Raw genomic sequence first — 56,167 nt, forward strand, 5'->3', positions numbered from 1 at the left:
AGTTGGTCGCGCAGCCACGCGGCGCGCGCGTCGGGCTGGCTGGCTGGCGGTTCGGCTTGGGTTCGGGCCATGCTGGCGGCAGAGTCGTTCTGAAAAATCGGATGCCCGATTATCTCAGTTTGACGCCGCGGCGGGGCGTGCAATGCAAGCCCGATGCGCGTGTTGCAGCGCACACGAAGCGGTGTGCGCTGCCATGACGGACAGCGACGCCGAAGCCCGCCGTCCGTGCCATCGCGTTACTGGCTGAAGAGGCGGCGCGTGACCGACGAACCGGCCGGGATACCCGCTTCTTCGAGCTTCGCATACAGCTTCATCAGCTGCTGCTCGATCGCGAGCAGCGTCGATTCCGGCAGCGGCCGGCGCGAATCGTCGACGACGCGCGCGCCGATGCGTTCGGACAGCGACTTCGCGTAATCGCACATCAGCCGGAACGGCAGGATGTCCTCTTCGGCGACCGGTACGTCGAGCACCAGCGTGATCATGTTGCCGCCCTTGTACGTGAGGTCGTCACGCAGGAAGTTCGTATCGCCGAATTGCAGCATGAACACCGGGTTCTGCTTCGCGTCGAGCTTCACGAAACGCGTGCCGTCGCGCGACAGCAGCAGCCCGTCCTGCGATGCGACCGCCTGCACGTAGTTCGCCGACCACGGCGCGCCGTCCGACATCACGTTGATCGACAGCTGCGCGTCGCACTGCGCGGCGAACGCGTCGAGCTCGCGCGCCATCGCGACGGTTTCCATCATGTCCGGGAATTCCGGTGCGCCGTCGATCGCGTCGGCGAACTGCTGGACACCCGTCACGAATTCGGAGAATTCGAGTTCGTTCAGCGCGCCGCTGCGGTTCGCGAGCTGGGCTGCCGCGCGCAGTTCTTCGTAGCGCACGCCGTTCTGCAACAGCTCCCACTGGCCGCCTTCCGGCTTGCCTTCGATGTGCACGGGCTTGCTGCCCGCGCGGCGCAGCCGCTGCGCGGCCGGCAGGATCTTGTCGCCCGGCAGCAGCCCGGCGAGGCGGATCGGCACGATGCAGTCGATCCGGCGGTCGACGATCGCCGGCGGCGCCGACGAGATCGTCGTCGCGGCAGGCAGCACGGGTTCGGTCGGCTCGGCCGCGCCGGCCGGCGCTTCGTGCGCGGCGGCAGGCACGGCGTCTTCACCCGCAGCCGGCTCGGTCACTTCGGACTGCGTGTCCGCGCCCGTTGCCTCGGCCTGCAGATCGGCCGGCATGTCGGCCGGTGCCGCACCACCGAACGTCGGCTCGACGCGCGCGACTTCAGCCGTCGCAGCGGCGGCGGCCGCGACCGGTGCCGCGGGCTCGCGGCGCACCGGCTGACGCACCGGTTCGATGAACGGCAACTCGTCATCGCGCTCGGGGCGATTCATCGCCTCGGCCGCTTCCTCCGGCATCGGGCGCGGCATCCTGCGCCGCACTTTCGCACCCTGCCACGCGTTGTAGACCACGACGCCGCCCACCACGACAGCGCCCGCGCCGATCAAACCGAGTGTCAACTCGTCCATGCACGCTCCATCAGCAATTCTTTTTCGTCGGGACCGCGAACGGGCGTCTCATGCGCCGCGCGAACGCGGTCCGGTTTCGTCAAACGTCAATTCTGGGCAAAACCCGCGGCGGTTTCCATGTCCACCGCAACGATCCGCGACACACCCTGCTCCTGCATCGTCACGCCGATCAGTTGCTGCGCCATTTCCATCGCGATCTTGTTGTGCGAGATGAACAGGAACTGCGTCTTGTCGGACATCGCGCGCACGAGATTCGCGAAACGCTCGGTGTTCGCGTCGTCGAGCGGCGCGTCGACCTCGTCGAGCAGACAGAACGGCGCCGGGTTCAGCTGGAACATCGCGAACACCAGCGCGGTCGCGGTCAGCGCCTTCTCGCCGCCCGACAGCAGGTGAATCGTCGCGTTCTTCTTGCCCGGCGGCTGCGCCATCACCTGCACGCCGGCATCGAGAATCTCGTCGCCCGTCATGATCAGCTTCGCCTGGCCGCCGCCGAACAGGCGCGGGAACAGGTCGCTGAAGTGGCGGTTGACCTCGTCGAAGGTGCCCTGCAGCAACGTGCGGGTTTCCTGGTCGATCTTGTGGATCGCGTCCTCGAGGGTCGTGATCGCGTCGATCAGGTCGGCCGACTGCGCGTCGAGGAACACCTTGCGCTCGCTCGCGGCCTTCAGCTCGTCGAGCGCGGCCATGTTCACCGGGCCGAGCGCGTTGATCGCATTGTTCAGGCGCGTGACCTCGCCCTGCAGGTACGACGGCTTCAGGTCCGGCGTCAGCTTCGTGGACAGCGCGGCCTCGTCGACCTCGGCCGTCGCGAGCTGCTCGGCGAACTGCTCGACGGACAGGCGCGCGGCCTGCTCCTTCAGCTGCAATTCGGTGATGCGGTCGCGCAGCGGCTGCAGCGAGCGCTCGGCCACGAGGCGCTGCTCGTCCGATGCGCGCAGCTTCGCGGTCAGGTCGTCGAGCTCGATCCGCGCGGCCTGCAGCGCTTCTTCCTTCACCGCGCGAATTTCGAGCGCGTCCTGCAGGCCGGTGTGCGCGGTCTGCTCGTTGATTGTCTCGAGTTCGGCGCGCGCGTCTTCCAGCGACCCGGCAACGCGCTCGCTCTGCTCGTGCGCGACCTGGATGCTGCGCTTGAGCTCGTCGATCCGCGTCACCGCGTTGCGCGCCGCGAAGCGGGCATCGTTCGCGCCGCGCTCGAGGTCGCGCGCTTCCTGGCGCGCCTGCGTCAGCGATTCGTCGAGCGATTCGAACGCGAGCTGGTTGTCTTCGAAGCGCGCCTGCAGCTCCGCGAGTTCGCCGTCGAAACGCTCGAAATTCGCTTCCGACTCCGCGCGCAGCGCGCGCTGCTCTTCGATCTGCGCGCCGATTTCCTCGAGTTCCTCGCGGATCTGCGTGCTGCGCTGCGTGTAACGTTCGTGCGCCTGCGCGAGCTTCAGCACGTCCATCTGCAGCGCGTGCACGCGCTGCGTCGCACGTTCGGCCTGCGCGCGCACGTCGCCGAGCGCCTGCGTGGCCTGCGTGTGCGCGGCTTCCGCACGCACGGCGGCCGTACGCGCCTCGTCGGCGAGCAGCGCCTGGGCGCGCACCTGGCGCGTCAGGTTTTCGATTTCCTGCTGGCGGGCCAGCATCCCGGCCTGTTCCGAATCGGCGGCGTACAGCTGCACGCCGACGCGCGTGACGATATGGCCCGCCTTGACGACGAACGCGCCGCCTGCCGGCAGCTGCGTGCGCGTGGCAAGCGCCTGTGCGACGTCGTCGGCGACATACACGTTGCCGAGCCAGTCGTTCAGCACCGCGCGGATGCCTGCGTCGTCGATGCGCACGAGCGACAGCACCGGACGCAGCCCGGCCACCGCGGCGGGCGGCTCGCCGGCCGCGGGCGGCGCGTAGAACGCGAGCTTCGCGGGCGGCGCATCGGTCGCGAACGCCTTCACCCAGTCGAGATTCGACACTTCGAGCGCGGCGAGGCGCTCACGCAGCACGGCCTCGAGGGCCGCTTCCCAGCCGGCCTCGACGTGCAGTTTCTTCCACAGACGCGGCAGCGCGCCGAGCTCGTGCCTGTCGAGCCACGGCTGCACCTTGCCTTCGGTCTGCACGTTTTCCTGCAGCTGCTTCAGCGCGGCGAGACGCGCCTCGAGCTGGTGGATCTGCGCGGCTTCGGCCTGCACGCGCTCCTGCGCGGCACGGCGTTCGCCGTCGAGCCGCGGCACCGTTTCCTGTGCATCGGCGAGGCGCGCCTGCGCTTCGGCGAGGATCTCTTCCTGCTCGGCCAGCTGCATGCGCAGCTCCTCGAGCTGCGCCTCGTCCGGCGCGTCGAGCCCGCCCGCTTCGCCCTTCAGGCGCTCATGGCGCTGCTGAAGCTGCTGCAGCTGCTGGTCGGCGTTGCGCTGGTGCGCGGCTTCGAGCTTCAGCGACTGTTCGGTCTGCGCGATCCGCGCGCGCTCGTCGTTGAGCTGCGCCTGCGCATCGCGCCACTTCGCTTCGAGCGCCGGCAGCGCGTCGTGCTTCGACGCCGCGTTGTCTTCGGCGAGCGCGGCCTTCTCGTCGGCCATCGCGCGCGCCTCTTCGGCTTCCTCGAGCTCGTCCTGCGACTTCTCGGCCTGCGCGCGCCATTGCTCGCGCTGCGCGTTCAGCGCGGCGATCTGCGCCTGCACGCGATTGCGCGATTCGACGATGAACTTGATCTCGGCCTCGAGGCGGCTCACTTCGGCATTCGCCTCGTACAACGAACCCTGCGCGCCCTGCATCGCGTCGCTTGCCGAGTAGTGCGCAACGCGCAGCGTCTCGAGCTGCGCCTCGACTTCGCGCAGCTTGGCCGTCTGCGCCTCGAGGTCGATCTGCGCCTGTTCGATCGCGCGCTGCTGCTTCTGCTGCTCGCCGGCGGCCTCGTTCTTGCGCAGCAGCCACAGCAGGCGCTGCTTCTCTTCGCCGTCGGCGACGAGTTCCTTGTACTTGGTCGCGACGACGGCCTGTGCCTCGAGCTTCTCGAGGTTCGCACCGAGTTCGCGGACGATGTCTTCGACGCGCGTCAGGTTCTCGCGCGTGTCGTGCAGGCGGTTCTCGGTTTCGCGGCGGCGTTCCTTGTACTTCGACACGCCGGCGGCTTCCTCGAGGAACACGCGCAGTTCTTCCGGCTTCGCCTCGATGATCCGCGCGATCATGCCCTGCCCGATGATCGCGTAGGCACGCGGCCCGAGGCCCGTGCCGAGGAAGATGTCCTGGATGTCGCGGCGGCGTGCCGGCAGGTTGTTGATGTAGTAGCTTGACGTGCCGTCGCGCGTCAGCACGCGCTTCACGGCGATCTCGCCGTACTGGCCCCACTGCCCGGCCGCTCGGCCGTCGGAGTTGTCGAAGATCAGCTCGACGCTGGCCCGGCTGCCGGGCTTGCGTGCGGTCGAGCCGTTGAAGATCACGTCCTGCATCGACTCGCCGCGCAGCTCGGAGGCTCGCGACTCGCCGAGCACCCAGCGCACGGCATCGATGATGTTGGACTTGCCGCACCCGTTCGGGCCTACCACGCCGACAAGCTGGCCCGGAACCTGGAAATGCGTGGGATCGACGAAGGATTTGAAGCCAGCGAGTTTGATCGAGCTCAGACGCACGGCGGTATCGGATGTGAAGAAGGTGTGAAACGGACGGGACCGCATTGCACGGGGCCGGACGGCCCATGCGCGCGACGCGCCCCGGAATTCAAAAACGGGGCCGCGCGCATACAGCGTTGGGCCCCGCAAACGGCTTCCATCATACCATCGCGCGTGCGCCGTCCCGACCGTCGCCGGGTTTGTCCGGTGCGGGCGCGGCCCGATGGACCCGGCTCGACAGCAGCGTCGCCAGCACGATGCACACGCCGCCCGCCCATTCGCGCGCGGTCGGCAGCTCGCTCGCGAACACCCACGCCGACAGCGCGGTGATCACAATCTCGAACAGCATGATGATCGACGCGCGGTTCGCCGGCACCCGCGCCAGGCCGTATTGCACGAGCAGGTTGTTCGACGCCATCGTCACGCCGATCGCGGCGGTGATCAGCGCGGCGATCCCCAGCTGGCCGCTCGCCGGCGCGGCCGGCAGCCCCTCGAACAGCGACGCGATCGCCCCGAACACGGCCGCGCCGCCGAACAGCGTTGCGGTACGCATTTCCGCGCGCATGTCGGGCAGCTCGCGGCTCGCCTTGATCACGAGCACGTTGCTCATCGCGAAGCTCAGCCCGGCCGCGAGGCCTGCCCATTCGGCCGGATTGGCCGGCAGCGGCAAGCCGAGCTTCGGCGACCACAGCATCAGCATCGCGCCCCCGATCGACAGCGCCGCGAGCCCCGCGCCGGCCCAGGTCAGCCGCTCGCGCAGCAGGAAGTGCGCGTAGATCGCGGTCCAGGCCGGGGTCAGGTAGAACAGCAGCATCACGCGCAGCACCTCGCCGTGGATCGTGCCCCACACGAAGCCGAGGTTCGTCACGCCGGCCGTCAACGCAATGCCCGGCAGCACCCAGTGCCAGCGCAGCGTCGCGATCGTGCGATGCCGCGCGATGACCACGAACAGGAACGCGACGAGACTCGTCAGCGCGCTCGCCAGCGTGCCCGTCACGCCGAGCGACGCGAGGATCCGCAACGGATACCAGATCAGGCCCCATACCGAAGCGCCGATCAGGATGGCCAGCGTCGGCAGGCTGCCGCGTACCGCGTTATTCATTTGGTTCGATACCCTTTATTCGACCGGCCCGGCCGCCGTTCCGGCAGGCCGTGACCGCATTCCGTCACGCTATAATCATCCGTTGCGACCCGCGCGCCTCCGGCGCCCGTTCGCAGCCGCGCGGCGCGCCCGCCGCTTCTTTCGCTCCAACCGGCCGCGATGGCCGCTTCGCCCGTGAACCCTCGACTCGACTCGCTCCAGCCCTATCCCTTCGAAAAGCTGCGCGCCCTGTTCAAGGACGTGACGCCTTCCGGCGACCTCAAACCGATCAGCTTCGGCATCGGCGAGCCCAAGCACGCAACGCCGGCGCTGATCCGCGACGCCGTGGTCGCCGCGCTCGACGGCCTTGCGTCGTACCCGGCCACGGCCGGCTCGGACGCGCTGCGCACGTCGATCGCGCACTGGCTCGAGCGCCGCTACGGGCTGCCGGCGATCGATCCGGCCACGCAGGTGCTGCCCGTGTCGGGGTCGCGCGAAGCGCTGTTCTCGCTCGCGCAGACCGTGATCGACGCGCGCCCGGCCGCGCAGGGCCAGAAGGCGATCGTACTCTGTCCGAATCCTTTCTATCAAATTTACGAAGGCGCGGCGCTGCTGGCCGGTGCCGAACCCTATTTCGCGAACAGCGACCCGGCCCGCAACTTCGCGTGCGACTACGCGGCCGTGCCCGACGAAGTCTGGGCGCGCACGCAGCTGCTGTACGTGTGCTCGCCGGGCAACCCGACGGGCGCCGTGCTGACGCTCGACGACTGGCGCGAGCTGTTCGCGCTGTCCGACCGCCACGGCTTCGTGATCGCGTCCGACGAGTGCTATTCGGAAATCTATTTCGACGAAGCGGCGCCGCCGCTCGGCGGCCTCGAGGCCGCGCACCGCCTCGGCCGCGGCTTCGAGCGCCTCGTGATGCTGTCGAGCCTGTCGAAGCGCTCGAACGTGCCGGGCATGCGCTCGGGCTTCGTCGCCGGCGACGCGGCGCTGCTCAAGCAGTTCCTGCTGTACCGCACGTACCACGGCGCGGCGCTGTCGCCGGTCTGGCAGCACGCGAGCATCGCCGCGTGGAACGACGAGGCGCACGTGCAGGAGAACCGCGCGCTGTACCTGCAGAAGTTCAATACGGTCACGCCGATGCTCGCCGACGTGATCGACGTGAAACTGCCCGACGCCGCGTTCTACCTGTGGGCCAACGTGTCGCGCACCGGCCTGTCGGACACCGAGTTCGCCCGCCGCCTGTACGCCGACTATAATGTGACGGTTCTGCCCGGCTCGTACCTGGCGCGCGATGCGCACGGCACGAATCCGGGCCGCGATTTCATCCGGATCGCGCTCGTCGCGGGCACCCCCGAATGCGTCGAGGGCGCGCAACGCATCGTCGATTTCTGCCGGTCCCTCGCGCGGTAATCGTCCATCCCGATCAATTCCATCCTTTTCCTGCGAAAACGAACATGTCGCAACAACTTCAGCAAATCATCGATACCGCCTGGGAAAACCGCGCCGAGCTGTCGCCGAAGGCCGCGCCGGCCGACGTCCGCGAAGCCGTCGCTCACGCGATCGAGCAACTCGACAAAGGTGCGCTGCGCGTCGCCGAGAAAATCGACGGCAACTGGACCGTGCACCAGTGGCTGAAGAAGGCCGTGCTGCTGTCGTTCCGCCTGGAGGACAACGCACCGATGCCGGCCGGCGGCTACTCGCAGTTCTACGACAAGGTGCCGTCGAAGTTCGCGAACTACACGGCGGAAGATTTCGCCGCGGGCGGCTTCCGCGTCGTGCCGCCTGCCATCGCACGCCGCGGCTCGTTCATCGCGAAGAACGTCGTGCTGATGCCGTCGTACACCAACATCGGCGCGTACGTCGACGAAGGCACGATGGTCGACACGTGGGCGACGGTCGGTTCGTGCGCGCAGATCGGCAAGAACGTGCACCTGTCGGGCGGCGTCGGCATCGGCGGCGTGCTCGAGCCGCTGCAGGCGAACCCGGTCATCATCGAAGACAACTGCTTCATCGGCGCGCGCTCGGAAGTCGTCGAAGGCGTGATCGTCGAGGAAAACTCGGTGATCTCGATGGGCGTGTACCTCGGCCAGAGCACGAAGATCTACGACCGCGAGACGGGCGAAGTCAGCTACGGCCGCATCCCGGCCGGCTCGGTCGTCGTCGCCGGCAACCTGCCGTCGAAGGACGGTTCGCACAGCCTGTACTGCGCGGTGATCGTCAAGAAGGTCGACGCGAAGACGCGTGCGAAGGTCGGCCTGAACGAGCTGCTGCGAGGCGACTGATGGCGAAGCCGCACACCGTGGTCGTCTACGGCATTCCGAACTGCGACACCGTGAAGAAGGCCCGCGTGTGGCTTGACGATCACGGCGTCGAGTTCGAGTTCCACGATTTCAAGAAGCTCGGCGTCAGCGCGCCGCTGATCGAAGACTGGCTGAAGGACGTGTCGCTCGACGCGCTCGTGAACAAGCGCGGCACCACGTGGCGCGGCCTGGACGACGCAATGAAGGCGGCCGCCGAAACGAAGACCGGCGCGGTCGCGCTGATGATCCACAAGCCGTCGGTCATCAAGCGCCCCGTGCTCGTCGTCAACGGCCGCGTGAAATCGCTCGGCTTCGTGGCCGATCAATACGCGGCGCTGTTTGCCGCATAGGGCCGCCCGCGCTGCGCCTGCCGGCGCAGCCCGACGTCCTGTCGCTGCCGGCCACCGCGCCGGCATTTTTTATCGAAAGTGGTCCGAACCATGTCCGCCACCCTAGCCCTTACCGAACAGCTGATCGCCCGCGCGTCCGTGACGCCCGACGACCAGCACTGCCAGCAGATCATGACCGAGCGCCTCACCGCGCTCGGCTTCGAATGCGAGACCATCGCGTCGCACGGCGTGACCAACCTGTGGGCCGTCAAGCGCGGCGCCGACGGCCGCGACGGCAAGCTGCTCGCGTTCGCGGGCCACACCGACGTCGTGCCGACCGGCCCGCTCGAGCAGTGGACCTCGCCGCCGTTCATTCCCGCCCATCGCGACGGCAAGCTGTACGGCCGCGGCGCGGCCGACATGAAGACGTCGCTCGCGGCGTTCGTCGTCGCCTCCGAGGAATTCGTCGCGGCCCACCCCGGCCACCGCGGCGCGATCGCGTTCCTGATCACGAGCGACGAGGAAGGCCCGGCCACCGACGGCACCGTGAAGGTCGTCGAACTGCTGCAGGAACGCGGCGAGCGCCTCGACTACTGCCTCGTCGGCGAGCCGACGTCGACCGCCGAGCTCGGCGACGTCGTCAAGAACGGCCGCCGCGGGTCGATGTCGGGCGAACTGGTCGTCAAGGGCGTGCAGGGCCACATCGCCTACCCGCACCTCGCGAAGAACCCGATCCACCTGCTCGCGCCGGCGCTCGCCGAGCTCGCCGCCGAACAGTGGGACGAAGGCAACGAATACTTCCCGCCGACCACCTGGCAGGTGTCGAACCTGCACGCCGGCACCGGCGCGACCAACGTGATCCCCGGTCACGCCGACCTGCTGTTCAACTTCCGCTTCTCGACCGCCAGCACGGTCGAAGGCCTGCAGGCACGCGTGCACGCGATCCTCGACAAGCACGGCCTCGAATACACGCTGAAGTGGTCGGTCAGCGGCCTGCCGTTCCTCACGCCGCGCGGCGAGCTGTCGGGCGCGCTGGAGCATGCGATCCGTACCGAGACTGGCATCACGACCGAACTGTCGACGACGGGCGGCACGTCGGACGGCCGTTTCATTGCGCGCATCTGCCCGCAGGTGATCGAGTTCGGCCCGCCGAACGGCAGCATCCACAAGATCGACGAGCACATCGAGGTGCGCTTCATCGACCCGCTGAAGAACGTGTACCGCCGCGTGCTCGAACAACTGATCGCCTGATGGAGCCTCGCATGACGACACCTTTTGCCACTGTTCGCGACCTGCTGCGCTACGCGGTCACGCGCTTCTCGAAGGCGAAGCTCGCGTTCGGCCACGGCTCCGACAACGCGTACGACGAGGCGGCCTATCTCGTGCTGCGCACGCTCGACCTGCCGCTCGACACGCTCGAACCGTTCCTCGACGCGCGCCTGCTGCCCGACGAAATCGCGGCCGTACTCGCGGTGATCGAGCGGCGCGCGACCGATCGCGTGCCGGCCGCTTACCTCACGCATGAAGCGTGGATGCATGGCCACCGCTTCTACGTCGACGAACGCGTGATCGTGCCGCGCTCGTTCATCGGCGAGCTGCTCGACGACGGGCTGCAGCCGTATGTCGCCGATCCCGAGCAGGTCGGCGCGGTGCTCGAACTGTGTACCGGTTCCGGCTGCCTCGCGATCCTTGCGGCAAGCGCGTTCCCGAACGCCGAGATCGACGCGGTCGACCTGTCGGACAAGGCGCTCGAAGTCGCCGAGATCAACGTGCGCGACTACGGCCTCGAAGACCGCATCGGATTGCACCGCGGCGACCTCTACGCACCCCTGCCCGCATTCCGCACCGACCCGGGCTCGCGCTACGACGTGATCCTGACGAACCCGCCGTACGTGAACGCATCGTCGATGGCCGCGCTGCCGCCCGAATACCAGCACGAGCCGGAGATGGCGCTCGCGGGCGGCGACGACGGCATGGACATCGTGCGACGCATCGTCGCCGAAGCGCACCGCTGGCTGCACGACGACGGCGTGCTCGTCGTCGAGATCGGCAACGAGCGCGAGCACGTCGAAGCGGCATTCGGCGGCCTCGAACTCACGTGGCTGCCCACCAGCGCGGGCGACGACGCCGTCTTCCTGATCCAGGCGTCGGACCTGCCGCGCAAGGCCTGAACCTTTCCGGCCCGCCAACCGTGCGGCACACCGTTGCGCCGCACGGTTGGGTAAGATGCGCGTAGGCGGCCGCCCGGCCGCCCGACCTCAGGAGTCCGTCACGCGCCCATGACCCTCGACTGGCTACATCTCGGCACCCTGATCCTGACCATCCACGTGCTCGGGATCGTTGCGGCATGCCACGCGATCATGAACACGCGCACGTCGCAAGGCGCAATCGCGTGGGCCGTCTCGCTCGCAGCCATGCCGTACCTGACGCTCATTCCCTACCTGTTCCTCGGCCGCAGCAAGTTCTCCGGCTACGTCGACGCCCGGCGCCACGAGCTGGAAATGTTGCGCACGCACACGCCGCGCTCGCCGTGGCGCACCACCGACGCAACCGACGGGCCGGCCGCCGACGCGCTCGGCCAGGCCGCCGTGCTCGCGCTCACGCGGCTCGGCGGCATGCCGTTCCTCGGCGGCAACTCGGTGCGCACGCTCGTAAACGGCGACGCGACGTTCTCCGCCATCCTGTCGTCGATCGACGCTGCGCGAGACTACGTGCTCGTCCAGTTCTTCATCGTGCGCGACGACGCGCTCGGCCGGATGCTGCGCGACTCGCTGCTCGCGCGCGCGGCGGCCGGCGTGCGCTGCTGCCTGCTGTACGACAGCATCGGCAGCTTCGACCTGCCGCACAGCTACGTCGACACACTGCGCCGGGGCGGCGTCGAAGTTCATCCGTTCGCGACCAACCGGAAGTTCGTCAACCGCTTCCAGCTGAACTTCCGCAACCATCGCAAGATCGTCGTCGTCGATGGCAATCGCGCGTTCGTCGGCGGTCACAACGTCGGGGTCGAATATCTCGGTGCGAAGCCGCGCCTGTCGCCGTGGCGCGACACGCACATCGAGATCCGCGGCCCCGTCGTCGCGAGCATTCAGTATGTATTCGCCGAAGACTGGCACTGGGCGACGCAGAAGCTGCCGCCCATCGCGCTGCCGCCGCCGGCGCAGCCCGGCGACGGCATGCATTGCCTCGCGGTGCCGATGGGGCCGGCCGACAAGCAGGAAACCGGCTCGCTGTTCTTCGTCGAATCGATCAATGCCGCACGCGAGCGGGTCTGGATCACCACGCCGTACCTGGTTCCCGACGAAGCTGTAATCTCCGCGCTGAAGCTCGCGGTGATGCGCGGCGTCGACGTGCGCATCCTGATTCCGAGCCGGCGCGATCACTACGTCGTGTTCGAGGCGTCGAAGCTGTACGCGCGCGACCTCGTCGATGCCGGCGTGAAGGTGTTCCGCTACCGGCCCGGCTTCCTGCACCAGAAAGTCGTGCTGATCGACCGCATCGCGGCGGCAATCGGCAGCGCGAACCTCGACAACCGTTCGTTTCGCCTCAATTTCGAGGTGATGGTGCTGACCGTCGACCGTGCGTTCGCCGACGAAGTCGAAACGATGCTCGAGGCCGATTTCGCGCAGGCGTACGAGGTCGATGCGAACGAATACCGCCAGTCGCCCGCGTGGCGGCGCATCGCGATGCACGTCGCGCGGCTGTTCGCGCCGATCCTGTAGCGGCCGGGGCGATGGCCGCGCCGGCGCAATCCGCACCGGCGCTACACACGCCGCCCCGCCTTCACAGCAGCGTGTCGATATCGGCGGCGATTTCGTCGGGCTTGGTCGACGGCGCGTAGCGCTTGACGATGCGCCCGTCGCGGTCGACCAGGAATTTCGTGAAGTTCCACTTGATCGCCTTGAGGCCCAGAATGCCGGGCGCCTCGTCGGTCAGGTAGCGGTACAGCGGATGCGCGTGATCGCCCTTCACGTCGATCTTCGCGAACATCGGGAACGTGACGCCGTAGTTGCGCTCGCAGAACGCGCCGATCTGCGCGGCGTCGCCCGGCTCCTGCTTGCCGAACTGGTTGCACGGGAAACCGAGCACGAAGAAGCCGCGCGCCGCGTACTGGTCGTACAGCTTCTGCAGGCCCGCGTACTGCGGCGTGAAACCGCACTCGCTCGCCGTGTTGACGATCAGCAGCACCTTGCCGCGATACGCGTCGAGCGGGGCCGGCGCGCCGGCGAGCGTCTCTGCGCTGAACGAATACAGGGTGGACATCGGACACTCCTTTTACGAAACCGGATCGACACGGAGTCTAGGCGAAATTGCACGGTTGTGGCATCCGCCGAGCGGCCGATGCCCGGCGCGACCGGCGCGCAGTCTAGAATAGCGGTTTTGCCCAGTCATTTCCGCCGTGATCCGTTTCAATCAGTTCAGCCTTGCGCGCGGCACCAAGCCGCTGTTCGAGTCGACCTCGTTCGTGCTCAATCCCGGCGAGAAAGCCGGCCTGATCGGCGCGAACGGCGCCGGCAAATCGACGCTGTTCTCGGTCCTGCGCGGCGAGCTGCACTCGGACGCCGGCGATTTCTCGATGCCGCCGTCGTGGCGGATCGCCCATGTGTCGCAGGAAACGCCCGCCGTCGACCGCTCGGCGCTCGACTACACGCTCGACGGCGATGCCGCGCTGCGCGAGATCGAGGCGCGCATCGCCGCCGCCTCGGCCGCGCATGACGGCGCCGCCGAAGCCGACGCGCACGCGGCGTTCGCCGACGCCGACGGCTACACGGCGCCCGCCCGCGCAGAAGCGCTGCTGCTGGGTCTCGGCTTCACGCTCGCGCAGACGCGCGAATCGGTCGCCAGCTTCTCCGGCGGCTGGCGCATGCGCCTGAACCTCGCGCAGGCGCTGATGTGCCGTTCCGACCTGCTGCTGCTCGACGAACCGACGAACCACCTCGACCTCGACGCGATCGTCTGGCTCGAAGACTGGCTGCACCGCTACCCCGGCACGCTCGTCGTGATTTCGCACGACCGCGAATTCCTCGATTCGATCTGCAACGTCACGCTGCATCTGGAAAACCGCCAGGTGAAGCGCTACGGCGGCAACTACTCGCAGTTCGAAGTGCTGCGCGCGCAGCAACTGGCGCTGCAGCAAAGCGCATACGAAAAGCAGCAGAAGACGATCGAGCACCTGCAGAGCTTCGTCGACCGCTTCAAGGCCAAGGCGACCAAGGCCAAGCAGGCGCAGAGCCGGATGAAGGCGCTCGAGAAGATGGAGCTGATCGCGCCCGCGCACATCGCGTCGCCGTTCACGTTCGAATTCCGCACGCCCGACGCCGCGCCGAACCCGATGATGGTGATGGAAGACGTCCGCTGCGGCTACCATGCCGACGACGGCGCGGAAATCCCGATCGTCGAGCGTGTCGCGCTGTCGATCCAGAACGGCCAGCGCATCGGCCTGCTCGGCGCGAACGGCCAGGGCAAGTCGACACTGATCAAGACGCTGGCCGGCACGCTCGCGCCGCTGTCGGGGCACGTCCGCGACGGCAAGGGGCTGACGATCGGCTATTTCGCGCAGCACCAGCTCGAAACGCTGCGCGAAGACGATTCGCCGCTCGCGCATCTGGCGCGGCTCGCGCCCGATACACGCGAGCAGGAACTGCGCGACTTCCTCGGCGGCTTCAATTTCTCGGGCGACATGGCGACCAGCCCGGTCGGCCCGTTCTCGGGCGGTGAAAAGGCGCGCCTCGCGCTTGCGCTGATCATCTGGCAGAAGCCGAACCTGCTGCTGCTCGACGAACCGACCAACCACCTGGACCTCGAAACGCGCCACGCGCTGACGATGGCGCTCGCGCAGTTCGAAGGCACGCTGATCCTCGTGTCGCACGACCGCCACCTGCTGCGCGCGACGACCGACCAGTTCATGCTGGTCGCAAAGCACCGGCTGCAACCGTTCGACGGCGACCTCGACGACTACCGTGACTGGCTGCTGCAGCACGCGGCCGAGCAGCGCGCAGCGGCGAAGGCCGACAGCGCGGCTTCGCCGGGCGCCGGCGCAGCGGCCAACCGCAAGGACCAGAAGCGTCAGGCCGCCGAGGAGCGGCAGCGCCTGTCGGTCTTGAAGAAGCCGCTGCAGAACCGCATCACGAAGCTCGAAAAGGAAATGGAGGCGCTGCACGCCGAGAAGGCGCGCCTCGACACATTCGTCGCCGATCCGGCGAGCTACGAGGCCGAGCGCAAGACGGAGCTGACCGATGCGATCCGCAGGCTCGGCGACGTCAACGCGCGTCTCGAAACGGTCGAGGCCGACTGGCTCGCCGCACAGGAAGAACTCGAGCAGATCGGCTGAACGCAGGCCCGATGCGGCCTGCCGATGCACCTGCCCGGTGCGTGGGCGGCCGCTCGGGCGCCTGCCGGGCCCGGATACGACAAGGCCGGGCGCACTGGCCCGGCCTTGTCGTCAGCGTCGTTCGTCGGCCGCCGCCCGCTCAGCGGCGCGGCAACGTATCGCGCGGCATCTGCTCGTCGTCACCCATCAGGTGCCGGCGCCCTTCGGCCGGCCGGCGGATCGCCGCGGCGACTTCCGCTTCGGTCACATCCTCGGACACGACCTTGCGTGCGAGGCGCCCGTCGTCGTCGATCCATTCGACGATCCGGCATCCACCGCCCCACGGCTGGCGAATCGGCTCCGACACGCGGCAGCCGCGCAGGTTGTAAAGGCGTCCGCCCGGCGCTTCCCCATACGATTTCAACATAGGTTCCCTTCGCATTGCGCGGTTCGACAATCCGGCAAAGGATAGGGAAAAGCGATGTCCGGCGGGTTACAGAAGCCTACATATTCTTTACAGCGAATTACGCGCCAGATCGCCGGCAGCCCCGGCCCGCATGCCTGTGCGGCCGGTCACTCGAGATCGCGCACGCGGTCGATCGCCTGTTCGAGCCGATCGACGGCCATCACGTTCAGCCCTTCGATCGGCTGCTTCGGCGCATTCGCCTTCGGAATCAGCGCGGACGTGAAGCCGAGCTTCGCCGCCTCGCGCAGCCGCTCCTGCCCGCGCGGCGACGGCCGGATCTCGCCCGCCAGCCCCACTTCGCCGAACACGATCAGCCCCTTCGGCAGCGCCTTGTTGCGCATCGACGAATGGATCGCGAGCAGCACTGCGAGGTCGGCCGCCGGCTCGGTGATCTTCACGCCGCCCACCGCATTGAGGAACACGTCCTGGTCGAAGCACGCGATACCTGCGTGCCGGTGCAGCACCGCGAGCAGCATCGCGAGCCGGTTCTGTTCGAGGCCGACCGCGAGCCGGCGCGGGTTCGGCACGTGCGCGGTGTCGACGAGCGCCTGGACTTCGACGAGCAGCGGCCGCGTGCCCTCTTGCGTGACGAGCACGCACGAGCCCGGCACGACCTGTTCATGCTGCGACAGGAACAGCGCGGACGGATTCGCGACGCCGCGCAGCCCGCGCTCGGTCATCGCGAACACGCCGAGTTCGTTGACCGCGCCGAAGCGGTTCTTGAATGCGCGCACGAGCCGGAACGACGAATGCGTGTCGCCTTCGAAGTACAGCACCGTGTCGACGATGTGCTCGAGCACGCGCGGGCCGGCCAGGTTGCCTTCCTTCGTCACGTGCCCGACCATGATGATCGCGGTGCCCGACTGTTTTGCGATGCGCGTGAGCTGCGCCGCGCATTCGCGCACCTGCGCGACCGAGCCCGGCGCCGACGTGAGCGCTTCCGAATAGACGGTCTGGATCGAGTCGATCACGGCCACGTCCGGCCGTTCCGCGTCGATCGCGGCCTGGATCTTCTCGAGCTGGATCTCGGCGAGCAGCTTCAGCTCGTCTGCGGGCGCCCCGCCGTCGAGCAGCGCAAGCCGTTGCGCGCGCAACGCGATCTGCGCAGCCGACTCCTCACCGCTGATATAGAGCGCGCGCCGCTCGCTCGCGATGTCCGCGAGCGACTGCAGCAGCAGCGTCGACTTGCCGATGCCGGGATCGCCGCCGATCAGGACGACGCCGCCCGGGACCAGCCCGCCGCCGAGCACGCGATCGAATTCGCCGATACCGGTCGAGAAGCGCGGCACGTCGGCGGCTTCGATGTCGACGAGCCGTTGCACGGGCGCCCGCTTCGCGAGCGACTGGAACCGATGGGCCGCCGGCGCTTCGGCGACCGATTCGACGAGCGTGTTCCACGCCTGGCACGACGGGCACTGGCCCTGCCACTTCGGGGTCTGTCCGCCGCACTCGCTGCAGACATAAACGGTTTTCTGTTTGGCCACGCGCGACGCCCTTATTCCGCTCGCACGGGCACGCGGCCGGCGACCGCGCACATCAGCTCGTAACCGATCGTCCCGCAATGGCGCGCGACGTCGTCGATCGGCAGCGCATTGCCCCACAGCTCGACGCGTGCACCGACGCCGGCCTGCGGGCACGGGGTCAGGTCGACGGTAATCATGTCCATCGACACGCGGCCGACGATCCGCGTGCGGATGCCGTCGACGATCACCGGCGTGCCTTCGGGTGCGACGCGCGGATAGCCGTCTGCGTAGCCGCACGCCACGACGCCGATCCGCATCTGCGCCTGCGCGGAGAACGTCGAGCCATAGCCGATCGCCTGGCCCTTCGCGATCGTCTGCACCGCGATCAGCTCGGACGCGAGCGTCATCGCGGGCTTCAGCCCTGCGTCGGCGATGTCGGACGACAGCCCCGACGGCGACGCGCCGTACAGCACGATCCCCGGCCGCACCCAGTCGAAGTGCGTATCCGGGTGCCACAGCACGGCTGCCGAGTTCGCGAGACTGCGCGCGCCGGCGATGCTTTCCGCGCCGCGCTCGAAGGTCGCGAGCTGCTCGGCGACGCCACGCTCGTTGTCCGCGTCCGAGAAATGGGTCATCAACGTGATCTGGCCGATGCCGGGGCACGCGCGGGCGCGCTCCCACGCCGCACGGTATTTTTCCGGCACGTAGCCGAGCCGGTTCATCCCGCTGTTCATCTTGAGCTGCACGTTGACCGGCTTCGACAGCCGCGCCGTTTCCAGCATCCGCATCTGCTCGTCGTTGTGGACGGTCGTCGTCAGGCTGTAGCGGTCGATCACGTCGATGTCGGTCGACCGGAAGAAGCCTTCGAGCAGCAGGATCGGGCCGGCCCAGCCGAGCTCGCGCAGCTTCACGGCCTCGTCGAGGTCGAGCAGGCCGAAGCCGTCGGTGCCGCGCAGGCCCGGAAACGCACGGGCGAGACCGTGGCCGTACGCATTGGCCTTGACGACCGCCCAGACCTTGGACGGGCCGGCAAATCGGCGGACGACGGAGAGATTGTTCGCGAGAGCGGCGGTGTGGATGGTGGCGGAGATCGGGCGCGGCATGGGAAATTTACGTAAAGACGCTTGCGAATCATCAGCTTACCGCGCCTTTTGAGCACTGAAGCCGACAATTTGCGGAACGATCGGGGAATCTTGCTAGTCCGAATTGGCGTATTTTCATGTTATAAAGCCGTGCGCACAACCCATTTCGAACGGAATAAGCCGATCGCATACCAGGCGGCCTACGCGGCCCTGCCGCAGCGACGAAAGCATCGCATCAGATGAAAAAAGGTTTTTACACCATCATGGCCGCGCAGTTTTTCTCGTCGCTGGCCGACAATGCGCTCCTCATCGCCGCCATCGCCCTGCTGAAAGACCTCCACGCCCCCAACTGGATGACACCGCTGCTAAAGCTGTTCTTCGTGTTGTCGTACGTGGTGCTGGCGGCGTATGTCGGTGCGTTCGCGGATTCGCGCCCGAAGGGCCGCGTGATGTTCATCACCAACTCGATCAAGGTGGTGGGCTGCATGATCATGCTGTTCGGCGCCCACCCGCTGATCGCGTACGGGATCGTCGGCTTCGGCGCGGCCGCCTATTCGCCCGCCAAGTACGGGATTCTCACCGAGCTGCTGCCGGCCGACCGGCTGGTCGCCGCGAACGGCTGGATCGAAGGCACGACCGTCAGCTCGATCATCCTCGGCACCGTGCTCGGCGGCGCACTGATCAGCCCGCACATCGCGTCGCACGTGATCGCGCATACGCCCGACTGGATCAGCACGCCCGCCGAAGCGGCGATGGCGATCATCATGGCGATCTATGTGATCGCCGCACTGTTCAACCTGCGCATCCCCGATACGGGCGCCCGCTACCCGAAGCAGGAACGCGGCCCGGTCAAGCTGCTCACGGATTTCGCCGACTGCTTCATGGTGCTCTGGCGCGACAAGCTCGGCCAGATCTCGCTCGCGGTCACGACGCTGTTCTGGGGCGCAGGCGCGACGCTGCAGTTCATCGTGCTGAAGTGGGCCGAAGTGTCGCTCGGCATGTCGCTGTCGGAAGGCGCGATCCTGCAGGCCGTGGTCGCGGTCGGTGTCGCGGCGGGTGCAATCGCCGCCGCCGCCCGGATTCCGTTGAAGAAGTCGCTGACCGTGCTGCCCGTCGGCATCATCATGGGCATCGCGGTGATGCTGATGGCGTTCTACACGCGCGACCTGTTCCCGTCGCACTGGGCCGTGCACTTCGGCCATCTGCGCATGCCCGTCTACCTGATCGTCGCGTACATCTTCCTGATGTGCGTCGGCGCGCTGTCGGGCTACTTCGTCGTGCCGATGAACGCGCTGCTGCAGCATCGCGGCCACGTGCTGCTGTCGGCCGGCCACTCGATCGCGGTGCAGAACTTCAACGAGAACCTGTCGGTGCTCGTGATGCTGTGCCTGTATGCGGTGCTCGTGTGGCTCGACGTGCCGGTCGGCGTCGTGATCGTGCTGTTCGGCACGTTCGTCTGCCTGACGATGTGGCTCGTGATGCGCCGCCACCAGGCGAACCAGCGTCAGTTCGACTCGGTCGCGCTGATCGGCGAATCGCGGCACTGACGCTACACTTTCCGTTTCCGTCCGCCGGCGCCGGTCTTCGAACCGGCGCGTTGCCCTCATGACGCACCCGATACCCAACATCCTGACGATCGCCGGCTCCGATTCGGGCGGCGGCGCAGGCATCCAGGCCGACCTGAAGACCTTCTCCGCGCTCGGCGCGTATGGCGCGAGCGTGATCACCGCGCTGACCGCGCAGAACACGCGCGGCGTGACGGGCGTGCATGCGCCGGACGCCGCGTTCGTGACCGCGCAGCTCGATGCGGTATTCGACGACATCCGCATCGATGCGGTCAAGATCGGGATGCTCGCGAACGCGTCGATCGTGCGCGCGGTGGCCGACGCGCTGCGCCGTTACGCGCCGCGCTTCGTCGTGCTCGACACGGTGATGATCTCGAAGAGCTCGCACGCGCTGCTCGCGCCCGATGCCGTCGATGCGTTGCGCGATGCGCTGCTGCCGCTCGCGACGGTCGTCACGCCGAACCTGCCGGAAGCGGCCGCGCTGCTGAACGATGTCCCCGCCACCACGGAAGACGACATGGTGCGGCAAGGCCGGGCATTGCTGCAGACGGGCGCGCGCGCCGTGCTGATGAAAGGCGGCCACCTGCCCGATGCGTCCGCGAGCCCCGACTGGCTCGTTGAAGCGGCACGCACCGTGCGGCTCGACGGTGCACGCGTGCCGGTCAGCAACACGCACGGCACCGGCTGCACGCTGTCGTCGGCGATCGCCGCGCTGCTGCCGCAGCAGCCCGACCTCGAAAGCGCGGTGCGCGAAGCCAAGACCTACCTGACCGGTGCGATCGCCGCGAGCGGCGACCTCGACGTCGGCCGCGGCGTCGGCCCCGTCCATCACTTCCATCGCTGGTGGTAAGCGCCGGCTGACGCGGCGTCAGCGATCCTGCGCCGCGAATGCCTGTGCGCGGGCCGGCCAGTCGTCCGGCACCACGAAGCCGCGCGCCCTTTCGCGCCACGTACCGTCACTGCCCGGTTCATGCACGCCGATCAGCGCCGGCGCCTCGCGCGTCGTCAACACGGGCGGCAGCGCCAAAGCGGCCGCCAGCGGCTCGGGTTCGAATCCGGTATCGGCGGCCGCCCGTCGCGGCGCGAGCCATGCCAGCCTCGGCAACACGCTCCATGCGGCGCCGGCACGCTGCGAGGCCGCCCACGCCGGCCACTGCGCGTGCGTCAGCCAGAATCCATGCGGGTGATCCGGAGCGATTTCCGCTGAAACCGGCGGCAACGGCGTGCCGTGCGGGTAGAACAACCAGCCCTTGATGAACATCTGCGCGTCGGACGGCGCGCCAAAGCCGAGCCGCGCAAAGCCGTCGTGTTCGGCGAGCCGCAACTGGTGATCGAGCAGCCGGCTGCGCTTGCGGTCGAACCGGTCGACGAGATTGGGGCCGACGAAGTCGGCAAGCGACGCGCCAGCGCGTACCGGCGCGCACAGATAGCACTTCACCGCGAGCTCCCAGTGCAGGCGCTGCCCGTCCGGCGCATCGACGAGAAAATCGACTTCGCCGAGCGTCTTGCCGTTGCTGCGCAGCGGGAGATTGGCCGCGACGAGCCGCAGCGACGGGCCGTGCGTCAGGAAATACTCGAGCAGGCATTCGGCGTAGCGGCCGAGCCGGGTCGGCCGGAAGCCGTCGAGCGCGCGATGCAGCGGCTCGGGCTGCGCATCGAGCGCGGTGAGCCATGCTTCGACGGCCGATCGTCCAGCCGCATCCGGCCACGGTTGCGCAAGCGGCGCGCCCGGCACCGCGGTCAGCAGGCTCGGGCTGGCCAGCAGCCAGCCCAGATCGCGCACCGCGGCGTCATGCAGCGTATCGACGAACGCGAACGCCGCGCCGGTCGTCATTGCCCGGCCGGGCCGTTCGCGTCAACGCCTTCCGCGCGCTGGAACGTGTCGCGCGCGAGGCACAGGTCGGCCCACGCCTTCGACTTGTCCTGCAGGCTGCGCAACAGGTACGCCGGGTGGTAGGTGACGATCACCGGCACGCCTTCGTACGCATGCACGCGGCCGCGCAGCGACGCGATGCTCGCGTCCGTCTTCAGCAGCGTCTGCGCGGCAAAACGGCCGAGCGCGACGATCAGCTTCGGCTTCACGAGCGCGACCTGGCGCTGCAGATAAGGCTCGCAGCTCGCGACCTCGTCCGGCTCCGGGTTGCGGTTGCCGGGCGGACGGCACTTGATCACGTTCGCGATGTACACGTTGTCGCCGCGCTTGAGCGACAACGACTGCAGCATGTTGTCGAGCAGCTTGCCGGCCTGGCCGACGAACGGCTCGCCCTGCTTGTCCTCGTTCTCGCCCGGCGCTTCGCCGATCAGCATCCAGTCCGCTTCGCGGTCACCGACGCCGAACACGGTGTTGGTCCGCTTCTCGCACAGACGGCACTGCGTGCAGTCGGCCACGCGCGCCGCCAGCGCATCCCAGTCGAGCGCGGCAACCGGCGTACCGGCAGGGCGCGATTCTGCAGCCGGCGCGGGCACGAAATCGCCCGGCGGCGCCGCGTCGAACCACGCGAAATCGTCGGCATCGGCCGGCGGCGCGTCGTCCATCGGCGGCATCGCATCGGTCGAGGCGGCCGGTACGGGCGCCGCAGGCACGCGATCGCGCTCGGCGACACGGCGCGCCGGCGCATCCGCGTCGCGCGCCAGCGCAGCATCGCCCGTGCGCGCAACCGCCGGCGGCGCATCGTCCTGCACCGGCGGACGCGCCGCACGCACCGGGCGCTCGGCCGCGACCGCGGGAACCCCGTCGTCAGCACCGGTTTGCGTCACCGCCGGCGCTTCGGCTGCCACGCCTTCGTCCGCGCGCTGCCCGCGCCGCACCCAGATCTGCGCGAGGCCCAGTTCCTCGAGCGCCGCTTCAGCCCACGCCATGCGCGTCTCCCTCATCCTTGTTCAGCGTCAGACGCATCACGATCGCGTCCTCCCGGCTGCGATGCTTCGCCGGATAGTAGTTCTTGCGGCGGCCGATCGTCACGAAGCCGAACCGCTCGTACAGCTGGATCGCGCGCGGATTGGACGGCCGTACCTCGAGCAGCACGCCGTCGAGCCGCTCCGCGCGCGAAATGCGCACGGCTTCGCGCAACAGCGCAAGGCCCGCGCCCGCGTGCTGCGCGGCCGGCGCGACACACAGGTTCAGCAGGTGCATCTCGTCGACCACGGGCATCAGCACGCAATAGCCGACGAGCGACCCCGTCACGTGCCGCAGGCACACGCCCAGATAGCCGTTGCGCAACGAATCCTCGAAGTTGCCGCGGCTCCACGGGAATTCGTACGCGATGTGCTCGATCGCGACGACCTCGTCGAGATCGGCGTCCGTCATCGGCGCCAGATAGCGGTCGCTCAGCAAGACACCCGTCATCCCTTCGCTCCGCCCGTCTGCGCGGCCCGTGCCGCGACGCGCTCGGCGGTGGTCTGCGCGACCTTGTCGCGCACGTATTCGGGCGCGGCCTGATCGGCCGGCACCGCCCGCCCGGCGCGGAACGCGCGCAGCGCGGCATGCGCGACCGCCAGCGCATGCGGCATCGCGTCGCCGTCGATCACGGCCGCACGCGCCGCGGCCGGCAACTGCGCGCCGAACGCGGCCGCCGCATTGCCCGCGAGCGTGAACGGCACATCGGGCACGCCGACGGCGCCCGGCGCATCGAGCGACGCCGGATGCAGCGTGCGCCAGTCGCCGGCGCCGTCATCCCATTCGAAATCCGCCCAGTAGGCTTCGTCCATCCGCGCGTCCAGCGCGGCCAGCACACGGGCCGTGCCGGGCGCGCGCAGCCGCGCGTGCTCGGCGCACGCGAGCAGCGTGCCGATCGGCACGACCGGCAACCCGCCGCCGAATGCGAGGCCCTGGGTAATGCCCGTCGCGGTGCGCAGGCCCGTGAACGAGCCGGGGCCCGCGCCGAACGCGATCGCATCGCAATCGGCAAGCGTCAGCCCGGATTCGGCGAAGAGCTCCTGGATCGCCGGCAGCACGCGCGTGCTCGACACGGCGCCCGTCGGCTCGTGGCGAACCCAGGTTTGCGGGGTGGAAACGGCGTCATCGGCGTGAGCCGAGCGCAGCAGCGCGACCGAGCAGTATTCGGTCGACGTATCGATGGCGAGGAGCACTGTTTGCGTCATGGCCGACATTGTAATGCGACGCCCCGCTCCCACGGGCGATCGGGCCCGATCTGTGCGCACGCGCGGGGCCGGCGGCGGTTTGGAAGGATCGCTCGACCCCGTGCGACGGTCCGCTTGTTAAGATCGCCCGACCTGAAACCCTTACGGAGACACCCGATGAGCGAACTCACCACCCAATTCGACCAGGCCCAGATCGACGTCAAGCAACTGACCGAACGCCCGGGCAACCTGACCCTGCTGCGCCTGTACGCGCTCTTCAAGCAGGCGACCGATGGCGATGCGCACGGCGACAAGCCGGGCTTCACCGACATCGTCGGCAAATACAAGTACGACGCATGGGACGCGCTGAAGGGCACGTCGTCGGATGCGGCAAAGCAGCAGTACATCGAACTCGTCGAATCGCTGAAAAACGGCACGGCTTCCTGACGGATCGCCCGCCGCCGCAATAGGCAATCAAATCAGTGGCGCAGCGCAGCAAAATTCTTTATAATGCGGCCTGCGTCACCTCCCGCGCTCGGCTCGCAAGCCGTTCCGGCCAGACGCCTCGTAGCGTTAAGCTCCAATCCGGTTTAGAACCTGTCCCCTCCTGCTTCGACCCTCGCGGTCGTCACTTATCAGGCTGGCGGCCCCGCTCCAGAAGCGCGCCGCACCCAAAACAGCTTCTAATGCCTCATCCGCCGACGGTTCGGCGGATTGCACCCGTTTCCCGATTTGCTCGCTGAATCCGACGACTTGGGTATGCGCGATTGGCGCCGACGTTTCACCCACTGTGTTTCAAGGATTGTTATGACTTCGAGCATCAACTCCAGCCCGCTCAACGCGATCGCCGACCAGGCGCTCGGTCTCGACGACGCCGCCGCACCGGCCGCGGTCGAACCGGCGTCGGACGAGCCGAGCTTCGCGTCGCTCGGGTTGTCGCCGGAGATCGTCTCCGCGCTGCAAGCCGCCGGCTACGTGAAGCCGACGCCGGTCCAGCAGCGCGCGATTCCGGCCGGCATCGCCGGCCGCGACCTGCTGGTCTCGAGCCCGACCGGTTCGGGCAAGACCGCTGCATTCATGCTGCCCGCGATCGAACGTTTCGCGCAGCTCCAGAAGACGCAGGCGCAGCAACCGCGCGCGCCGCGTGAACCGAACCAGGGCGACCGCCGTGTGCGCCGCCCGCAACCCGTCGCGCGCCCGGGCCTGCTCGTGCTGACGCCGACCCGTGAACTCGCGATGCAGGTCACCACGGCCGCATCGACGTACGGCAAGCACCTGAAGCGCCTGCGCACGGTCAGCATCCTCGGCGGCGTCGCCTACGGCCAGCAGCTGATGCTGCTCGCGAAGAACCCGGAAATCCTGGTCGCCACGCCGGGCCGTCTGCTCGATCACCTCGAGCGCGGCCGCATCGACCTGTCCGAACTGAAGATGCTCGTGCTCGACGAAGCCGACCGCATGCTCGACATGGGCTTCATCGAAGACATCGAAACGATCGTCGCCGCCACGCCCGAGTCGCGCCAGACGATGCTGTTCTCGGCCACGCTCGACGGCAAGATCGGTTCGCTGACGAGCCGCCTGCTGAAGGATCCGGAACGCATCGAGATCCAGCAGCGCCTCGAGTCGCGCGCCAACATCGCGCAGACCGTGCACTACGTCGACGACCGCGATCACAAGGATCGCCTGCTCGATCACCTGCTGCGCGACGACGCGCTCGACCAGGCGATCATCTTCACGGCAACCAAGATCGACGCCGACCAGCTCGCCGGCCGTCTTGCCGATGCAGGCTTCGAATCGGCTGCACTGCACGGCGACCTGCCGCAGGGCGCGCGCAACCGCACGATCCGTGCGCTGCGCGAGCGCCGTGTGCGCGTGCTGGTGGCCACCGACGTCGCGGCACGCGGCATCGACATCCCGGGCATCACGCACGTGTTCAACTACGACCTGCCGAAGTTCGCGGAAGACTACGTGCACCGTATCGGCCGTACCGGCCGTGCAGGCCGTTCGGGCACGGCAGTGAGCCTCGTGCACCACGCCGAGCAAGGCGCGCTCAAGCGCATCGAGCGCTTCGTGCGCGCGCCGCTGCCGGTCAACGTGATCGAAGGCTTCGAGCCGCGCAAGGCGCCCCCGCGTAACGGCGGCAACGGCGGCCGCGGCCGTCCGGGCGGCGGTAACGGCGGCGGTCGACGTTTCGGCGGCAAGCCGGGCGGCGGCTATGGCGGCAACGGTAACGGCAACAGCCGCAGCTACGGCGGCGGCAATGGCGGCGGCTGGAGCGGCAAGCCGGGCGGCAGCCGCGACGGCGGCCCGCGTCGCGACGGTCAGCGCAGCGGCGGCCCGCGTCGCAGCAACTCCGCGTCGTAAGCACGCACGGGCGGCGCTTCGCCGCCGCCCCAACGGATGGGCACCCCACCCATCCAGCCAACCGGCGCACCTGCGCCGGTTTTTTTTCGCCCCGCCCCACATTTCACGATGCGGAAAATTTTTTTGCGTCGTAAAAAATCATGTTGCACGGCACAACCCGTGCGATTGCGGGATGGAAAAAGGCGTTTCTCATCCCGAAATCACAAATACAAGCACTTGATTTAAAACACTTAAAAATTTACCCGATCCCCGGGCAAGCCCCCTGTTTCGCGCCTGCCGATTTGCCTAGACTCTTATACAAGACTTCGCGAAACGGAATGCTCCGCGCCCCGCTTCGCGAACCGCATCACTACCGTCAGATTCGGCCCATTAGGCAACACACCGCATCAAGGAGCTCATCATGTCGCGTCAGCAACAGGCACAGGACCTGCAACAGCAATGGGAAACCGATCCGCGCTGGAAGGGCATCAAGCGCGGCTACTCGGCCGAGGACGTGGTCCGCCTGCGCGGCTCGGTCCCGATCGAGCACACGCTGGCCAAGCGCGGCGCGGAAAAACTGTGGAGCCTCATCAACCACGAGCCGTTCGTCAACGCACTCGGCGCGCTGACCGGCAACCAGGCGATGCAGCAGGTGAAGGCCGGCCTGAAGGCCATCTACCTGTCCGGCTGGCAAGTGGCCGGCGACGCGAACGTCGCGGGCGAAATGTACCCGGACCAGTCGCTGTACCCGGCGAACTCGGTGCCGCTCGTCGTGAAGCGCATCAACAACACGCTGACGCGCGCCGACCAGATCCAGTGGTCAGAAGGCAAGAACCCGGGTGACGAAGGCTATGTCGACTTCTTCGCACCGATCGTCGCCGACGCGGAAGCCGGTTTCGGCGGCGTGCTGAATGCGTTCGAACTGATGAAGGCGATGATCGAGGCGGGCGCATCGGGCGTCCACTTCGAGGACCAGCTCGCGTCGGTGAAGAAGTGCGGCCACATGGGCGGCAAGGTGCTCGTGCCGACGCGCGAAGCCGTCGCGAAGCTGTCGGCCGCGCGTCTCGCCGCCGACGTGATGGGCACGCCGACCGTGCTGGTCGCGCGGACCGACGCGGAAGCGGCCGACCTGATCACGTCCGACGTCGACGACAACGACCAGCCGTTCCTGACGGGCGAGCGCACGGTGGAAGGCTTCTTCCGCACGAAGCCGGGCCTCGAGCAGGCGATTTCGCGCGGCCTCGCGTACGCACCGTACGCCGACCTGATCTGGTGCGAAACGGGCAAGCCGGATCTCGAGTACGCGAAGAAGTTCGCGGAAGCGATCCACAAGCAGTTCCCGGGCAAGCTGCTGTCGTACAACTGCTCGCCGTCGTTCAACTGGAAGAAGAACCTCGACGACGCGACGATTGCGAAGTTCCAGAAGGAACTCGGTGCGATGGGCTACAAGTTCCAGTTCATCACGCTGGCCGGCTTCCATGCGTTGAACTACTCGATGTTCAACCTCGCGCACGGCTATGCCCGCACGCAGATGAGCGCGTTCGTCGAACTGCAGCAGGCCGAATTCGCGGCAGCCGACAAGGGCTTCACGGCCGTCAAGCACCAGCGGGAAGTCGGTACCGGCTATTTCGACGCAGTGACGCAGACGGTCGAGCGCGAAGCGTCGACGACCGCGCTGCACGGCTCGACCGAAGACGAGCAGTTCTTCGACGGCAAGAAGGTCGCGTAACCCGCGCCCAGCGTCACGCCGGTGCCCGCCTCGTCACGGCGCGGCACCGGCCACCGGACAACAATCAGGGAGGAGACGGCAGGCGCGCGGCACTGGTCGCGCGACCCGCCGCGCGGCCTGCGGGCCGCCTGCAACGATGCGCGCCGGCTTCGTCCGGCGCGCCCTTTTTCCGCGACGCTGCCCGCGCAGCCACGGGCGCCACCGCCCTACCGATAAACGATCACCGGAATTTTCGTATGGGTCAGCACGCGCTGCGTCTCGCTGCCGATCAGCAGGCTGCCGAGACCGCGGCGTCCGTGGGACGCCATGAAGATCACGTCGCAACCGCCGCGTTCGGCCGCCTCGATGATGCCGAGGTACGGCGACGGGTGGACGCTCGTCCACGTGTCGCAGGCGACGCCGGCCGCCTTCGCGGCGGCCTCGACCTCGTCGAGGTGCGCACGCGCCTCGCGCTCGCTGCGCGCGCGGAAATCGGCGGGCGGCTCGATGATCACTTCGGAAAACGGCGAGTACGGATACTGCGGCAGGCACGCGTAGGCCGTCACGCGCGCGCCGACCGCGCGTGCCAGGTCGATCGCGCCGTCGATCGCTTTCTGCGACAGTTCGGAACCGTCGGTTGGAACGAGGATGTGCCTGAACATCGCGCCCTCCTTCGTCAATCGCACGCCGCGCGCCACGATCCCGTCCAGACCGGCCGCGACGCGCCGGACATGCCTCCTACGAGTGTAGTGTGCGAAACCGCCCGATCGGAACCGGCAGCGGGTTCGCCCTCATATCGGAAACACGCGGGCGGGCGCCGCCTACTCGCCCCAATAGCCGGGCTGCTCGTACGTGTGCTTCAGGTAATCGAGAAACAGGCGCACGCGCAACGGCAGGTGCCGGCGCTGCGGAAACACCGCGTGGATGCCGATCGGCGGCGCCTCGAATGCATCGAGCACGCTGACGAGCCGGCCGCCCGCGATGTCGTCGCCGACCTCCCACCACGAGCGCCACGCCAGGCCGTAGCCTTCGAGACACCACTCGTGCAGCACCGCGCCGTCGGAGCATTCCATCGTGCCGTTCACGCGGATCGACACGACCTTGTCGTCTTCCTGGAACGCCCAGCCGCGCTGCTGGTTCGCATTCGCGGCGAGCGCCAGGCAGTTGTGCCGCGCCAGCTCCGCGAGCGTGACCGGCGTGCCGCGCCGCGCCAGATAGGCGGGCGACGCGACGCACACGCGGCGGTTCTCGCCGAGCTTCAGCGACACGAGCGACGAATCGGGCAGCTCGCCGAGCCGCACCGCGCAATCGAACCCCTCGTTGACGAGATCGACCATCCGGTCGGACAGGTCGAGCGTGACCGACACGTCCGGATGCCCGACGCTGAATTCGGGTACGAGCGGCGCGACGTGCCGCCGGCCGAAGCCGGCCGGCGCGGAAATCCGCAGGTGGCCGCTCGCCTTGACGCCGCCAGCGGACACGCTCGCCTCCGCGTTCTGCATGTCGTTGATGATCCGCTGGCAATCCTCGAGGAACGCCGAACCTTCGAACGTCAGCGTGAGCTTGCGCGTCGTGCGCACCAGCAGCTTCACGCCGAGCCGCTCCTCGAGTGCGTCGAGGCGGCGGCCGATGATCGCCGGCGCGACGCCTTCCGCGTGCGCGGCCGCCGACAGGCTGCCCTTCGCCGCAACCGCAGCGAACGTTTCGATCTGTTTGAACCGGTCCATGAGTCGCGAGGACGGCACGGCCGCCCTTCAAATAGCTTAAGCCGCTCAAGATTAGGTATATGAAAGTAAAAGATCAAGTGATGAATAGCGTCTTTTTTAGACCATACGATCACGAATAGAATCGATCCGACCTCTGAAACTGGAGCGCAAGGCTATGTCGGCCACAACGACACTCTCCTCTCCCGACGCAATCCTCTTCGACGCATTCGGCACGTTGTTCGACGTGCGTGCGGTGCTGGCCGCGGCGGAGCAGATGTTTCCCGGACACGGGGAACGGTTGTCGCAGCTGTGGCGACGCAAGCAAATCGAATACTCGCAACTGCGCACGCTCGCCGATCCGGCCGGCGCGCGCTATCGCCCGTTCCGGGACATCACGCTGGACGCGCTGCGGTTCGCCGCGCGCCGGCTCGGGCTCGCGCTGAACAGCGCGGCCGAGAAGCGGCTGATGGACGAATACGCGTGCCTGTCCACCTATCCCGACACCGTGCCCGCGCTGCGCAAGCTGCGCGCGCTCGAACCGCGCCCGTCGCTCGGGATCCTGTCGAACGGCACCCCGCAGATGCTCGACATCGCGATCAAGAGCGCCGGCATGACCGGGCTGTTCGATCGCGTGCTGTCGGCCGACACCGTGCGCGCGTACAAGCCGAGTCCGGCCGCTTACGCGCTCGGCACCGCCGCGTTCGGGTCGAACCCGCGCAGCATCGTGTTCGTGTCGTCGAACGCCTGGGACGTCGCCGGAGCCGTCTGGTTCGGCTACACGACGTTCTGGCTCAACCGCACGGGCGCGCCCGCCGAGGAACTCGGCGCGCCGCCCGACGGCACGGGCACCGGCATGGCCGACCTGCTCGCCTTCCTCGCCACCCCGGCTCCGTCCGGCAAGCCCGCGAACCGCACGCGCCCCAGCCCGGGTGCATGACGTTCGCGGCGCTGCCGCCTTCCCCCTTCACCGAAACCGCAACTGACCGACCAAGGAGATGAGACTCATGAGCACCCCGATCACGCTGCCGCAAGGCATGACGATCACCGGCGAAATCAAGCCGGGTTACGAAGCGATCCTGACGCCCGAAGCACTGGAACTCGTCGCGGCGCTGCACCGCACGTTCGAACCGCGTCGCCAGACGCTGCTGCAGGCGCGCGTCGAACGCACGAAACGCCTCGACGCAGGCGAGCGCCCCGACTTCCTGGCCGAGACGAAGTCGATCCGCGAAGGCGACTGGAAGGTCGCACCGCTGCCGGCCGACCTGCAATGCCGCCGTGTCGAAATCACGGGCCCCGTCGAGCGCAAGATGATCATCAACGCGCTGAACTCGGGCGCCGATTCGTACATGACGGACTTCGAGGATTCGAACGCGCCGAGCTGGACCAACCAGATCGACGGCCAGATCAACCTGAAGGACGCGGTGCGCCGCACGATTTCGCTCGAGCAGAACGGCAAGTCATACCGGCTGAACGACAAGGTCGCGACGCTGATCGTGCGTCCGCGCGGCTGGCACCTCGACGAGAAGCACGTGACGGTCGACGGCCAGCGCGTGTCCGGCGGCATCTTCGATTTCGCGCTGTTCCTGTTCCACAACGCGAAGGAACTGATCGCGCGCGGCTCGGGCCCGTACTTCTACCTGCCGAAGATGGAAAGCCATCTCGAGGCGCGCCTGTGGAACGACATCTTCGTCGCCGCGCAAGAAGCGGTCGGCGTGCCGCGCGGCACGATCCGCGCGACGGTGCTGATCGAGACGATCCTCGCCGCGTTCGAGATGGACGAGATTCTGTATGAGCTGCGCGAACACAGCTCGGGCCTGAACGCCGGCCGCTGGGACTACATCTTCTCGGCGATCAAGAAGTTCAAGAACGACCGCGACTTCTGCCTGGCCGAGCGTTCGAAGATCACGATGACGGTGCCGTTCATGCGCGCGTACGCGCTGCTGCTGCTGAAGACCTGCCACCAGCGCAACGCGCCGGCGATCGGCGGGATGAGCGCGCTGATCCCGATCAAGAACGATCCGGAAGCGAACGACAAGGCAATGGGCGGCGTGCGCTCGGACAAGCAGCGCGACGCGACCGACGGCTACGACGGCGGCTGGGTCGCGCACCCGGGCCTCGTGCCGATCGCGATGGAAGAGTTCGTCAAGGTGCTCGGCGACAAGCCGAACCAGATCGCGAAGCAGCGCGACGACGTGCAGGTCGAAGGCAAGAACCTGCTCGACTTCCAGCCGGAAGCGCCGATCACCGAAGCCGGCCTGCGCAACAACATCAACGTCGGCATCCACTACCTCGGTGCATGGCTCGACGGCAACGGCTGCGTGCCGATCCACAACTTGATGGAAGACGCGGCCACGGCCGAGATCTCCCGCTCGCAGGTGTGGCAGTGGATCCGCTCGCCGAAGGGCGTGCTCGACGACGGCCGCAAGGTCACGGCCGAGCTCGTGCGTGAATTCTCGAAGATCGAGCTCGACAACGTGAAGCGCTCGGTCGGCGGCGACGCGCAGCCGTACGAGCGCGCTGCGGCCATCTTCGAACACATGTCGACGTCGGAAGGCTTCACCGAATTCCTGACGCTGCCGCTGTACGAGGAAATCTGACGACGCGTCACGCTGCGACCGGCGGCCGGCCACGCGCCGCCGCCAGCCGCATGCGATGACCGCATGAAAAAAGCGCCCTGCGGGGCGCTTTTTTCTTTTGACACGAATCCGGCTGCGGCCGGGCCGCTCAGGCGGCTTCCTGCTCGCGCCGGTGCTGGACCCAGTCACCCGACGCAATGCGCGGACGCCCGGCTACCGCATGCGCGGCGATCGGATAGTACAGGCACGCATACTGCCGGCCGCCGAGCTCGACGGTCACCTCCTCCGGCTTGAACAGCGAGTCGACGCCCGGATAGACGCGCTCGATCTCGTCGAGCACGGGGACCAACTGTTCGTCGACCTCGTAGACATCGCCCCAGACCAGCGACTTGCCGGCCGCCGGCCCGGCGATCATCCCCGGATACGTGCCGAAATCGTACAGCTCGCCCGGCAGCCCGGCCGCGCCCAGCAGCGTCGGCGCCGCGATTCCATGCCGTGCGGCCGCATGGCCGATGTCGTTGGCCTGTCCGGCTCTCAAGGTGCCGTAGACGAATACGTAGCGCATCGTGGTTCTCCTCTTCGATTCGTTATTGCCGTGTTCGCGCGCGATTCACATGAAAATGCACGTGCATCGATAGACCACGATACCGGCCCGATGGTTCGAACCCGGCGGCACGCGCGACCGCGGGCAGCCGCCCGGGAATCGCCGGCACCCACACAAAGTTCATTTGAACCCGGCATGATCGCCCGAAAAACCGCCGCATGCGCTTGCGCGGTGCCTTCTAAAATAACGGCATCGCCGCCGCGCTGCCCGAACCGTCCATGAATCCGCCCGTCCAAGCCGACGCATCGAACCCGTACGTCATCGACATCCCGCCCGAATTCGCGCCGACCGCCGTCCATCCGATGCGCGTGCGCGCCCGGCAGGTCGACGCCGGCCACCGTATTCCGCTGCACACGCATGCGTGGGCGCAGCTCGCGTACGCGTCGCGCGGCGTGCTGCGCGTCGCGACGACCGGTACGACCTGGATGGTGCCGCCGTCCCGCGCGATCTGGGTGCCACCGCACGTGACGCACGAGGTCGTGATCGTCGAGGAAGCCTATTTGCGCACGCTGTATATCGACGAGTCGATCGTGCCGGACGGGCTCGATGCGTGCCGCGTCGTCGAGGTGACGGGACTGCTGCGCGAACTGATCATCGCGCTCGACGCGCGCGATCTGAGCGCCGCGCGCGAGCGGTTGCTGTGCGGGCTCGTGCTCGACGAGTTGAGTCACGCCGAACCGCTGCCGCTCGCCGTGCCGATGCCCGACGAGAAACGGCTGCGCATGCTGTGCGAATCGGTGCTCGCGCATCCCGCGCATGCGGAGTCGCTCGAACACTGGGCGAGCGAGGTCGGCGCGAGCACCCGCACGATTTCGCGGCTCTTCAAGCAGGAACTGGGCGTGAGCTTTTCGCAGTGGCGCCAGCAGGCGCTGCTCGCGCGGGCAATCCCGCTGCTGAACCAGGGTCGCCCGCTGTCGCATATCGCGCGCGAACTCGGCTACCAGAGCCAGAGCGCGTTCTCGGCGATGTTCCGGCGTGCATTCGGCGAAAGCCCGCGCGCGTTCATGCTGCGCGGCTACGAGCATCGAGGCCTGGAGGGCAGCGCCGCGCAACACGACGCCCCGGACGACGACGCGATCGACATGGTCCGCTGACCGCATGACCGGATCGCCGGCCCGTCAGACCGGCCGCACCATGTGGCGGATCGAGCCGAGTTGCGCGAGCCGCGGCCCGGCGACCCGGTAGCCCATGCGCAGGTAAAGGCGCGCGGCCGGGTTGTCGACGAACACGCGCAACTGCAGTTCGTGCAGCCCGCGCGCGCGCGCCCAGCGGTGGGACATGTCGAGCATGTAGGTACCCGCGCCCTGCCCGCGATGGCCGGCCGCGATCTGCACGTCGCGGATATGCAGGGAGTCGCCCTCCTCGGTCACGCGCAGCACGCCGATGCGCTCGCCGTCGGCCTCGAGGATGAAGTTCTCGGATTCACGCCAGCTCGCAAAGAACAGGTCGCTGCGCCACACGAGCCCATGGCGTTTGTAGTAACCGCCCATGTTGCCGTGCGTCAGCGCTTCGGCGAACGGGAAATCGCCCGGCTCCGCAGGCCGGAGCTGATACAGGAGTCGCAGGTCGGTCGGATCGAGCATCACGCAGGGGTCAAGAACGCATCCCGCCACGATAGCGCAGTCGCGTACGGATGCAATCGCGAATTTCTCGTAGCAGTGAGGTGCCGGACGCGGAAGTTCGGTGTGCGACAGGTGCGACCGGAAGCACAAATGAAAAAGCCCGCACAAGGCGGGCTTTTTCATTTTTTGGCGGAGCGGACGGGACTCGAACCCGCGACCCCCGGCGTGACAGGCCGGTATTCTAACCGACTGAACTACCGCTCCAGTCTTGCTGCTTGCCTGGCAGGCGTCGGTTACTTCCTGCCGGCGCGTCGTTTATTCGAACGACGCTGAAATCTGGCGTCCCCTAGGGGATTCGAACCCCTGTACTCACCGTGAAAGGGTGATGTCCTAGGCCTCTAGACGAAGGGGACAACGTACTGCTTACATCTTTAACGATAAAGCCCGTTCAAAAAACGTTCTTTGAACGGGCTTCGTTCTGGCGGAGCGGACGGGGCTCGAACCCGCGACCCCCGGCGTGACAGGCCGGTATTCTAACCAACTGAACTACCGCTCCAGCTTTCTGCACCACCGCCTGCAGGACATCGTCACGTTCCTGCCTGCGTTGCGACACTTCTACGAAACGCCGCTGAATCTGGCGTCCCCTAGGGGATTCGAACCCCTGTACTCACCGTGAAAGGGTGATGTCCTAGGCCTCTAGACGAAGGGGACAACGTACTGCTTACACCTTTAATACAAAAGCCCGCTCAAAAACGTCTTGAACGGGCTTCGTTCTGGCGGAGCGGACGGGACTCGAACCCGCGACCCCCGGCGTGACAGGCCGGTATTCTAACCGACTGAACTACCGCTCCAACTTTCTGCACCGTTACCTGCAGGACGTCGGTTACGTTCCTGCAAGCCTCGCGACACTTCTACGAAACGCCGCTGAATCTGGCGTCCCCTAGGGGATTCGAACCCCTGTACTCACCGTGAAAGGGTGATGTCCTAGGCCTCTAGACGAAGGGGACATGATCTTTTCAGATCTGTCTGACTTTCGCTATCACTTACGGTCAACAGCGAAGGCCGAAATTCTAACTGCTTTGAATCATTTTGTGAAGCATTTATTACTACCACTGCTTCGCAAATCAATCCAGCTTGTTCTGTTGGTGGAGGTAAGCGGGATCGAACCGCTGACCTCTTGCATGCCATGCAAGCGCTCTCCCAGCTGAGCTATACCCCCTTGCAGAACAGAAATGAGATTATATGGACCTACTTTGAACTTGTAAATACCCTTTTTGCGATTCGCACGAAATATTTTGCGAAGCTGCCGTGCGCTCACGCGCAGACAGCTTCACTGACGCACGAACCTCAGGCGAGCGCGCCCTCGATGCGCGACACCACGACGTCACGACCGAACAGCACCAGCACCGCGTCGATCGACGGCGTGTGCGTGGTGCCCGCCACCAGCAGGCGCACCGGCATCGCGAGTTGCGGCATCTTCAGCTTGTGCGTGGCGAGCGTCGCCTTCAGCGCCGCGGACACCGCTTCCTTCGTCCAGTCGGCCGCCTTCAGCGCGGCGGCGAGATCGGCCAGCGCCGGCCGCACTGCATCGGTCACGTGCTGCGCGAGCGCGTCGGCTTCCGGTGCCGGCACACGGTAGAACATCGCCGCGCCTTCCGCGATCTCCTTGACCGTCGTCGCGCGATCCTTCATCAGGCCGACCACCGCATCGAGCGCGGGGCCCGTCGCGATCGCCGCGTCGTCGACGCCAAGCGCGTCGAGGAACGGCTTCGCGAGTCCGGCGAGGCGCGCGTTGTCGGCTTCCTTGATGTAATGCGCGTTCAGCCAGCTCAGCTTGCTATGGTCGTACTGCGCAGGCGACTTGCCGAGATGCTCGAGATCGAACCACTCGACGAACTGCTCGCGCGAGAAGATCTCGGCATCGCCGTGCGACCAGCCGAGGCGCGCGAGATAGTTGACGACCGCTTCGGGCAGGAAGCCTGCGTCGCGGTACGCCATCACGCTCATCGCGCCATGGCGCTTGCTCATCTTCTCGCCCTGCTCGTTCAGCACGGTCGGCAGGTGTGCATAGACGGGCGCTTCGCCACCGAGCGCATTCAGGATGTTGATCTGGCGCGGCGTGTTGTTCACGTGGTCGTCGCCACGGATCACGTGCGTGATGCCCATGTCCATGTCGTCCACCACCACGCAGAAGTTGTAGATCGGCGTGCCGTCCGGGCGCGCGATCACGAGGTCGTCGAGCTCTTCGTTCGAGATCTCGACACGCCCCTTCACCGCGTCTTCCCAGACGACCGTGCCCGTCAGCGGATTGCGGAAGCGCAGCACGGGCTTCACGCCGGCCGGCGGCTCCGGCAGCACCTTGCCGGGCTCCGGACGCCACGTGCCGTCGTAGCGCGGCTTCAGGCCGGCTTCGCGCTGGCGTTCGCGCAGCGCGTCGAGCTCTTCGGCCGACATGTAGCACGGGTACGCGAGGCCCTTCTCGAGCATTTGCGCGAGCACTTCGCGATAGCGGTCCATCCGCTGCATCTGGTAGATCGGGCCTTCGTCGAAATCCAGGCCGAGCCATTGCATCCCTTCGAGGATCGCATCGACCGCTTCCTGCGACGAACGCTCGACGTCGGTATCCTCGATGCGCAGCACGAACGTGCCTTCCATCTTGCGGGCGAACGCCCACGGATAGAGTGCGGAGCGGATGTTGCCGAGGTGAATGAAGCCGGTGGGACTCGGCGCGAAGCGGGTACGGACAGGACGGGTCATAAACGGTAACTCGAACGCCTGGGGCGCATGAATGATTCGACGCGGGACGGCAGCAGCAGCCCGGACAGCAACGGAGCCGGCGACGCCCGGAACGGGAAAGAAGCCGGAATTATACTCGCGCCGGACAGCGCGCCAAGCGCACCGCTTGCTTTATGATGTGCGCGCCGCGGCCGCCAGCCGGCGCGGCGCCGGCCGCACGGAACCCGCCGCGCGGCCGCTCGAAACCTATCGCCGCCGCGGGCCGTGTAACCCGCCGCCAAGCCGCCGGAGAACCATTCGATGTCGTCCCCTCGCCTGTCGCGCCGCCACTTCACGATCGCCTGCGCGTCCGCCAGCCTCGCCGCCTGCACGTCATTCGGCGACAAGTCCCGCCCCAACACGGCGCAGCCGCAAGAGAAGCCCGTGAAGATCGGCATCGCGCTCGGCGGCGGCGCCGCGCGCGGCTTCTCGCACATCGGCGTGCTGAAGGCGCTCGAGGCGCGCGGCATCCCCGTCGAGATCGTCGCCGGCACGAGCGCGGGCTCGGTGGTCGGCGCACTCTACGCGTCGGGCATGAGCGCGCTGCAGATCAACAAGATCGCGCTCGACATGGATCAGGCGGCGATCAGCGACTGGGCGCTGCCGTTCCGCTCGCGCGGCCTGCTGCAAGGCGTCGCGTTGCAGAACTTCCTGAACAAGACGCTGAACAACCGGCCGATCGAGAAGATGGCGAAGCCGCTCGGCATCGTCGCGACGGATCTGCAGAGCGGCCAGCCGATCCTGTTCCAGCAGGGCAACACGGGGCTCGCGGTGCGCGCGTCGTGCAGCGTGCCGTCGGTGTTCGAGCCGGTGAAGATCGGTAACCGGGAATATGTGGACGGCGGCCTCGTGAGCCCGGTGCCCGCGTCGTACGCGCGCAAGATGGGCGCGAGCTTCGTGATCGCGGTCGACATCTCGGCCCGGCCGGACGGCGCCGCGACCAACAACCCGATCGAGATGCTGCTGCAGACTTTCACGATCATGGGCCAGACGATCAAGACCTACGAGCTCGACAAGTACGCGGACGTCGTGATTCGCCCGAACCTCGCGGCGATGGGCGGCAGCGACTTCAACCAGCGCAACGCGGCGATCCTCGCGGGCGAGGAAGCCGTCGCGCGCATCATGCCGGAGCTGCAGCGCAAGCTCGCGGCCGCGCGCGGCGTGGCTGCTGCGTAAGCACGCGCGTCACGGGAAGGGGCGCTCCATGCCGGCGCCCCGCTGCTGCCCGCAGAGCGATGTCCGCCCCGCCGCCTGCGCCGGCCCAAAAACAAAAAACCCTGCCGCCTTTCGGTGACAGGGTTTTTTTCCGGCCTGGCTGACCGGCAAACGTCAGTTGTTGCCGTTCGCCGAATCGTCGCCGATCGTCGCGCGCACGCGCTGACGGAGGTCTTCTGCCTTCATCGGGAATTCCGACTCGATCCGGCGCGCGCCGGTGAACCGCTTTTCCCAGTAGCCGCTATCGAGATCGTCGACGCGAACGGTGCTGCCCGTCGACGGCGAGTGCACGAACTTGTTGTCGCCGATGTAGATGCCGACGTGCGAGAACGTGCGGCGCATCGTGTTGAAGAACACCAGATCGCCCGGCTTCAGGTTGCTCATGCTCACCTTCTCGCCGACGCGGCTCATCTCTTCCGCGCGACGCGGCAGCGACATGCCGAGCGTGTCCTGGAACACGTAGCGCACGAAGCCGCTGCAGTCGAGGCCCGAATCCGGCGAGTTGCCGCCCCAGCGATAACGCACGCCGATCATGTTCAGCGCGCCGACGACCACGTCGCCCGCCTTGCCCGCCATGCCGGCAAGGAACGACTTCGCACCGCCGCTCGACGGCTGTGCACTGGTCTGCTGGAGGGAGGAACCCGACCCGATCTGAGTCGAATTGGTGACATTCTGGTTAAAACTGCTGACTTCGTCGGCGAACGCGCCGGGAGCTGCTGCGAACAGGGCGCCGATGAACAGCCCGGCGATGGTGCGCGCGCATGCCTGGGTCAGGGATCGATGCTGCATTGGTCGATGGAATGTGCTTAAAAATCAGCTGATTGGCGGAAAATTTCGGTCGATACTAGCCAGCGCGTAATCGTTTGTCAAAACAAATTAAAAAATACAATCGAGATGGTCAGACCATTGGACGCCTATCACGCTTTCCAGACCGCTTTCAACAGCTTTTGTGTGTAAGGATGTGACGGTCTCGTGAAAATGTCGGACACCTCTCCCGACTCGACGACGGCACCGTCCTGCATCACCGCGACGCGGTGCGCCATCGCGCCGATCACCTCCAGGTCGTGGCTGATGAACACGTAGCCGAGGTTGTATTTCTGTTGCAAATTCGCGAGCAGTTTCAGCACCTGCTGCTGGATCGACACGTCGAGCGCCGACGTCGGCTCGTCGAGGATCAGGATCCGCGGCTCCAGCACCAGCGCCCGCGCGATCGCGATCCGCTGGCGCTGCCCGCCCGAGAATTCGTGCGGATAACGGTGCAGCACCGTGCGGTCGAGGCCCACTTCGCGCAGCACCGCGAGCGACTTCGCGCGGCGCGCATCGGGCGTCATGTCCGGGCGATGCAGCTCGAGCCCCTCGCCGACGATCCGCTCGATCGTGTGCCGCGGCGAAAGCGAACTGAATGGATCCTGAAAGACCACCTGCATGTTCGAGCGCAGCGCGGTCTGTTCGCGGCCGCGATAGGTCGACAGCGCGCGCCCCTGGAATTCGATCTCGCCGCCGGCCGTCTTCTGCAGCCCGAGCAGCGCCATCGCGAGCGTCGACTTCCCCGACCCCGATTCGCCGACGATGCCGAGCGTCTCGCCCTGCCGCACCGACACCGACACGTCCGCGACGGCCGTCACCGGCAGCGTGCCGAACCAGCCCGCGATGCCCGGCCGCTTGCGCGCGAACTGCACGCTCACGTGCCGCGCGTCGAGCACGACGGGCGCGATCGGCATCACCGGCATGACGGCGCGCTGCGGCCGGCTGTTCAGCAGCCGCTGTGTATACGGATGCTCGGGTTCCGCGAAGATCCGCTCGACCGGCCCGCTCTCGACGAGCCGGCCGCGCTCCATCACCGCGATGCGCTCGGCGAAATGTCTGACGAGATTCAGGTCGTGCGTGATCAGCAGGATCGCCATCCCGCGCTTTTCCGCTTCCTCGCGCTGCAGTTCCAGCAGCAGGTCGACGATCTGCGCGCGGATCGTCACGTCGAGCGCGGTGGTCGGTTCGTCGGCGAGCAGCAGCCGCGGCCGACATGCGAGCGCCATCGCGATCATCGCGCGCTGCCGCTGGCCGCCCGACAACTGGTGCGGGTAGCTGTCGACGCGCTTGTCCGGCTCCGCAATGCCCGTGCGGGCGAGCAACGCGATCGCGCGCTTGCGCGCCTCGACCGCCGAGACGCCGTCGTGCAGCACGATCGTCTCGCCGATCTGCACGCCGATCGTATACAGCGGATTGAGCGCCGTCATCGGCTCCTGGAAGATCATCGCGATGTCCGAGCCGCGCAGCCCGCGCATCTCGCGCTCGCTCTTGCCCACCAGGTCCTGCCCCGCGAAACGGATCGCGCCGCTGACGTCGGCGTCGCGCAACAGGCGCAGGATCGACAGCGCGGTCACGCTCTTGCCGGAACCCGACTCGCCGACGAGCGCGACGCGCTCGCCGCGGCCGATCGCGAGCGTCACGTCGTCCACCGCGACCGTGTCGCCGAAGCGCACGTGCAGATGCTCGAGCGACAGCAGCGGTTCGCGTTGCGCCGATACGGTCGACTCGCTCATCGCTGGCCTCCCGCTGCGCGCACCGAATCGGCGATCCGCGTGTCGAGCGCGTTGCGCAGCGCGTCACCCATGAAGGTCAGCAGCAGCAGCGTCGCGACCAGCACGCCGAACGTCGACAGCGAGATCCACCATGCGTCGAGGTTGCCCTTGCCTTGCGCGAGCAGCTCACCGAGGCTCGGCGTCGGCGGCGGCACGCCGAGCCCGAGGAAATCGAGGCTCGTGAGCGCGAGGATCGAACCGCTCATCCGGAACGGCAGGAACGTGATCACCGGCGTAAGACTGTTCGGCAGCACGTGGCGCCAGATGATCTGCGCGTTCGTGAGCCCCATCGCGCGGGCCGCGCGCACGTAGTCCTGCGTGCGGTTGCGCAGGAATTCCGCGCGCACGTAGTCGGCCAGCCCGATCCAGCCGAACAGCGACAGCAGCACGATCAGCAGCAGGAAGCTCGGCTCGAAGATCGACGCGAAGATGATCAGCAGGTACAGCTCGGGCAACGAGCTCCAGATCTCGATCAGCCGCTGCCCGACGATGTCGATGCGCCCGCCGAAGAAGCCCTGCACGGCGCCCGCGGCGATCCCGAGCAGCGTGCCGATCACGGTCAGGATCAGCCCGAACTCGACCGAGATGCGGAACCCGTACACGAGCCGCGCGAGCAGGTCGCGCCCCTGTGCGTCAGTGCCGAGCCAGTTCTCGCGCGACGGCGGCGCCGGGTTCGGCACGTTCGAGAAGTAATTCAGCGTGTCGTAGTAATAGTGGTTCGGCGGATAGACGACGAAGTTGCCGGGTGCCTCGAGCCGCTTGCGCACGTACGGATCGAGATAGTCGGCCGGCGTCGGGAAATCGCCGCCGAAAGTCGTCTCCGGATACGCATGGAACATCGGGAAATAGGTCTGGCCGTCGTAGCGCACGACGAGCGGCTTGTCGTTCGACCACAGTGGCGCCGCAAGGCTCGCGGCGAACGCGACGACGAAGATCACGAAGCTCCAGTAGCCGAGGCGCTGCTGCCTGAAGCGCTGCCACACGCGGCGCGCCGGTGACGGCGACACGCGCGCCCGCGCGGCGTCGATGCGGGATGATGCAACGGCCCGGTTCATCGCGCTCCTCGCCCCATGGCGCTCGGCATGCGGATGGATCGTTTCATGTCAGCGCTCCAGGTTGTCGAATTGAATGCGCGGATCGACCCACACATAGCAGAGATCGGAGACCAGCTTGGTCGCGAGCCCGATCAGCGTGAACAGGTACAGCGTGCCGAGCACGACCGGATAGTCGCGCCGCACGACCGACTCGTACGACAGCAGCCCGAGGCCGTCGAGCGAGAACAGTGTCTCGATCAGCAGGCTGCCCGTGAAGAACGCACCGATGAACGCGGCCGGGAAGCCGACGATCAGCGGCAGCATCGCGTTGCGGAACACGTGCTTCCACAGCACGCTGCGCTCGGAGAGCCCCTTCGCGCGCGCGGTCAGCACGTATTGCCGGCGGATCTGGTCGAGAAACGCATTCTTCGTGAGCATCGTGACGACCGCGAAGCTGCCGACGACCGACGCCGTGATCGGCAGCGCGATGTGCCACAGGTAGTCGAGCACCTTGCCGACGAGCGACAGCTGCGCGAAGTTGTCCGATGTGAGGCCGCGCAGCGGAAAGAGCTGCCAGAACGAGCCGCCGCCGAACAGCACGAGCAGCAGCACGCCGAGCACGAAACCCGGGATCGCATAACCGACGAGCACGACGAGGCTCGTCGCGACGTCGAACGGCGAACCGTTGCGCACGGCCTTCGCGATGCCGAGCGGCACCGAGATCAGGTACGTGAGGAAGAACGTCCACAGCCCGATGCTGATCGACACGGGCAGTTTCTGCACGACCAGCGACCACACGCTCTGGTGGCGGAAATAGCTGTCGCCGAGATCGAAGCGCGCGAAGCGCTTCAGCATCAGCCAGTAGCGTTCGAGCGGCGGCTTGTCGAAGCCGTACAGCGCCTTGAGCTGCGCGAGCTGCTGCGCGTCGACACCGGTGTGCGCGCGCATTCCGAACGGCACCGCGCCCTGCTCCGTCGCGCCCTTGCGCAGTTCCTGCACGGCCTGCTCGACGGGCCCGCCCGGCACGAACTGGATCACCGCGAACGTGAGGGTCAGCACGCCGATGAGCGTCGGGATCATCAGCAGCAGGCGTTTGAGGATGTAGCTCCACATAGGGCGTCGACTCGTGATCGGTGGCGGGTTGGACGAAGGGGCGGCGCGGGTCAGTGATCGGGCTTCGCCCACCAGGTCGACACGACCCAGCCCTCGGCCGAATAGTACAGCGGCAACGTCTGCGGATAGGCCAGCGTGTGCCGGTACGCGATCCGGTGCGTCGTGCTGTACCACTGCGGCACCGCGTAATAGCCGTGCATCAGCACGCGGTCGAGCGCGTGCGTCGCGTCGAGCAGGTCTTCGCGCGTCTGCGCGGTGCCGAGCGCGTGCAGCAACGCGTCGACGGCCGGCGACTTCAACCCGATGAAGTTGTCGGAGCCCGGTTCGTCGGCGAACTTGCTCGCGTAACGCGAGTATTGTTCGGCACCCGGCACCTGCACGCCCGGCAAGCGGATCGTCGTCATGTCGTAGTCGAACGCATCGAGGCGCTTCTGCAGCAGCGCGAAATCGGCCGTGCGAAAACGTGCGTCGATGCCGAGCTTCGCGAGATTGCGCTGATAGGCCGTCACGACACCTTCCATCGCGGCGCCCGAATCGTCGAGGATCTCGAACGTGAACGGTTCGCCCTTCGCGTTGCGCAGCGCACCGTCGCGATAGGTCCAGCCGGCCTGTGCGAGCAATGCGCGCGCCTTCAGCAGGTTCGCACGCAGCGAGCCCGGCGGGTTCGTGTCCGGTTGCGTGACCATCGGGCCGAACACGGCCGGGTCGAGCTGCGCGCGCAGCGGCTCGAGCAGCTTCAACTCGCCTTCACCCGGCGTACCGGTCGCCTGCAGGTCCGTGTCGGCGAAATAGCTGTCGAGGCGCGTGTACGCGCTATAGAACAGCTGGCGGTTCAGCCATTCGAAGTCGAACGCGAGGTCGAGCGCCTGGCGCACGCGCACGTCGCGAAACAGCGGCCGGCGCAGGTTCATGAAGAAGCCCTGCATGCCGGCGCCGTTATGCTGGCGGAATTCGCGCTTGACGAGCTCGCCGCTGTCGAAGCGCTTGCCGACGTCGCGCCGTGTCCAGTTGCGTGCGATGTACTCGACGAGCACGTCGTATTCGCCGGCCTTGAACGCCTCGAGCCGCGCGACGCCGTCGCCGTACAGCTTGTAGACGATCCGCGCGAAATTGTTGGTGCCGATCCGCACCGGCAGGTCGGCGCCCCAATACGCAGGATTGCGCCGGTAGGTGATCGTGCGGCCGTTGTCGTAACGCTCGATCAGGTACGGGCCGCTGCCGATCGGCTGCTCGAACGCGAGCTGGTCGAACGGGATACGCGAGCCGTCCGCGCGCAAGCCCCACTTGCGCGAGAACACCGGCACGCCGCCGGCGATCAGCGGCAGCTCGCGATTCGCGCTGCGGAACTCGAAACGCACGGTGGCCGGATCGACCACCACGGCCTTCGCGATCTCCGCGAAATATGCGCCGAACTGCGGCGCGGCCTGTTTGCTCTTCAGCGTATCGAATGAGAATTTGACGTCGTCGGCGGTGACGCGGTCGCCGTTCGAGAAACGCGCGCGCGGATTCAGGTGGAACGTGACCGAACGGCGGTCGGGCGCGACGTCGATGTCGTCGGCAAGCAGCCCGTAGGCGGACGCCGGTTCGTCCGAACTCCCCGTCGCGAGGCTCTCGAACAGGTTGTCGATGCCGGGTGCGGGATTGCCGCGCATCGTGAACGGATTGAACTTGTCGAACGACGTCAGCCGGTTCGGGTTCGCGAGCACGAGCGTGCCGCCCTTCGGCGCGTCGGGGTTGACGTAGTCGAAATGCTTGAAACCCGGCGGATACTTCGGCTCGCCGTACTGCGCGATCGCATAGGCCGCGTGTGCGGCCGGCGCGGCCAGCGCCGCATACAGCGCAAACGCCGCAGCGACGCGGCCGGCGGCCCGTACGCCACGCTGCGCGCCGAGGCAGGCTCGCGCGGCGGCGGCCCGGGGCGAACCCTTCGTCATAGAGGCCCTGTCGGTCGAATGGGGGATGTAACGTGGACCGATTCTACCCATTCAATCCGTCGGGCCAAAAGAAAACCGCCACGCGGGCGGTTTTCTCGTTGACCGGCAGTCGCGGCGCACGCGTCACGCGTGCGCGACGCGCCGATCAGCGCCAGCCGTTGTGGCGGCCGTGATCCCAGTGACCACGATCGTCGCCCCAGCCGCGACCATGGCGGCGATACCACTCGTCGCGGCCCCAGTAGCGGCGGCCGTCCCAGTAACGATCGCCGTGCCAGCCGATCACGATCGTCGGCGCCGGCGCATAGGCCGGCGCATACACCGGCGCAGGCTGATAGACGACCGGCGGCGGGGGTGGCGGCGCATACACGGGTGCGGGCGCGACGTAGACCGGGGCCGGCACGCCGACGTTGATCCCGACATTGACTCCCGCCATTGCTGCGCCCGACACGAGCAAGGCCGTCATACCGGTCAAGAGCGAGGCAACACGCAAAGTCTTCATGGATTCCTCTTCTGGTTGTGTCATGTGTGATTCGACTATAACGGCAAGCCCCGTTTCCGCATATTTCAAGTTTGTAAGAACTGATGCGCCGCATCGCAACGGGAAGCTCGCGCTAACGTCTTGTAACAATCGGCGCCCGTTTGCCCTCTCCGCACCCATTCCTAAAACATCTTTCATCCTGCCCCGCGCCCGGCGTTAAGCGGCGCCACGCACACTGCGCGAGCCGAATCGGGCTCCCGCCACGCTTCGGCACTTCGCTGACAGGCCGGCGCCCGCGCCGGCGGAGACCTCGCCGATGCTGAAACTCGTCCGACTCGCGCTCGCGCGCCCCTATACGTTCATCGTCCTCGCGCTGCTGATCCTGATCGCGGGGCCGCTCGCGGCGCTGCGCACGCCGACCGACATCTTCCCCGACATCCGGATTCCGGTCATCAGCGTCGTATGGAACTACGCGGGCCTGCAGCCGGCCGACATGTCCGGGCGCATCGTCACCTATTACGAGCGCACGCTCGGCACGACGGTCAACGATGTCGCGCACATCGAGTCGCAATCGTTCCGCAGCTTCGGGATCGTCAAGATCTTCTTCCAGCCGAGCGTCGATATCCGCACCGCGACCGCGCAGGTCACGTCGATCTCGCAGACCGTGCTCAAGCAGATGCCGCCCGGCACCACGCCGCCGCAAATCCTCAACTACAACGCGTCGACGGTGCCCGTGCTGCAACTCGCGCTGACGAGCGACACGCTGAACGAACAGCAGCTCGGCGACTACGCGACCAACGTGATCCGGCCGCAGTTGCTGTCCGTCGCGGGTGTCGCGATTCCGTCGCCGTACGGCGGCAAGGTGCGCCAGGTGCAGATCGATCTCGATCCGCAGGCGCTGCAGGCCAAGGGGCTGTCCGCGCAGGATGTCGCGACCGCGCTCGCGCAGCAGAACCAGATCATTCCGGCCGGCACGCAGAAGATCGGCGGCTTCGAGTACAACATCCGCCTCAACGACAGCCCGCTGTCCATCGACCAGCTCAACGCGCTGCCGATCCGGACCGTCAACGGCGCGGTGATCTTCATGCGCGACGTCGCGCATGTACGCGACGGCTTTCCGCCGCAGGGCAACATCGTGCGCGTCGACGGCCGCCGCGCGGTGCTGATGAGCGTGCTGAAAAGCGGCTCGGCGTCGACGCTCGACATCATCGCGGGCGTCAAGGCGCAGTTGCCGCGCATCGAGGCGACGCTGCCGCCGTCGCTCCGGCTCGTCGTGATGGGCGACCAGTCGGTGTTCGTCAAGGGCGCCGTGAGCGGCGTCGCGCGCGAAGGCCTGATCGCCGCCGCGCTCACGTCCGCGATGATCCTGCTGTTCCTCGGCAGTTGGCGCTCGACGCTGATCATCGCCGCGTCCATTCCGCTCGCGGTACTGGCGGCGATCGCCGCGCTTGCCGCCGCGGGCGAGACGCTCAACGTGATGACGCTCGGCGGGCTCGCGCTCGCGGTCGGCATTCTGGTCGACGACGCGACCGTCACGATCGAAAACGTCAACTGGCATCTGGAACAGGGCAAGGACGTGCGCAGCGCGATCCTCGACGGCGCATCGCAGATCGTCGCGCCGGCCTTCGTATCGCTGCTGTGCATCTGCATCGTGTTCGTGCCGATGCTGCTGCTCGACGGCGTCGCGCGCTTCCTGTTCGTGCCGATGGCCGAAGCCGTGATCTTCGCGATGATCGCGTCGTTCGTGCTGTCCCGCACGTTCGTGCCGATGATGGCCCGTTACTTGCTGAAACCGCATGCCGCGCATCCGGTGGCCGTGCTCGCACCGCATGGCACACCGTTCACGCCGCCGCGCGCACGCAATCCGCTCGTCGCGTTCCAGCAGGGTTTCGAGCGCCGCTTCGCCGCACTGCGCGCCGGCTACCGGGTCTTGCTCGGCCTCGCCCTCACCTACCGCGCCCGCTTCGTCGTGTGGTTCCTCGCGGGGGTCGCCGTATCGTTCGCGCTGGTGCCGGGGCTCGGCCGCAATTTCTTCCCGTCGGTCGACTCCGGCGAGATCGCGATCCACGTGCGCGCACCGATCGGCACGCGCATCGAGGAAACGGCCGCGCTGTTCGACCGCGTCGAGCGCACGGTGCGCGCGGTCGTGCCGCCGCATTCGCTCGCGAGCATCGTCGACAACATGGGGTTGCCCAATAGCGGGATCAACCTCACGTACAGCAACAGCGGCACCATCGGCCCGCAGGACGGCGACATCCTCGTGTCGCTCACGGGCGACCACGCGCCGACGGCCGGCTACGTGAAGCAACTGCGCACCGAGCTGCCGCGGGCCTTTCCGGGCGTGACGTTCTCGTTCCTGCCCGCCGACATCGTGAGCCAGATCCTCAACTTCGGCGCACCGGCGCCGATCGACGTGCAGGTGACGGGCCCCGACCGGGCGGCCAACCGCGCATATGCGACCGCGCTGTTGCGGCGCATACGCGCGGTGCCGGGCGTCGCCGATGCGCGCGTGCAGCAGGCGTCGACCTATCCGCAGTTCACGGTGTCGGTCGACCGCGCGCGCGCCGCGCCGCTCGGCATCACCGAGCAGGACGTCACCAATGCGGTGGTCGCCAGCCTGTCCGGCACGAGCCAGGTGTCGCCGACCTACTGGCTCGATCCGCGCAACGGCGTGTCCTATCCGATCGTCGCGCAGACGCCGCAATACCGGATGACGTCGCTGTCGGACCTGCGCGCGCTGCCCGTCACGGGCCGCACGGGCGCCCCGCAACTGCTCGGCGGTCTCGCGACGATCGTGCGCGGGCAGACCGACGCGGTCGTGTCGCACTACGACATCGCGCCGCTCTACGACATCTTCGCGACCACACAGGATCGCGATCTCGGCGCGGTCAGCGCCGACATCGAACGCGTGCTGCGCGCGAGCGCCGCCGACCTGCCGAAGGGATCGCGCGTGACCGTGCGCGGCCAGGTGCAGACGATGAACGGCGCATTCGGCGGGTTGCTCGCCGGCCTCGCCGGCGCGGTGCTGCTGATCTACCTGCTGATCGTCGTGAACTTCCATTCTTGGCGCGACGCGTTCGTGATCGTGAGCGGCCTGCCTGCCGCGCTCGCCGGCATCGTCTGGATGCTGTTCGTCACGCGCACGCCGCTGTCGGTGCCGGCGTTGACGGGCGCGATCCTGTGCATGGGGGTCGCGACCGCGAACAGCATTCTCGTCGTCACCTTCGCGCGCGAACGGCTCGCGCACACCGCCGACGCGGCCGCCGCCGCGCTCGAGGCCGGCTTCACGCGCTTTCGGCCCGTGATGATGACCGCGCTCGCGATGATCATCGGCATGGCGCCGATGGCCCTCGGTCTCGGCGACGGCGGCGAACAGAATGCGCCGCTCGGCCGTGCGGTCATCGGCGGCCTGCTGTGCGCGACCGTCGCGACGCTGGTGTTCGTCCCCGTCGTGTTCAGCCTCGTCCACCTGCGCGATCGCGCGCCGCGCTCCGATTCCCTTTCCGTCACTCCGGGAGAACAGCATGTCCACTGAATTCGAAGTCCGCCCCCCCGGCACGCCGCGCTATCTGAAGCCGCTCGCGATCGCAGGCGCCGTCGCCGCGCTCGCCGTCGCGGCCGCCGGTGTCTTCGCCCGCATGCATGACGCGCACGCGGTCGCCGCGTGGACTGCGCAGCAAGCGATCCCGACCGTCGCAACGGTCGCGCCGCAGCCGGCCGCGGCCGACGCACTCGTGCTGCCGGGCCGCCTCGACGCGTATGTCGACGCACCGATCTATGCACGCGTGCCGGGCTACCTGCATGCGTGGTACGCGGACATCGGCGCGCATGTGAAGGCCGGCCAGCTGCTTGCGTCGATCGATACGCCCGATCTCGACCAGCAGTTGCAACAGGCCCGCGCGGACCTGCAAAGCGCGAGCGCGAACGAACGGCTCGCCGCCATCACGGCCGCACGGTGGGCCGAGATGCTTGCGCAGGATTCCGTATCGCAGCAGGAGGCCGACGAGAAGCGCAGCGATCTCGACGCGAAACGCGCGGCCGTCGCAGCGAGCACCGCCAACGTACGGCGGCTCGACGCGCTCGAATCGTTCAAGCGGCTCGCCGCGCCGTTCGACGGCATCGTGACGGCCCGCAAGACCGACGTCGGCGCGCTGATCGACGCGGGAAGCGGCAGCGGCGCCGAACTCTTCACCGTGTCGGATGCGCGGCGGCTGCGACTGTACGTCCACGTGCCGCAAGACGACGCGGCCGCGATCCGTGCGGGCATGCAGGTCGCGCTGACCGTGCCCGAGCGCCCCGGCACGACGTTCAACGCAACGCTCGCGGATTCCGCGCAGTCGATCGACCCGGCTTCCGGCACGCTGCTCGCGCAGTTTTCGATCGCCAATCCGGCAGGCACGCTGTTTCCCGGCGAATACGCGCAGGTGCGGATCGCGATGCCCGGCGCCGCGCATGCGTTGACGATTCCGGCCAGCACGCTGATCTTCCGCCAAGACGGGTTGCAGGTCGCGGTGCTCGACGCGAACGGGCACGCCAGGTTGCGCAACGTGTCGATCGCGACCGACCTCGGCACGCGTGTCGAGATCGCATCCGGGCTCGCAGCCGGCGATCGCGTGATCGACAATCCGCCGGATTCGCTCGCCGATGGCGACCCCGTGCGCGCCGCCGGCACCGCGACGACGGAGCACGCGCATGGCTGACCGACCGCTTGCTGCATTGTTGGGCAGTGTCGCGCTGCTTGCCGGCTGTTCGCTCGCACCGACCAGTCGCGCGCCGGATGTTCCGGTGCCGGCCGCGTTTCGCGAAACGGGCCCGTGGGTCGATGCCGCCCCGGCCGACCGGCTGCCTCGCGACGGCTGGTGGCGCGTGTATGGCGATGCGACGCTCGACCGGCTCGAACCGCTCGTCGCACGCGCGAATCCCGATCTCGCGGTCGCCGTCGCGCGGCACGACGAAGCTGCCGCGCTGTTCGACGCAGCGCATGCGGCATTGCTGCCGACCGTGGGCATCGATGCCGAACCCGACCGCGACCGGCAGTCGGCGCGCCGGCCGCTGCGCGGCAGCGGCCAGCCCGACGTCTACGAGTCGAACACGCTCGAAGCCGGCATCGGCTATGACGTCGATCTGTGGGGCAAGGTCCGCAACACGGTCGCGGCCGACCGCAACGAGGCGCAGGCGGCCGACGATGATCTCGCGTCGGTCCGGCTCAGTCTGCAGGCCAGCGTGGCCGGCACCTACTTCGACCTCGCGGGCCTCGACCGCGAAGCCGATACGCTCGCGCAAACGATCGATACGTACCGCCGCGCGTGGCAGCTGACGGTCAGCCGTCATCGAGGCGGCCTCGCATCGGGGCTCGACGTGTCGCGTGCGCAAACGCAACTCGCGCTCGCCCAGGCGCGCGCATCCGACATCGCCGCGCGCCGCGCACTCGACGAACACGCGATCGCGGCGCTCGTCGGCGCATCCGCGTCGACGTTCACGCTGCCGCCCGTCGCGGCGCTGCCGGGCGTGCCGTCGATTCCGACCGGGCTCGCGTCGACGCTGCTCGAACGCCGGCCGGACGTCGCCGCCGCCGAACGCCGCGTTGCAGCCGCGAACGCACGCATCGGCGTCGCCCGCGCGGCCTATTTCCCCGACCTGTCGCTCGGCCTCGACGCCGGCTTCCAGAGCGATACGTTTTCGCCGTGGCTCGCCGCGCCGAACGAGATCTGGTCGATCGGGCCACGCCTCGCGATGACGCTGTTCGACGGCGGCCTGCGTGCCGCGGGCGTACGCAAGGCACGTGCGCAGTTCGCCGAACAGGGCGCGCGCTATCGCGCCGTCGTGCTGCAGGCGTTCCGCGAAGTCGAGGACGATCTCGCGCTGCTGCATCGCCTCGGCGACGAATCGGACCAGGACGACGCCGCGCTCGTCGCGGCGCGACAGTCGCTTGCACTCGCGATGTCGCGCTATCGCGACGGTGCGGTCAGCTATCTCGACGTGGTCACGACGCAGACGACCGAACTCGATACGCAGATCGCGTCGCTCGATGCCGACGCGCGACGCCTGCAGGCATCCGTCGGGCTCGTGCGCGCGCTCGGCGGCGGCTGGCACCGCGCGCATTCATGAACGTTTCTTCATCGGCACGCCCGGCACCTGCACTGACGCACCCGATAACGTGGTTCCTGCCGGCATCGCCCTCGCGGCACCGGCCACCGACACTTGAAAAGGACTCCGCCATGAAGACCCTGATGTTCGCCACCCTTCTCTCTGCGCTCTGCGTCGCGCTGCCCGGCCGGGCCGGCGCGACGCCGCCCGGTGCGGCGACGGCATCGCAGACGCTCGCATCTACCGCGCCCGCGCCACTGCCGTCTCGACCGGCATGGAACTGGAACGCCTCGCCAGCCACGCCGCTGACACGTGCGCAGGTCTATCGTGAACTCGTCCACGCCGAACGCGACGGCCAGCTCGCGCAACTCGATCGCGAACTCTATTCGCACTGACTGTATGCAAGCGAGTGTGCCGTGCGGCGCGCGGCACCTCTGCGATACGGACGCGCGGCGCAATGCCGTCCCGTCATCCGCCCGCGTCGAACCGGAACCCGAATCGCGCGACCGTTTCGATCCGCGCGGAGAACGCATGCGCGGCCAGCTTGCGCCGCAACCTCACGACCAGCGCATTGACCGTTTCGGGTTCGATGTCGGCATCGCCCCATGCGTAACGCAGCACGGCATCGCGCCCGACCGGCCGCCCCGCTTCGCGCAGCAGGCATTCGACGAGACGGAATTCCCGTGCGCTGAGCGCCAGCCGCCTGCCACGCTCCTCGAGTGCGCGCGTCGCCGTGTCGAGCCGGACCGATTCCCGCGTTTCGATCGCGCCCGTCCGGCGCCACAACGCGCGCAGCCGCTCGTGCAGCTCCACGAACGAACACGGATGGGCAAGACACACGTCGCAGCCGGCCTGCAGCATCCGCGCACGCTGCGCGGGCGTTGCGCCGCTGACGATCGCGGCGATCGTCGCGCCGCCGGCCGATACGGCGAGTCGCGGCAATCCTGCGAGGATCGCCGGGTCGGCCGCCGCATCCGGTGCGGCAATCACGATGGCATCGAACCGGTCCTGGGTCGCCGCGAAGCAGCCGTCGCGCCATCCGTCGACGCGCTCGACGCCGTGCATGCTCTCGCGAAACGCCTTGTCGAGCCGCGCAGCCTCCGGCGTCGGCGGCGCAATCAGCAGGATGCGCATCGAGCGGTCTCCTGCGCCGTCATGCGAGCGAGCGCGGCCAGCATTCGACCGTAATCGCTGCGCCGGCCGGCTGCGCATCGCCAATCCGCAGCGCGAAACCGTGCACGCGCATCACGGCCGACACGATGCTCAACCCGAGCCCCGACCCGTTCACGTGACGCGTGCGCTCGCCGCGATAGAAGCGTTCGAGCACGGCGTCGCGCTCGCCTGGCGGGATGCCCGGCCCGGTGTCCTCGAACCGGACGAGCGGGCCGCCCGGTGTCGTGTGAAGCACGACGCGCACGCGACCGCCGGGCGGCGTGAACTTGATGGCGTTGTCCGCGAGATTGCTGAACGCCTCGAACAGCAATGCGCGGTCGCCATGAATACCGTCGACCGGCAAGGCTTCGAGTTCGAACGACACGTCGACGGCTTCGGCCAGCGGCTCGTATAGGTCGCACACGTCGCGCAGCAATGCCGCGACGTCGACCGCGGCAAAGCCGCCGCGCCGGCTCAGCGTGCCGATCTCGGAGATGCGCAGCATCGCGCGAAAGCGTTCGAGCAGCCGGTCGGTCTCGTCGCGCGCGGAAGCCAGCAGTGCCGCCGACGCAGGATCGTCCGCGCAGAACGGCTGGTCGGCGAGCCGGGCCAGCATCGTATGGACCCGCGCGAGCGGCGTGCGCAGGTCGTGCGCGATGCCGTCGCAGGTATGACGCACCTCGCCCATCAGCCGCTCGACTTCGTCGAGCATGTGGTTCACGAGATGCGCGAGCAGATCGAGTTCGTCGTAGCGGCCGACCGGCAGCCGCTTGCCGAGATCGCCCTCGGCGATCTGCCGCGTGACGCGCCGGATCGCGGCGACGCGGCGCATCTGCCGCATGCCGAGCATGCTGCCGCCTGCAATGCCCGCAATCAGGATCATCACGCCGCCGATCACGAGCCCGCGGATCGCGACATCGCGGATCTGGATGAAATGCGACAGGTCGCGCGCGACGACCAGCGTCATCCCGTTGTCGCGGCGCACGGCCATCGCGCGCGTGATCGGCGCGGGCTGGCCGTCGAGCGGCGCGAGCGTGCGGTTCAGCGTGCGTCCGTCGCGATCCGTGCGCAGCGCGGGCGGTGTCGCGATGTCGCCGGCCACACGGCGACCGGCCGCATCGAACAGCCCGTAGAAACTCGTATGCATGTGCTCGTGCTCGAGCCGCCGGTGAATCGCGAGCGGCAGCTCGGCATCGGGGATCGAATCGAAATAGATCAGCTGCCACGCGAGCACCTCGTCGGTGTCGCGCGTCATCGTGTGCGTCGCGGCGACGTTGATCACGCCCGCGAGCAGCAGCAGCGACACCGAGAAGATCGCCGCATACGCGCACAGCCAGCGAAACGTCGTCGTATGCCAGCGGCGCGTGAAATTCGCCGCGCGAGCCGCGTCCATGCCCGCCTCCGTCACGCGAGCATGTAGCCCGAGCCGCGCACCGTCTGGATCATCGGTTGCGCACCGGGCGGATCGATCTTCTTGCGCAGCCGGCCCATGTGGACGTCGATCAGGTTGGTACCCGGATCGAAGTGATAGCCCCATACGGTTTCGAACAGCATCGTGCGCGTGATCGTCTGGCCCGCGTTGCGCATCATGAATTCGAGCACGCGGAATTCCGTCGGCAGCAGCGGAATCTCGTCGCCGCCGCGGCGCGCGCAGCGCGAAATGAGGTCGAGCTCGAGTGCGCCGACTTTCAGCAGCGTCTGCTGCGGCACGCCCGATGTCTGGCGGCGGCGCAGCAGCACCTCGATGCGCGCGCTCAGCTCGCCGGAATCGAACGGCTTCGTCAGGTAGTCGTCGCCGCCCGCGCGCAGCCCGCGGATGCGCTCGTCGACGTCGCCGAGCGCGCTCAGCATCAGCACCGGCGTATCGATGCCGACCGTGCGCATCGCGGTCAGGATCGCGAGGCCGTCCGCGCCCGGCAGCATCCGGTCGAGCGTGATCGCATCGTACGAAGCGCTCATCGCGCGCATCATCCCTTCGCGGCCGTTGTCGATCCAGTCGACCTCGAACCCGCGCGCGGTCAGTTCGCCGACGATTTCGTTCGCGGTCACCGCATCGTCCTCGACCGTCAGTACTCGCATGCTTGTCCTCGCAATGAACGTCACGACGGGCGCACACGATGCGCCCGCGACTATCGTAGGCGACGCGGTCGCCCTTCGGCGTTACATGAAAAATGCTTCATCGGATGACACGGCAGGCATGCGTGAAACTTGTTTCATCCGTGCGTCGCCCGCGCGGCGGCACGCGCCGCCTACGCTGACGTCATGCGGCATCGGGCCGCCAAACCAGGAGTTACCGGATGAAACTGTCGACCACCGTCGCCTGCATGCTGCTCGCATGCGCCAGCACCGCCGCGTTTGCGGGACCGCACCTCACCCCGCAGGAATGCCACGCGTACCCGTTCGTTCACACCGGCCATGACATCACGCATGCGGATCTCGTGCGCGAGCTGACCGAACTCGAACAGGTCGGCTACGATCCGGCGCACGCGAGCCCCTACTACCCCGACGATCTCGATGGCGCGAAGCATCGCCTCGCCGCCGAATACCGTGCGGACTGCACGCATGCGCTGACGGCCGACGCGGGCGGGCCGTACTGACCGCATGGCCGGGCTCAACGCGGCCGGAAAAAACGAAAAGGCGGCACTCGCGTGCCGCCTTTTTTCATGAACGCGCATGGATATCGACCGCTGCGCCGCGACACCGCTCAGCGCGACATCATGTTCATGCTGACGTTGTGCATCACCCACAACGTGCCGACGATCAGGATCGCCGCGGTCAGCACCGTGTAGCTGAACGCCATGACGTTCCAGCGCTGGCCCGACGAGCCGTTCATGTGCAGGAAGTACACGAGGTGCACGACGATCTGCACGAAGGCGAGCGCGGCGAGCGCGATCAGCGACGCATGCGGCGACAGCACGCCGCCCATCACGAGGCCGAACGACGCGGCCGTGAGCAGCACCGACAGGATGAAACCGGCGACATAGCCGCCGACGCTGCCGTGCCCTTCTTCGAGTTGAGACGAATGCGAATGGGCCATTTAGATCACGCTCGCGAGATAGACAAAGGAAAACACGCAGATCCACACGATGTCGAGGAAGTGCCAGAACAGGCTCAGGCACGTCAGGCGCCGCAGGTCACGATCGGTCAGGTCGCCGCCGCGGAACACGATCTGCCCGGCGAGCACGATCATCCACAGCAGGCCGGCCGTCACGTGCAGCCCGTGCGTGCCGACCAGCGTGAAGAACGCCGACAGGAACGCGCTGCGCTGCGGGCCCGCGCCTTCCGCGATCAGGTGCGAGAACTCGCGCAGTTCCATCGCGAGAAACGCCGCGCCGAGCACGAACGTCACCGCGAGCCACGCGAGCAGCGCGCCGCGCCGCTGCTTGTACGCCGCGAGCATCGCGAAACCGTACGTGATGCTCGACAGCAGCAGCGCGGCGGTTTCCACCGCGACGCCCGGAATGTCGAACAGCTCCTTCGCGGTCTGGCCGCCCGCATACTGGCGGCCGAGCACGGCGAACGTCGCGAACAGTGCC

General features: G+C 67.6%; 49 protein-coding genes and 7 tRNA genes (2 of these 56 running past the window's edge). 21 read left to right on the forward strand and 35 right to left on the reverse strand.

What is annotated here, in order from left to right; genetic code table 11:
* The 4 genes from ligA to OHZ10_RS10905 form a co-directional block, all read right to left on the reverse strand.
* Window positions 1-71, reverse strand: the start of a protein-coding gene (gene ligA / locus OHZ10_RS10890) for an NAD-dependent DNA ligase LigA (RefSeq protein ID WP_059233848.1). Its footprint begins 2,005 nt before the window's first position; 71 of the gene's 2,076 nt are visible here — the first part of the coding sequence; the start codon lies at window positions 69-71; its stop codon lies beyond the left edge, outside the window.
* A 165-nt stretch (window positions 72-236) separates the two neighbouring features.
* A complete protein-coding gene (locus OHZ10_RS10895; protein WP_342702437.1) occupies window positions 237-1,514 on the reverse strand; it encodes a cell division protein ZipA C-terminal FtsZ-binding domain-containing protein in 1,278 nt (425 codons plus the stop codon).
* 86 nt (window positions 1,515-1,600) lie between these two features.
* Window positions 1,601-5,113: a chromosome segregation protein SMC gene (gene smc, locus OHZ10_RS10900; RefSeq protein WP_059233846.1), complete on the reverse strand. Its 3,513-nt coding sequence runs from the start codon at window positions 5,111-5,113 to the stop codon at window positions 1,601-1,603.
* A gap of 139 nt (window positions 5,114-5,252) precedes the next feature.
* Window positions 5,253-6,194, reverse strand: coding sequence for a DMT family transporter (locus tag OHZ10_RS10905; RefSeq protein ID WP_342702438.1), 942 nt, complete (start codon window positions 6,192-6,194; stop codon window positions 5,253-5,255).
* 159 nt (window positions 6,195-6,353) lie between these two features.
* Between OHZ10_RS10905 and dapC the strand changes: the two genes are divergently transcribed.
* From dapC to cls, 6 genes are all read left to right on the forward strand, one after another.
* Window positions 6,354-7,586, forward strand: a complete 1,233-nt coding sequence (dapC, locus tag OHZ10_RS10910) for a succinyldiaminopimelate transaminase (protein WP_342702439.1) — start codon at window positions 6,354-6,356, stop codon at window positions 7,584-7,586.
* 44 nt (window positions 7,587-7,630) lie between these two features.
* Window positions 7,631-8,458 carry a 2,3,4,5-tetrahydropyridine-2,6-dicarboxylate N-succinyltransferase gene (gene dapD / locus OHZ10_RS10915; protein ID WP_006478479.1) on the forward strand — a complete coding sequence of 276 codons (828 nt, stop codon included), beginning with the start codon at window positions 7,631-7,633 and terminating at the stop codon, window positions 8,456-8,458.
* Window positions 8,458-8,826 carry an ArsC family reductase gene (locus OHZ10_RS10920; protein ID WP_006478478.1) on the forward strand — a complete coding sequence of 123 codons (369 nt, stop codon included), beginning with the start codon at window positions 8,458-8,460 and terminating at the stop codon, window positions 8,824-8,826. Before dapD ends, OHZ10_RS10920 begins: the two co-directional genes overlap by 1 nt.
* A 90-nt stretch (window positions 8,827-8,916) precedes the next feature.
* Entirely contained in the window at window positions 8,917-10,056 is a 1,140-nt protein-coding gene (gene dapE, locus OHZ10_RS10925) for a succinyl-diaminopimelate desuccinylase (protein ID WP_342702441.1), read from the forward strand.
* Window positions 10,057-10,067: 11 nt separating this feature from the next.
* Window positions 10,068-10,976: a 50S ribosomal protein L3 N(5)-glutamine methyltransferase gene (gene prmB, locus OHZ10_RS10930; RefSeq protein ID WP_059233842.1), complete on the forward strand. Its 909-nt coding sequence runs from the start codon at window positions 10,068-10,070 to the stop codon at window positions 10,974-10,976.
* Between the two features lie 108 nt (window positions 10,977-11,084).
* Window positions 11,085-12,524: a cardiolipin synthase gene (cls, locus tag OHZ10_RS10935; protein WP_059233841.1), complete on the forward strand. Its 1,440-nt coding sequence runs from the start codon at window positions 11,085-11,087 to the stop codon at window positions 12,522-12,524.
* Window positions 12,525-12,585: 61 nt separating this feature from the next.
* Here cls and OHZ10_RS10940 read toward each other — a convergent pair whose 3' ends face one another.
* Complete coding sequence (locus tag OHZ10_RS10940) at window positions 12,586-13,065, reverse strand: glutathione peroxidase (protein WP_059233840.1); 480 nt, start codon at window positions 13,063-13,065, stop codon at window positions 12,586-12,588.
* 136 nt (window positions 13,066-13,201) lie between these two features.
* Here OHZ10_RS10940 and OHZ10_RS10945 point away from each other — a divergent pair, with 136 nt between their 5' ends.
* Complete coding sequence (locus tag OHZ10_RS10945; RefSeq protein WP_256085030.1) at window positions 13,202-15,133, forward strand: ATP-binding cassette domain-containing protein; 1,932 nt, start codon at window positions 13,202-13,204, stop codon at window positions 15,131-15,133.
* A 139-nt stretch (window positions 15,134-15,272) separates the two neighbouring features.
* Here the strand turns inward: OHZ10_RS10945 and OHZ10_RS10950 are convergent, their stop codons facing one another.
* The 3 genes from OHZ10_RS10950 to alr form a co-directional block, all read right to left on the reverse strand.
* Window positions 15,273-15,539, reverse strand: coding sequence for a DUF2866 domain-containing protein (locus OHZ10_RS10950; protein ID WP_059233838.1), 267 nt, complete (start codon window positions 15,537-15,539; stop codon window positions 15,273-15,275).
* 146 nt (window positions 15,540-15,685) lie between these two features.
* A complete protein-coding gene (radA, locus tag OHZ10_RS10955; RefSeq protein ID WP_059233837.1) occupies window positions 15,686-17,062 on the reverse strand; it encodes a DNA repair protein RadA in 1,377 nt (458 codons plus the stop codon).
* A gap of 11 nt (window positions 17,063-17,073) precedes the next feature.
* Complete coding sequence (gene alr, locus OHZ10_RS10960) at window positions 17,074-18,144, reverse strand: alanine racemase (RefSeq protein ID WP_059233836.1); 1,071 nt, start codon at window positions 18,142-18,144, stop codon at window positions 17,074-17,076.
* 218 nt (window positions 18,145-18,362) lie between these two features.
* Between alr and lplT the strand changes: the two genes are divergently transcribed.
* Both lplT and thiD read left to right on the forward strand, forming a co-directional pair.
* Entirely contained in the window at window positions 18,363-19,670 is a 1,308-nt protein-coding gene (gene lplT, locus OHZ10_RS10965) for a lysophospholipid transporter LplT (RefSeq protein ID WP_059233835.1), read from the forward strand.
* Window positions 19,671-19,728: 58 nt separating this feature from the next.
* Window positions 19,729-20,538: a bifunctional hydroxymethylpyrimidine kinase/phosphomethylpyrimidine kinase gene (thiD, locus tag OHZ10_RS10970; RefSeq protein ID WP_342702444.1), complete on the forward strand. Its 810-nt coding sequence runs from the start codon at window positions 19,729-19,731 to the stop codon at window positions 20,536-20,538.
* A gap of 18 nt (window positions 20,539-20,556) precedes the next feature.
* Here the strand turns inward: thiD and OHZ10_RS10975 are convergent, their stop codons facing one another.
* The 4 genes from OHZ10_RS10975 to tsaB are packed head-to-tail and all read right to left on the reverse strand — an operon-like array spanning window position 20,557 to window position 23,798.
* On the reverse strand, window positions 20,557-21,522 hold the full coding sequence (locus OHZ10_RS10975; RefSeq protein WP_342702446.1) for a DUF1853 family protein: 966 nt from the start codon (window positions 21,520-21,522) through the stop codon (window positions 20,557-20,559).
* The gene (locus OHZ10_RS10980; RefSeq protein ID WP_174993044.1) at window positions 21,519-22,547 is read right to left on the reverse strand and encodes a uracil-DNA glycosylase; all 1,029 of its coding nucleotides are present in this window, start codon (window positions 22,545-22,547) and stop codon (window positions 21,519-21,521) included. The genes OHZ10_RS10975 and OHZ10_RS10980 overlap by 4 nt, the downstream gene beginning before the upstream one ends.
* A complete protein-coding gene (gene rimI / locus OHZ10_RS10985) occupies window positions 22,534-23,034 on the reverse strand; it encodes a ribosomal protein S18-alanine N-acetyltransferase (protein ID WP_059233831.1) in 501 nt (166 codons plus the stop codon). Before rimI ends, OHZ10_RS10980 begins: the two co-directional genes overlap by 14 nt.
* Window positions 23,031-23,798 carry a tRNA (adenosine(37)-N6)-threonylcarbamoyltransferase complex dimerization subunit type 1 TsaB gene (gene tsaB, locus OHZ10_RS10990; protein WP_174993045.1) on the reverse strand — a complete coding sequence of 256 codons (768 nt, stop codon included), beginning with the start codon at window positions 23,796-23,798 and terminating at the stop codon, window positions 23,031-23,033. The genes rimI and tsaB overlap by 4 nt, the downstream gene beginning before the upstream one ends.
* Before the next feature lie 147 nt (window positions 23,799-23,945).
* Here tsaB and OHZ10_RS10995 point away from each other — a divergent pair, with 147 nt between their 5' ends.
* The 3 genes from OHZ10_RS10995 to aceA all read left to right on the forward strand — a co-directional run bounded on the left by OHZ10_RS10995 (window position 23,946) and on the right by aceA (window position 27,837).
* Window positions 23,946-24,215, forward strand: a complete 270-nt coding sequence (locus OHZ10_RS10995) for an acyl-CoA-binding protein (protein WP_059233829.1) — start codon at window positions 23,946-23,948, stop codon at window positions 24,213-24,215.
* A gap of 360 nt (window positions 24,216-24,575) precedes the next feature.
* Window positions 24,576-26,129 (forward strand): DEAD/DEAH box helicase, encoded by a 1,554-nt coding sequence (locus OHZ10_RS11000; RefSeq protein WP_342702449.1) that lies wholly within the window; start codon window positions 24,576-24,578, stop codon window positions 26,127-26,129.
* Between the two features lie 400 nt (window positions 26,130-26,529).
* Window positions 26,530-27,837, forward strand: coding sequence for an isocitrate lyase (aceA, locus tag OHZ10_RS11005; protein WP_256085034.1), 1,308 nt, complete (start codon window positions 26,530-26,532; stop codon window positions 27,835-27,837).
* A gap of 206 nt (window positions 27,838-28,043) precedes the next feature.
* Here the strand turns inward: aceA and OHZ10_RS11010 are convergent, their stop codons facing one another.
* On the reverse strand, window positions 28,044-28,478 hold the full coding sequence (locus OHZ10_RS11010; protein WP_011549516.1) for a universal stress protein: 435 nt from the start codon (window positions 28,476-28,478) through the stop codon (window positions 28,044-28,046).
* A 159-nt stretch (window positions 28,479-28,637) separates the two neighbouring features.
* The gene (locus OHZ10_RS11015; RefSeq protein ID WP_059233826.1) at window positions 28,638-29,543 is read right to left on the reverse strand and encodes a LysR family transcriptional regulator; all 906 of its coding nucleotides are present in this window, start codon (window positions 29,541-29,543) and stop codon (window positions 28,638-28,640) included.
* 154 nt (window positions 29,544-29,697) lie between these two features.
* Here OHZ10_RS11015 and OHZ10_RS11020 point away from each other — a divergent pair, with 154 nt between their 5' ends.
* Both OHZ10_RS11020 and aceB read left to right on the forward strand, forming a co-directional pair.
* Window positions 29,698-30,459 (forward strand): haloacid dehalogenase type II, encoded by a 762-nt coding sequence (locus OHZ10_RS11020; RefSeq protein WP_059233825.1) that lies wholly within the window; start codon window positions 29,698-29,700, stop codon window positions 30,457-30,459.
* Between the two features lie 67 nt (window positions 30,460-30,526).
* Window positions 30,527-32,119 (forward strand): malate synthase A, encoded by a 1,593-nt coding sequence (gene aceB, locus OHZ10_RS11025; RefSeq protein ID WP_059233824.1) that lies wholly within the window; start codon window positions 30,527-30,529, stop codon window positions 32,117-32,119.
* A 127-nt stretch (window positions 32,120-32,246) separates the two neighbouring features.
* Here the strand turns inward: aceB and OHZ10_RS11030 are convergent, their stop codons facing one another.
* Complete coding sequence (locus OHZ10_RS11030; protein WP_342702451.1) at window positions 32,247-32,663, reverse strand: gamma-glutamylcyclotransferase family protein; 417 nt, start codon at window positions 32,661-32,663, stop codon at window positions 32,247-32,249.
* A gap of 257 nt (window positions 32,664-32,920) precedes the next feature.
* Between OHZ10_RS11030 and OHZ10_RS11035 the strand changes: the two genes are divergently transcribed.
* The gene (locus tag OHZ10_RS11035) at window positions 32,921-33,796 is read left to right on the forward strand and encodes an AraC family transcriptional regulator (protein WP_256085036.1); all 876 of its coding nucleotides are present in this window, start codon (window positions 32,921-32,923) and stop codon (window positions 33,794-33,796) included.
* 24 nt (window positions 33,797-33,820) lie between these two features.
* On the opposite strand, the gene OHZ10_RS11040 is transcribed toward OHZ10_RS11035, so the two are convergent.
* The 9 genes from OHZ10_RS11040 to gltX form a co-directional block, all read right to left on the reverse strand.
* The gene (locus OHZ10_RS11040; protein WP_059233821.1) at window positions 33,821-34,285 is read right to left on the reverse strand and encodes a GNAT family N-acetyltransferase; all 465 of its coding nucleotides are present in this window, start codon (window positions 34,283-34,285) and stop codon (window positions 33,821-33,823) included.
* 166 nt (window positions 34,286-34,451) lie between these two features.
* Window positions 34,452-34,528 (reverse strand) — tRNA-Asp (locus OHZ10_RS11045).
* 73 nt (window positions 34,529-34,601) lie between these two features.
* A tRNA-Glu gene (locus OHZ10_RS11050) sits at window positions 34,602-34,677 on the reverse strand.
* 66 nt (window positions 34,678-34,743) lie between these two features.
* Window positions 34,744-34,820: transfer RNA gene (locus tag OHZ10_RS11055), tRNA-Asp, on the reverse strand.
* 79 nt (window positions 34,821-34,899) lie between these two features.
* Window positions 34,900-34,975: transfer RNA gene (locus tag OHZ10_RS11060), tRNA-Glu, on the reverse strand.
* 63 nt (window positions 34,976-35,038) lie between these two features.
* A tRNA-Asp gene (locus OHZ10_RS11065) sits at window positions 35,039-35,115 on the reverse strand.
* A gap of 80 nt (window positions 35,116-35,195) precedes the next feature.
* A tRNA-Glu gene (locus OHZ10_RS11070) sits at window positions 35,196-35,271 on the reverse strand.
* Window positions 35,272-35,407: 136 nt separating this feature from the next.
* A tRNA-Ala gene (locus OHZ10_RS11075) sits at window positions 35,408-35,483 on the reverse strand.
* A gap of 128 nt (window positions 35,484-35,611) precedes the next feature.
* The gene (gltX, locus tag OHZ10_RS11080; RefSeq protein WP_059233820.1) at window positions 35,612-37,021 is read right to left on the reverse strand and encodes a glutamate--tRNA ligase; all 1,410 of its coding nucleotides are present in this window, start codon (window positions 37,019-37,021) and stop codon (window positions 35,612-35,614) included.
* Window positions 37,022-37,300: 279 nt separating this feature from the next.
* On the opposite strand from gltX, the gene OHZ10_RS11085 reads away from it, so the two are divergent.
* Window positions 37,301-38,215, forward strand: a complete 915-nt coding sequence (locus OHZ10_RS11085; RefSeq protein WP_342702453.1) for a patatin-like phospholipase family protein — start codon at window positions 37,301-37,303, stop codon at window positions 38,213-38,215.
* 153 nt (window positions 38,216-38,368) lie between these two features.
* Here the strand turns inward: OHZ10_RS11085 and OHZ10_RS11090 are convergent, their stop codons facing one another.
* The 6 genes from OHZ10_RS11090 to OHZ10_RS11115 form a co-directional block, all read right to left on the reverse strand.
* Window positions 38,369-39,043, reverse strand: coding sequence for a C40 family peptidase (locus OHZ10_RS11090; RefSeq protein WP_059233818.1), 675 nt, complete (start codon window positions 39,041-39,043; stop codon window positions 38,369-38,371).
* Window positions 39,044-39,171: 128 nt separating this feature from the next.
* Window positions 39,172-40,794, reverse strand: coding sequence for an ABC transporter ATP-binding protein (locus OHZ10_RS11095; protein ID WP_174993500.1), 1,623 nt, complete (start codon window positions 40,792-40,794; stop codon window positions 39,172-39,174).
* On the reverse strand, window positions 40,791-41,888 hold the full coding sequence (locus OHZ10_RS11100; RefSeq protein ID WP_256085037.1) for an ABC transporter permease: 1,098 nt from the start codon (window positions 41,886-41,888) through the stop codon (window positions 40,791-40,793). The genes OHZ10_RS11095 and OHZ10_RS11100 overlap by 4 nt, the downstream gene beginning before the upstream one ends.
* A 48-nt stretch (window positions 41,889-41,936) precedes the next feature.
* Window positions 41,937-42,980: a microcin C ABC transporter permease YejB gene (locus tag OHZ10_RS11105; protein ID WP_059233815.1), complete on the reverse strand. Its 1,044-nt coding sequence runs from the start codon at window positions 42,978-42,980 to the stop codon at window positions 41,937-41,939.
* A 50-nt stretch (window positions 42,981-43,030) separates the two neighbouring features.
* Window positions 43,031-44,914, reverse strand: coding sequence for an extracellular solute-binding protein (locus OHZ10_RS11110; RefSeq protein ID WP_059233814.1), 1,884 nt, complete (start codon window positions 44,912-44,914; stop codon window positions 43,031-43,033).
* Between the two features lie 145 nt (window positions 44,915-45,059).
* Window positions 45,060-45,413, reverse strand: coding sequence for a hypothetical protein (locus tag OHZ10_RS11115; RefSeq protein WP_059233813.1), 354 nt, complete (start codon window positions 45,411-45,413; stop codon window positions 45,060-45,062).
* Window positions 45,414-45,708: 295 nt separating this feature from the next.
* Between OHZ10_RS11115 and OHZ10_RS11120 the strand changes: the two genes are divergently transcribed.
* The 4 genes from OHZ10_RS11120 to OHZ10_RS11135 all read left to right on the forward strand — a co-directional run bounded on the left by OHZ10_RS11120 (window position 45,709) and on the right by OHZ10_RS11135 (window position 51,874).
* A complete protein-coding gene (locus OHZ10_RS11120) occupies window positions 45,709-48,927 on the forward strand; it encodes an efflux RND transporter permease subunit (protein WP_342702455.1) in 3,219 nt (1,072 codons plus the stop codon).
* Window positions 48,917-50,092 (forward strand): efflux RND transporter periplasmic adaptor subunit, encoded by a 1,176-nt coding sequence (locus OHZ10_RS11125; RefSeq protein WP_174993502.1) that lies wholly within the window; start codon window positions 48,917-48,919, stop codon window positions 50,090-50,092. The genes OHZ10_RS11120 and OHZ10_RS11125 overlap by 11 nt, the downstream gene beginning before the upstream one ends.
* Complete coding sequence (locus OHZ10_RS11130) at window positions 50,085-51,500, forward strand: efflux transporter outer membrane subunit (RefSeq protein ID WP_342702457.1); 1,416 nt, start codon at window positions 50,085-50,087, stop codon at window positions 51,498-51,500. The genes OHZ10_RS11125 and OHZ10_RS11130 overlap by 8 nt, the downstream gene beginning before the upstream one ends.
* A gap of 110 nt (window positions 51,501-51,610) precedes the next feature.
* On the forward strand, window positions 51,611-51,874 hold the full coding sequence (locus OHZ10_RS11135) for a DUF4148 domain-containing protein (protein WP_059233810.1): 264 nt from the start codon (window positions 51,611-51,613) through the stop codon (window positions 51,872-51,874).
* Window positions 51,875-51,947: 73 nt separating this feature from the next.
* On the opposite strand, the gene OHZ10_RS11140 is transcribed toward OHZ10_RS11135, so the two are convergent.
* The 3 genes from OHZ10_RS11140 to OHZ10_RS11150 are packed head-to-tail and all read right to left on the reverse strand — an operon-like array spanning window position 51,948 to window position 54,710.
* Window positions 51,948-52,613, reverse strand: a complete 666-nt coding sequence (locus tag OHZ10_RS11140; RefSeq protein WP_174993504.1) for a response regulator transcription factor — start codon at window positions 52,611-52,613, stop codon at window positions 51,948-51,950.
* A gap of 19 nt (window positions 52,614-52,632) precedes the next feature.
* Window positions 52,633-54,024 carry a sensor histidine kinase gene (locus OHZ10_RS11145; RefSeq protein ID WP_174993505.1) on the reverse strand — a complete coding sequence of 464 codons (1,392 nt, stop codon included), beginning with the start codon at window positions 54,022-54,024 and terminating at the stop codon, window positions 52,633-52,635.
* A gap of 11 nt (window positions 54,025-54,035) precedes the next feature.
* The gene (locus OHZ10_RS11150) at window positions 54,036-54,710 is read right to left on the reverse strand and encodes a response regulator transcription factor (protein ID WP_059233808.1); all 675 of its coding nucleotides are present in this window, start codon (window positions 54,708-54,710) and stop codon (window positions 54,036-54,038) included.
* 218 nt (window positions 54,711-54,928) lie between these two features.
* Between OHZ10_RS11150 and OHZ10_RS11155 the strand changes: the two genes are divergently transcribed.
* Window positions 54,929-55,228: a DUF4148 domain-containing protein gene (locus OHZ10_RS11155; protein ID WP_059233807.1), complete on the forward strand. Its 300-nt coding sequence runs from the start codon at window positions 54,929-54,931 to the stop codon at window positions 55,226-55,228.
* A gap of 107 nt (window positions 55,229-55,335) precedes the next feature.
* On the opposite strand, the gene cyoD is transcribed toward OHZ10_RS11155, so the two are convergent.
* On the reverse strand, window positions 55,336-55,668 hold the full coding sequence (gene cyoD / locus OHZ10_RS11160; protein ID WP_006759069.1) for a cytochrome o ubiquinol oxidase subunit IV: 333 nt from the start codon (window positions 55,666-55,668) through the stop codon (window positions 55,336-55,338).
* On the reverse strand, window positions 55,669-56,167 hold the 3' portion of the coding sequence (gene cyoC, locus OHZ10_RS11165) for a cytochrome o ubiquinol oxidase subunit III (RefSeq protein WP_342702460.1). 110 nt of this gene lie beyond the right edge of the window; 499 of the gene's 609 nt are visible here — the last part of the coding sequence; its start codon lies beyond the right edge, outside the window; its stop codon occupies window positions 55,669-55,671.

This window comes from Burkholderia arboris, assembly GCF_038723655.1.
Classification (GTDB): Bacteria; Pseudomonadota; Gammaproteobacteria; order Burkholderiales; family Burkholderiaceae; genus Burkholderia; species Burkholderia arboris.

What these genes read in the sequence shown, in the direction of transcription:
- OHZ10_RS11115 (WP_059233813.1), bottom strand. Translation starts at nt 45,413, where the DNA reads ATGAAGACTTTGCGTGTTGCCTCGCTCTTGACCGGTATGACGGCCTTG.
- OHZ10_RS11110 (WP_059233814.1), bottom strand. Translation starts at nt 44,914, where the DNA reads ATGACGAAGGGTTCGCCCCGGGCCGCCGCCGCGCGAGCCTGCCTCGGC.
- OHZ10_RS11130 (WP_342702457.1), top strand. Translation starts at nt 50,085, where the DNA reads ATGGCTGACCGACCGCTTGCTGCATTGTTGGGCAGTGTCGCGCTGCTT.
- OHZ10_RS11035 (WP_256085036.1), top strand. Translation starts at nt 32,921, where the DNA reads ATGAATCCGCCCGTCCAAGCCGACGCATCGAACCCGTACGTCATCGAC.
- dapD (WP_006478479.1), top strand. Translation starts at nt 7,631, where the DNA reads ATGTCGCAACAACTTCAGCAAATCATCGATACCGCCTGGGAAAACCGC.
- OHZ10_RS10975 (WP_342702446.1), bottom strand. Translation starts at nt 21,522, where the DNA reads ATGACGACCGGCGCGGCGTTCGCGTTCGTCGATACGCTGCATGACGCC.
- rimI (WP_059233831.1), bottom strand. Translation starts at nt 23,034, where the DNA reads ATGACGGGTGTCTTGCTGAGCGACCGCTATCTGGCGCCGATGACGGAC.
- OHZ10_RS10980 (WP_174993044.1), bottom strand. Translation starts at nt 22,547, where the DNA reads ATGGCGTGGGCTGAAGCGGCGCTCGAGGAACTGGGCCTCGCGCAGATC.
- dapE (WP_342702441.1), top strand. Translation starts at nt 8,917, where the DNA reads ATGTCCGCCACCCTAGCCCTTACCGAACAGCTGATCGCCCGCGCGTCC.
- OHZ10_RS11085 (WP_342702453.1), top strand. Translation starts at nt 37,301, where the DNA reads ATGTCGTCCCCTCGCCTGTCGCGCCGCCACTTCACGATCGCCTGCGCG.
- OHZ10_RS11145 (WP_174993505.1), bottom strand. Translation starts at nt 54,024, where the DNA reads ATGGACGCGGCTCGCGCGGCGAATTTCACGCGCCGCTGGCATACGACG.
- OHZ10_RS11000 (WP_342702449.1), top strand. Translation starts at nt 24,576, where the DNA reads ATGACTTCGAGCATCAACTCCAGCCCGCTCAACGCGATCGCCGACCAG.
- lplT (WP_059233835.1), top strand. Translation starts at nt 18,363, where the DNA reads ATGAAAAAAGGTTTTTACACCATCATGGCCGCGCAGTTTTTCTCGTCG.
- prmB (WP_059233842.1), top strand. Translation starts at nt 10,068, where the DNA reads ATGACGACACCTTTTGCCACTGTTCGCGACCTGCTGCGCTACGCGGTC.
- OHZ10_RS11105 (WP_059233815.1), bottom strand. Translation starts at nt 42,980, where the DNA reads ATGTGGAGCTACATCCTCAAACGCCTGCTGCTGATGATCCCGACGCTC.
- cyoD (WP_006759069.1), bottom strand. Translation starts at nt 55,668, where the DNA reads ATGGCCCATTCGCATTCGTCTCAACTCGAAGAAGGGCACGGCAGCGTC.
- OHZ10_RS10895 (WP_342702437.1), bottom strand. Translation starts at nt 1,514, where the DNA reads ATGGACGAGTTGACACTCGGTTTGATCGGCGCGGGCGCTGTCGTGGTG.
- OHZ10_RS11030 (WP_342702451.1), bottom strand. Translation starts at nt 32,663, where the DNA reads ATGCGCTACGTATTCGTCTACGGCACCTTGAGAGCCGGACAGGCCAAC.
- OHZ10_RS10905 (WP_342702438.1), bottom strand. Translation starts at nt 6,194, where the DNA reads ATGAATAACGCGGTACGCGGCAGCCTGCCGACGCTGGCCATCCTGATC.
- OHZ10_RS10995 (WP_059233829.1), top strand. Translation starts at nt 23,946, where the DNA reads ATGAGCGAACTCACCACCCAATTCGACCAGGCCCAGATCGACGTCAAG.
- OHZ10_RS10940 (WP_059233840.1), bottom strand. Translation starts at nt 13,065, where the DNA reads ATGTCCACCCTGTATTCGTTCAGCGCAGAGACGCTCGCCGGCGCGCCG.
- OHZ10_RS11125 (WP_174993502.1), top strand. Translation starts at nt 48,917, where the DNA reads ATGTCCACTGAATTCGAAGTCCGCCCCCCCGGCACGCCGCGCTATCTG.
- cls (WP_059233841.1), top strand. Translation starts at nt 11,085, where the DNA reads ATGACCCTCGACTGGCTACATCTCGGCACCCTGATCCTGACCATCCAC.
- dapC (WP_342702439.1), top strand. Translation starts at nt 6,354, where the DNA reads ATGGCCGCTTCGCCCGTGAACCCTCGACTCGACTCGCTCCAGCCCTAT.
- OHZ10_RS11155 (WP_059233807.1), top strand. Translation starts at nt 54,929, where the DNA reads ATGAAACTGTCGACCACCGTCGCCTGCATGCTGCTCGCATGCGCCAGC.
- aceB (WP_059233824.1), top strand. Translation starts at nt 30,527, where the DNA reads ATGAGCACCCCGATCACGCTGCCGCAAGGCATGACGATCACCGGCGAA.
- OHZ10_RS11095 (WP_174993500.1), bottom strand. Translation starts at nt 40,794, where the DNA reads ATGAGCGAGTCGACCGTATCGGCGCAACGCGAACCGCTGCTGTCGCTC.
- OHZ10_RS11010 (WP_011549516.1), bottom strand. Translation starts at nt 28,478, where the DNA reads ATGTTCAGGCACATCCTCGTTCCAACCGACGGTTCCGAACTGTCGCAG.
- OHZ10_RS11140 (WP_174993504.1), bottom strand. Translation starts at nt 52,613, where the DNA reads ATGCGCATCCTGCTGATTGCGCCGCCGACGCCGGAGGCTGCGCGGCTC.
- alr (WP_059233836.1), bottom strand. Translation starts at nt 18,144, where the DNA reads ATGCCGCGCCCGATCTCCGCCACCATCCACACCGCCGCTCTCGCGAAC.
- OHZ10_RS11135 (WP_059233810.1), top strand. Translation starts at nt 51,611, where the DNA reads ATGAAGACCCTGATGTTCGCCACCCTTCTCTCTGCGCTCTGCGTCGCG.
- OHZ10_RS11090 (WP_059233818.1), bottom strand. Translation starts at nt 39,043, where the DNA reads ATGCAGCATCGATCCCTGACCCAGGCATGCGCGCGCACCATCGCCGGG.
- thiD (WP_342702444.1), top strand. Translation starts at nt 19,729, where the DNA reads ATGACGCACCCGATACCCAACATCCTGACGATCGCCGGCTCCGATTCG.
- OHZ10_RS11120 (WP_342702455.1), top strand. Translation starts at nt 45,709, where the DNA reads ATGCTGAAACTCGTCCGACTCGCGCTCGCGCGCCCCTATACGTTCATC.
- OHZ10_RS10920 (WP_006478478.1), top strand. Translation starts at nt 8,458, where the DNA reads ATGGCGAAGCCGCACACCGTGGTCGTCTACGGCATTCCGAACTGCGAC.
- OHZ10_RS11015 (WP_059233826.1), bottom strand. Translation starts at nt 29,543, where the DNA reads ATGGACCGGTTCAAACAGATCGAAACGTTCGCTGCGGTTGCGGCGAAG.
- OHZ10_RS11150 (WP_059233808.1), bottom strand. Translation starts at nt 54,710, where the DNA reads ATGCGAGTACTGACGGTCGAGGACGATGCGGTGACCGCGAACGAAATC.
- OHZ10_RS11020 (WP_059233825.1), top strand. Translation starts at nt 29,698, where the DNA reads ATGTCGGCCACAACGACACTCTCCTCTCCCGACGCAATCCTCTTCGAC.
- OHZ10_RS10950 (WP_059233838.1), bottom strand. Translation starts at nt 15,539, where the DNA reads ATGTTGAAATCGTATGGGGAAGCGCCGGGCGGACGCCTTTACAACCTG.
- aceA (WP_256085034.1), top strand. Translation starts at nt 26,530, where the DNA reads ATGTCGCGTCAGCAACAGGCACAGGACCTGCAACAGCAATGGGAAACC.
- OHZ10_RS11100 (WP_256085037.1), bottom strand. Translation starts at nt 41,888, where the DNA reads ATGAACCGGGCCGTTGCATCATCCCGCATCGACGCCGCGCGGGCGCGC.
- OHZ10_RS11040 (WP_059233821.1), bottom strand. Translation starts at nt 34,285, where the DNA reads ATGCTCGATCCGACCGACCTGCGACTCCTGTATCAGCTCCGGCCTGCG.
- tsaB (WP_174993045.1), bottom strand. Translation starts at nt 23,798, where the DNA reads ATGTCGGCCATGACGCAAACAGTGCTCCTCGCCATCGATACGTCGACC.
- gltX (WP_059233820.1), bottom strand. Translation starts at nt 37,021, where the DNA reads ATGACCCGTCCTGTCCGTACCCGCTTCGCGCCGAGTCCCACCGGCTTC.